This is a genomic window from Phaeobacter sp. PT47_59 (assembly GCF_028890025.1).
GTDB lineage: Bacteria > Pseudomonadota > Alphaproteobacteria > Rhodobacterales > Rhodobacteraceae > Phycobacter.
Genome location: NZ_JARCJL010000012.1, coordinates 56723 through 112885 on the forward strand (window position 1 = coordinate 56723; position 56163 = coordinate 112885).

A 56163-nucleotide genomic window follows, 5' to 3' on the forward strand; every position below is an offset into this window, starting at 1 on the left:
AAATAGGGTCTCAGTTAATGGTTTACGAAATGTGAATAGACAGGCGCGGCGGGATTTTTTACCAGAATTTCACGTCGTGTAGGTCACCATGAGTATCCAGCGTTTTTTGGGGGAATATTGAACAGATGAAAGCTGCTTTTTATCAGAACCTTCCGTCGGCCCTGCGCTCCAGCGTCCTGGCGCTGGCCCTGTGCGGTGCCGGTCTGGCCCTGACCCCCACCCCTGCCACCGCCAAGGTGACAGCCTTCAAGCAGGCGGTTGCCGCCCATGCCTCGGCCAATGACGCGGTTGCGCAGTTCTACCGTGAAAACGGCTATGAGCCGATCTGGACCGGCAGCGATCAGGCCTCCCAGCTGCGCCGCGCTGCCTTGTTGCGCGCCTTGGAGGAGGCCTCGGCCCACGGGTTGCCGGACCGTTCGTCGCTGGCGACCGGGCTGATTGAGCAGATGCGCAATGCCCGCACCGTACGCGATCTGGGCGAGGTCGAGGCGGCCCTGAGCCGCGCCTTTGTCGAGTATGCGACGGATCTGCAGACCGGCCTTCTGAACCCGCAGTCGATCGACGACGGGATCGTGCGCAAGAAGCACCAGACCGACGCGGTGGACTATCTGACAGGCATCCGTGACACCCAGCCGATGGCCTATATGCGGGCATTGGTTCCGGCATCATCGCAGTATCGCGCCCTGATGCGCGAGAAGCTGCGTCTGGAACAGCTGGTCGCCAGCGGTGGTTGGGGCGAAACCGTGCCAAGCGCCAAGCTGGAACCCGGTGACAGCGGCCCCAGAGTGGTCGCCCTGCGCAATCGCCTAATGACCATGGGCTATCTAGAGCGCAGCGCCACGGCAGACTACGACACCTCGATCCAGCAAGCGGTTCAGCGCTTCCAATCCGATCACGGGCTGGAAGCCGATGGCGTGGCCGGCAAGGGCACCATCGCCGAGATCAACGTCCCTGCGTCTGCGCGGCTTAAGTCGGTGATCGTGGCGATGGAGCGGGAACGCTGGCTCACCCCTGAGCGGGGCGATCGCCATATCCTTGTGAACCAGACCGATTTCACCGCCAAGATCATCGATCGCGGCGATGTCACGTTTGAAACCCGTTCGGTCATCGGCAAGAACCAGCACGACCGCAGATCGCCTGAGTTCTCCGATATTATGGAACATATGGTCATCAATCCCAGCTGGCACGTGCCGCGTTCGATCATCACCAAGGAATATCTGCCGAAACTGAAGAACAATCCGAATGCGGTCAGCCACATCCAGATCACCGACAGCCGGGGCCGGGTGGTGGATCGCAGCGCGGCGGATTTCACCCAATATACCGCGCGCAGCTTTCCCTTTGCGATGCGGCAACCGCCAAGCAGCCGCAATGCCCTGGGCTTGGTGAAGTTCATGTTCCCCAACAAGCACAACATTTACCTGCACGACACGCCGCATAAGAACCTCTTCGCCCGTGAGGTGCGCGCCTACTCCCACGGCTGCATCCGTCTGGCGCAACCCTTCGAATTCGCCTATGCGCTACTGGCCCGTCAGACCGAGGACCCCAAGGCCTTCTTTCACCGCATCCTGAAGAGCGGCAAGGAAACCAAAGTGGATCTGGAGCAGAAGGTGCCTGTTCACATTATCTATCGGACCGCTTATGTCTCGGGCAAAGGACGGGCCGAATTCCGCCGCGACGTCTACGGACGTGACGCCAAGGTATGGGCCGCCCTGCAAGCGGCCGGTGTGGCCCTGCCGGGCGTGCAAGGCTAAACTCTGGGCCCGCCGCCAACTGTTGTGAGGAAGGGCCCTAAATGTACACGATCCGCCAGATTGCCGAGGCGCTTGGCGCGCAATGTGAGGGCGATCAGTCCCTCGTGATCGCCAGCACCAAGGAGCCGCAGGATGCAGGCCCGCAGGATCTGGCGTTGGCGACGGCCCCGAAATACGCCGAAAACCTCTCTCAGGGGACGGCTGAGGCCGCTTTGCTGTGGGAGGGTGCGGATTGGCGCGCCATGGGACTGAAGGCGGCGATCTTTGCCACCCGGCCGCGCATGGCCATGGCGGGGCTGACCAGCATGATGGATCTGGGGCAGGGCTTCCCATCAGGTATCCACCCCTCGGCGGTCATCGATCCAAGTGCAGAGCTGGGAGAGGGCGTCAGCGTTGGACCCCTGGCGGTGATCGGTCCGCGGGCGCAGATCGGGGCGGGATCGGTGATCGGTCCGCACTGCTACATCGGCGCCGATGTGGTGATCGGTGGCGCAGCGCAGCTGCGTGAGATGGTCTCGATCGGGGCACGGGTGACCATTGGCGCGCGCTTCCGGGCCCAGCCCGGCGCCCGCATCGGCGGTGACGGCTTTTCCTATGTCACCCCCGAGGTCTCTGGCGCCGAAACCGCGCGCAAGACGCTTGGCGATCAGGGCGATGCAAAACCGCAAAGCTGGCTGCGCATCCACTCGCTTGGCTCGGTCACCATCGGGGATGACGTGGAATTGGGCACCAACTGCACCATCGACAACGGCACCATCCGCGACACGGTGATCGGCGATGGCAGCAAGCTCGACAACCTGGTTCACGTTGGCCACAACACCCGCGTGGGGCGCGACTGTCTGCTTTGCGGGCAGGTCGGCATTTCCGGCTCGGTGGAGATTGGCAACAATGTGGTCCTGGGCGGCCAATGCGGTGTGGTCGACAATATCTTCATTGGCGACGGGGTGATCGCCGGAGGCGGCACCAAGATCCTGTCCAACGTTCCCGCGGGTCGCGTCATGATGGGATACCCGGCTGTCAAAATGGAGACACATACCGAAGTCTATAAGGCACAACGCAGGCTGCCCCGGCTGATGCGCGATATAGACGCGCTGAAGAAGGCAGTTTTCAAATAAGCGCGCAGGCACTACATCTGCGCCAGCCTAAAGGATCAGGAAACCGCCATGAGCATTCAGGACAAGGTCATCGCAATCATCGCAGAACAGGCCGTGCTGGAGCCGTCCGATGTGACACTTGAGAGCACGCTGGAGGATCTTGGTATCGACAGCCTCGGCCTGGTCGAAAGCATCTTCGCCATCGAGGAAGAATTCGACATCACCGTGCCGTTTAACGCCAATGCGCCCGAAGAAAGCGATTTCGACATTTCAAATGTCGCAGCCATCATCGCCGGTATCGAAAAACTGACCACCGAAACGGCCTGAGTCGTCACCTCGGGCGAGGATGAGCATCATGAAACGTGTAGTCATAACCGGCGCGGGCACGATCAACGCGCTTGGCCATTCGGTCGCGGCGACGCTGGACGCCATGAAGGAAGGGCGCTGCGGCATCGGCCCGTTGGAGTTCCGCGATGTGGACCGGCTGTCGATCAAGATCGGCGGCCAGGTGCGCGGGTTCGAGGCCGAGGGGCGGTTCAATCGCCAGCAGATGAGCCTTTATGACCGCTTCACCCAGTTCACCCTGACCGCCGCCAAGGAGGCGATCAGCCAGTCCGGCATCGAATTTCACGGCGAGTTGTCGGCGAAATCCGGCGTTGTCCTGGGTACCGCCGGCGGTGGGGTCTCGACCTGGGATGACAATTACCGGTCGGTTTACGAGGATGGCAAGAACCGGGTGCATCCCTTTGTCGTGCCAAAGCTGATGAACAATGCGGCCGCCAGCCATGTGTCGATGGAGTTCAACCTCAAGGGGCCAAGTTTCACCGTCTCCACCGCCTGTGCCTCCTCCAACCATGCGATGGCGCAGGCGTTTCAGATGGTGCGCAGCGGCATGGCCCCGGTCATGGTCACCGGCGGCTCGGAATCCATGCTCTGTTTCGGCGGGGTCAAGGCCTGGGAGGGGCTGCGGGTCATGTCGCGCGATGCCTGCCGCCCGTTCAGCGCCAATCGCAACGGCATGGTGCAGGGCGAAGGCGCCGGGATCTTTGTCTTCGAGGATTATGACCACGCCAGGGCGCGCGGCGCAGAGATCCTCTGCGAGGTGATCGGCTTTGCCATGTCCTCGGATGCGGCCGATATCGTGATGCCCAGCAAACAAGGGGCGGCGCGAGCCATCGCGGGGGCGCTGCAGGACGCGCAGATTGCGGCAGACAAGGTTGGCTATATCAACGCCCATGGCACCGGCACCGCGGCCAATGACAAGACTGAATGCGCGGCAGTCGCCGATGTCTTTGGCCCGCATGCGGACCGGCTGATGATCTCGTCGACAAAATCCATGCATGGCCATCTGATCGGCGGCACCGGCGCGGTCGAGCTTCTCGCCTGTATCATGGCCCTGCGCGATGGCGTCATTGCTCCCACCATCGGCTACCAGGAGCCGGACCCGGAGTGCGCGCTCGACGTGGTGCCGAACGAGGCCCGCGAGGTTGAGGTTGAGGTGGCGCTCAGCAATGCCTTCGCCTTTGGCGGATTGAACGCCGTCCTGGCGTTGAAGCGGATCTAAGCCCCTGGGAAAGACCTGGCTGTGAAAGCCAACGATCAAAAGGTCCGGATTTGCACAAAAAGGCCACCGACAGCGCTGTTGCTGCGGTGGCCTTTATCTTATTCCCGAACGCCGGACTTACGCGCGTCGGGTACCCTTGTGGCGGTTACTGGGACACCACATCCACGACGTCATAGCCGGCGGTGAAGCCCGCCAAGGACATCTTCATTTCCACCAGCTGATCCGGTGCCGGGGCAGGGCGCAGGGACAGGATCGCCTCGGTTCCCTTCTTGAAGGCATCGATGTCGCCCTGGGTAAAGCCGATCTGCGCAACGCAGCCCAGTTGGTTGCAGAAGGAGTAGTTGTACCGCTTGCCGGGCGCGCCATCGACCGAGATGGTCAGCGCCGACGGCAGCAGGGTTTCCAGAGGCACGATAACGGTGGCACCGGCAACCGCCTGGCCGCCCTGCTGATCGATGCGGAACAGGGATACCTCGGCCATCGGGTTGCCATTGGGATCGGTCAGGATCTGCAGCAGCGAACAGGGGTCCGTCTCCGCTTCGGTCTTGATGCAGGCCAGATCCCAGTCGCCATGCTCTTCCTTGAGGTAGCGATCGCCGATTTGCGGCGCGCCGCCATCCACCGGCTGGCCCAGATCCAGCATTTGATCCGCAGATGATTCGCCGCTCGAATTGGCGGTGTTCGCGGTCTCCTGTGCCGCCAAAGGCGCGGTTGTGGCAACAATCGCGGCCAGTGCAAAGGGGGTCAGGGACTTGATCATGAGTGCCTCTTTCGTATCAGGACGTCCGTGCACCGATCTACCACGATGCAGGTCATCTGTCAGGTCAATATCAGGCCATCGGCGGGGAAATGCACCGTATCTTGGATCAATAGTCAAGACCTTGGAAACAGAGGCAAAAAAAGGGAACCTAGAGGGTTCCCTTTCTTTATTTTTGTCTCCCCGTCGGACTGGCCGACTTAGTTATTGCCAAGGACGTTACGAAAGCCCCGGCCCGTGGTCAACATGCAATGGCAAAAAAAGTGACACAAAGCGCCACATTCTGATTAGTGCTCGTTTTACGATCTTTACCGGGGCTTTTGACAAAAAAAGGGCCGTGCACATCGGCACGGCCAGTCTGACAGGGAGGAAATGACCGTCCCCACAACCGTATTTGCGAGGACGGGCAATTCATACTATGCCGTTTAAAGGTTAATTATTCATTGTGCCGGTACAGAAGCAGAACAACGGCCAACAGGGGGTAGGACAGACAGGATGACAGATCGGATTTTTCTCGGTGGCGGCGGTGAGGACTACGGCACGGCGCAGGAGTTGTCGCTGGAGTATGCCAACCGGCACGGGCTGATCGCTGGCGCCACCGGCACCGGCAAGACGGTGACGCTGCAGATCCTGGCAGAAGGCTTCTCCAATGCGGGGGTTCCGGTGATCCTGTCGGATGTGAAGGGGGATCTCTCCGGTCTCGCCAAAAGCGGCAGCCCCGCCCAGAAGTTGCACGAGGCCTTTACCAGCCGGGCACAGAAGATCGGTTTTGACAGCTATTCCTATCATGACACCCCGGTGACCTTCTGGGATCCATACGGTCAGCAGGGTCACCCCCTGCGCACCACCGTCGCCGAGATGGGCCCGCTCCTGCTGTCGCGCCTCTTGGAGCTGAGCGAGGCACAGGAGGGCATCCTCAATATCGCCTTCCGCCTGTCCGACGAGGAAGGCCTGCCGCTGTTGGATCTGAAGGATCTGCAATCGCTGCTGGTCTGGATCGGCGAGAACCGCGCCGAGCTGTCCTTGCGCTATGGCAATGTATCCCCCGCCTCCATCGGCGCCATCCAGCGCCGCCTGCTGGTGCTGGAAAATCAGGGCGGCGCGCAGCTGTTTGGCGAACCGGCGCTCGATCTGGCGGATTTGATGCGTTGCGATGCAAATGGCCGGGGCATGGTCAATATCCTGGCGGCGGACAAGCTGATGGCGGCGCCGGGGCTCTATGCGACCTTCCTCCTGTGGCTGCTCAGCGAATTGTTCGAGGAACTGCCCGAGGTGGGCGATCCCGACAAGCCGAAACTGGTCTTCTTCTTTGACGAGGCGCATCTGCTGTTCGACGACGCCCCCAAGGCATTGGTGGACAAGGTCGAACAGGTTGCTCGGCTGATCCGCTCCAAGGGGGTTGGCGTCTATTTCATCACCCAGCATCCCGCCGACATCCCCGAAGACATCCTGGGCCAGCTTGGCAACCGGATCCAGCACGCCCTGCGCGCCTTTACCGCGCGGGACCGCAAGAACCTGAAACTGGCCGCCGAAACCTATCGCGAGAATCCGCGGTTCTCGACCGAGGACGCCATTCGCGAGGTCGGTGTCGGCGAGGCGGTCACATCGATGCTGCAGAAGAAGGGCGTGCCCGGCGTAGTGGAGCGCACCCTGATCCGTCCGCCATCATCGCAATTGGGGCCGATCACGGCTGAAGAGCGCAAGGCGATCCTGGCGGCCTCTGATATGGCCGGAAAATACGACAAACCGCTGGACCGGCACTCTGCCCATGAAATCCTGGCGCAGCGGGCCGAGGCTGCCGCGAAAGCGGCGGAACAGGCCGAAGAGCAGGCCGAAGTTGCCGCCAACCCCATGGCACGGGAATTCAATGCGGCGCGGCGCTATTCCGGCGGGCGGGTCAGCCGCTCCTCCGCGCGCAGCTATGGCAAGCCCAAGGATAGCTTTGGTTCGGCCCTGCAAGAGGCCGTCATCAAGGAGTTGAAAGGCACCACGGGGCGGCGCATCGTGCGCGGGATCCTGGGCGGCCTGTTCAAGGGACGCTGAGACACCGCGATCCTTGCAAAGGAAAACGCCGCCCCGGATCCTGGGGCGGCGTTTTTTTTTGTTTCGGGGTTACTTCTCGGGTATCAGGCCCCTTGGGCTGAACCTCAGCACCAGGAGCAGGATCAGACCCATGGTCAAAAGGCGCATATGGGATGCGTTCTCGATCAGGTGGGCCTTCAGCCAGTTGTCATCGGCCATGAAGGTGGTCAGCAGTTCGATCAGCTCGATTCCCATGGGTTCGACCTTGATCCAGAAGAACCAGATCAGCATGCCGCCCAGCACCGCGCCAAAGTTGTTGCCGGAGCCGCCGACGATCACCATCACCCAGATCAGGAAGGTGAAGCGCAAGGGGTTGTAGGTGCCCGGTGTCAACTGGCTGTCCAGCGTGGTCATCATCGCGCCCGCCAGGCCGCAGATCGCGGAGCCCAGCACGAAGATCTGCAGATGGCGGCGGGTCACGTCCTTGCCCATGGCCTCGGCCGCGACCTCATTGTCGCGGATGGCACGCATCATGCGGCCCCAGGGGCTTTTCAGCGCCATTTGCGCCATCCACAACAATGCCAGCAGCACCACGGTGAACAGGATCGAATAGCCAAGCTTCACAAAGATCGTGGAGCCTTCCACCGGATCCAGACCAAAGGTCGCCGCGCGCTCCACGAAGGAAGGATCGTTCTGCAGATCCACCTCGTAAGGCACCGGGCGGGGCAGGCCGACCACGTTCTTCACACCGCGCGACAGCCAGTCCTCGTTCTTCAGCACCGAGATGATGATCTCGGCAATCCCGAGGGTAGCAATCGCCAGGTAATCAGACCGCAGGCCCAGGGCCGTCTTGCCGATCAGCCAGGCAGCACCGGCAGCGAGCAGCCCGCCCGCAGGCCAGGCCAGCAATACCGGCAGGCCAAGGCCGCCAAGGTTGCCTTCCAGCGCGGGGTTGATCGCCTCCACCGCCTCGACCGAGGGGTCAAAGATGGCGCGGTAGATGAAGAAGCCCGCGATCAGCACCGCCAGCAGCACCAGCGTGCGCGCAATTCCGGGCTTCATGAACTTGTAGATCGCAACCGCGCCCACAACCGTCAGCGCCCCCATGACAAGCGCCATCAGGATGCCCATGCCACCTGCGGCAAAGGCACCCGGCGTCGGACTGGTGGAGACCAGCACCACCGCAAGGCCACCAAGGGCGGTAAAGCCCATGATGCCCACATTAAACAGCCCGGCAAAGCCCCATTGCAGGTTCACACCCAGCGCCATGATGGCCGAGATCAGCCCCATGTTGAGGATCACCAGCGCCGAGTTCCAGGAACCGGAGAAAATGCCCGCAAAACTCGTTGCCCCTTCCATCAGGATCAGAAGGCCGACAAAGGCGAACAGCAGGGAATGTTTCACTGTATCGCTCATACCGATTTTCCTTTGAAGATGCCCGTGGGTTTGAACAACAGGACGATGATCAGGATCGCGAAGGACACCGCGAATTTGTAATCCGTGCTGAGAAGCTGCACGAGACCATCCGGCGCCATGGTTTCAGGCAGCACGTAGGTGGCCACCTTCTTCCAAGCATAGGTGATCGTGACTTCGGAAAAGGCGATGATGAACCCGCCCGCGATCGCCCCGATGGGGCTGCCAAGGCCGCCGACGATGGCGGAGGCAAAGATTGGCAGCAGAAGCTGGAAATAGGTGAAGGGTTTGAAGGACTTGTCCAGCCCGTACAGAACCCCGGCAATGGTCGCCAGCGTTGCCACGATCAGCCAAGTGTACATCACCACCCGTTCGGGGTTGATGCCGGACAGAAGCGCCAGATCCTCGTTATCGGAATAGGCGCGCATGGACTTGCCGGTGCGGGTCTTGTTCAGGAACCAGAACAGCAGTGCCACAACGATGATCGCTGTCACCACGGTGATGCCCTGGCTGGTCTTGATCGCCAGCCCTTCATCAAGTCCGGTCATCTTCTTGAAATCGCGCGCCGAAATGATGAACCGCTCGCCATCGGCAAAGCGCTGGTCGCCGGGGCCGATGATGAAGCGGACAAGGCCGTTCATCATGAACATCACACCAAGCGAGACCATGACAAAGACAACCGGTTTGGCTTTCTGCTCACGATAAAACCGATAGACGGTCCGATCGGTGAACAGCACCAGCCCCATGGTGACCGCGATACCAAAGGGCAGCGCCAGAAGGGCGGTGGGCAGCGGACCGAAACTGATCCCCGCGCCCTGAAACAGCCAGGTTACCAGGATCGTCACCATGGTGCCAAAGGCCATGGTATCGCCATGGGCAAAGTTCGAGAACCGCAGCACGGAGTAGACCAGCGTCACCCCCAGCGCGCCGATGGCAAGCTGGCTGCCATAGGCGATGGCGGGCACGCCAACGAAGTTTGTAAAGGCCACTAGGGCGTTCAGGAGTTCCATGCCTCAGCCCCCCAGGAAGGATTTGCGCACTTCGGGATCGGCCAGCAGTTCCTGACCGGTGCCCGTATAGGCGTTGCGCCCCTGGACCAGGACATAACCTTTGTCCGCGATCTCAAGGGCTTGTTTGGCGTTCTGTTCCACCATCAGGATTGGCAGCCCGGTGCGGGCGACCTCGATAATGCGGTCGAACAGCTCGTCCATGACGATGGGCGAGACGCCCGCTGTAGGCTCGTCCAGCATCAGGACCTTGGGCTGGGTCATCAGCGCGCGGCCCACGGCCACCTGCTGACGCTGACCGCCGGACAATTCGCCCGCAGGCTGGTTGCGCTTTTCCTTCAGGATCGGGAAGAGGTGATAGACCTGCTCCATCGTGTTCGAGAAATCATCGGTGCGGATGAAGGCGCCCATTTCCAGGTTTTCCTCCACCGTCATCGAGGTGAAGATATTGCTGGTCTGCGGCACAAATCCCATCCCCTTGACCACGCGGTCCTGCGGGGTGAGCTGGGTGATGTCCTCGCCATCCAGACGTACAGAGCCGGAGCGCACGTTCAGCATGCCAAAGACGGCCTTCATCGCGGTGGATTTGCCGGCGCCATTAGGCCCGACGATCACGGCGATCTCGCCCGGGTTCACGGCGATGGTGCAATCATGCAGGATGTCCGGCCCCTTGCCGTAGCCGCCGGTCATGCAATCGCCAATCAGGAAGGGGCTGTCGCCCTCGACCTTTTTCGTGGGTCCGCTCTTGCGGTGGGCAGGCTGCATCGTGCCCGCGCCATGGGTGTTGGTGATCGTGGCGTCCTTGTTGCCGCGATCCTCCTGATACGGGTTGCCGCTCATGCGTCTGCCCCTATTTTATCTTTGTTTTTCAGTCCAGTGCCCAGGTAAGCTTCGATCACCTGTTCGTTGGCCTTGATCTGATCCAGGGTGCCTTCGGCCAGCTTCTTGCCCTCGGCCATGCAGATCACCGGATCGCAAAGGCGGCCGATGAATTCCATGTCGTGTTCGATGACCACGAAGGTATAGCCGCGCTCCTCATTGAGGCGCTTGATCGCATCGGCGATGGTGTAAAGCAGGGTCCGGTTCACGCCGGCGCCGACCTCGTCGAGGAAGACGATCTTGGCATCCACCATCATGGTGCGGCCCAGTTCCAGCAGCTTCTTCTGCCCGCCCGAGACTTCGCCCGCCTTCAGATCCGCGATATGGCTGATGGTCAGGAACTCCAGCACCTCATCGGCCTTGGCACGTAGGGCACGTTCCTCGTCGGCAATGCGCTTGCGTCCGAACCAGGTGTTCCACAGGCTCTCACCCGACTGGTTGCCCGGCACCATCATCAGGTTCTCGCGGCAGGTCATCGAGGAAAACTCATGCGCGATCTGGAAGGTGCGCAGCAATCCCTTGTGGAACAGCTCATGCGGGGGCAGGCCGGTGATATCCTCACCATCCATGGAGACCCGCCCGGAGGTGGGTTCAAGAACGCCCGCAATCACGTTGAAAAGAGTGGTTTTTCCCGCGCCATTTGGCCCGATCAAACCGGTTATGGAGCCCTTTGCGATTTCCAGCGACGCGCCATCAACCGCATGGAACCCGCCGAAGTGCTTGTGCAAGTCCTCGACGACGATCATATCATTTCATCCCCTAACTGCTTGGTTTTTATCAGCAGTCTTTAAATTTGGAACAGCCCGGACGATGCCGGGCTGATCTGTTGTTTCGGGTATCCGGGTCAGGATTAGCGGAATTTCACCGTGGCGTTCACGCCGTCCTTGACTTCGATCTCGCGGTAGGAGCCTGCGCTCTCACCGGGGCCGATCAGCTCAACGCCGGTGGCACCCTGGTAGTCGATCTCACCGCCAGCGGCGAGGATTTCCAGTGCCTTGCCCAGCTCACCGGGGTTGATCGGCTCACCGGGGGCGTTGGCGACGTCCATGATCTTGGCGCCGTAGTCAGCCGGGTTGCTGGAACCTGCCGCCTGCATGGCGAGCAGGAACAGGGCCGCCGCGTCATAGGATTCAGGCGCATAGGCCGAGGTGCCGTCAAAGCCCTTTGCCTTGGCCAGTTCCGCGAAGACTTCCGCACCCTTGGAGTCGGAACCCGCGATCTGGCCGAAGGAGCCATCGAGATCCGAACCGACGTTCTTGGGCAGGCTGTCGCCGATCATGCCGCCGGGCAGGCCGAAGGTTTCATAGGCGCCGCTGTCCAGGGCCGATTGGATGATTCCGAGACCACCCTGATCAAGGTAACCCGCAACCACCAGGATGTCGCCGCCGGCAGAGGCCAGCGAGGCGACTTCGGCAGAGTAGTCGCCCTTGCCGTCTTCGTGGGCGGCCACGATGGTGACTTCACCGCCAACGCCTTCGAAGGAGGTCTTGATCGCGTCGGCGAGACCCTTGCCATAGTCGTTGTTGGTATAGGTCAGGGCGATCGACTTGATGTCACGCTCCTGCAGGATTTCCGCCATCACCTGACCTTCGCGCGCGTCGGACGGCGAGGTGCGGAAGAACAGATCGTTGTCTTCCATGGTCGACAGACCCGGCGAGGTCGCCGAGGGAGAGATCATCACCATGCCGTTCGGGATGGCGACGTTCTGCAGGATCGCGCCGGTCACACCGGAGCAGTCGCCGCCCACGATGCCGTTCACGCCATCAGCGATCAGTTTTTCACCGTTGGCAACCGCCAGACCGTTGTCGATACAACCGGTGTCTGCGCGGATCGAGGTCACTTTGGCGCCGCCCAGCAGCTTGCCGGAGGCGGTGACTTCATCCATTGCCATCTCTGCACCGGTGCCCATGGCAGCGGTCAGCGATTCAATCGGGCCGGTAAAGCCGAGCAGAACGCCCAGCTTGATTTCCTTGCCATGTCCATCCGCGAATGCGGTGCCGGCGGTCAGGGCGATAGCCGCGGTGGCCGTCATCAGTTTTTTCATTGTGTAACTCCCGTGTTGGAACATTTCAGTTCACATTGGACCCTAGGCAAGGTGCGACAAAAAGGGAAGTCCAATTGGACATCGCTTGGGTTGAGACGCAGCCTCGGGTCATACTCCTCCTGATCAGGCCCATTTTTCGTGATTTGGCCTGATTGGGGCGTGCGTTTACAGTGTTCCCAGGCAAAGGGGAAGATGGCAATGCGATTATTCTGGGTCACTCTTATTGCAGGGCTGGCGCTCAGCCTGGGCGTGCAGGCTGCGCAAACCACATCCGTTTCCAGCAGCCAGGGCAAGCTGCAGATCAGCCGGATGGCAGAAGGGTTTGATATTCCTTGGGCCTTTGCCTTTTTGCCCGATGGCAGCCTGCTGGTGACAGAACGCGAAGGCGCGCTGTATCTGGTGAAAAACGGGCGTCGCACCAGGGTTTCTGGCCTGCCGCGCGTGGCTGCGCAGGGGCAAGGCGGGTTGCTGGATGTGATGATTCCGCAGGGTTTCGCCCAAAGCCGGGCGTTGTTCCTGACCTTTTCCAAGCCACAGGGGCGGGGGGCCAATACCGCGCTTGCGCGCGCAGTCCTGAGCCCGGATGGCAAGTGGCTCACCCAAGTGAAGATCCTGTTCGAAGCCGCCGCTGGCGCGACCGGCGGGCGGCACTTTGGCTCCCGCGTGGTCGAGGCCGCCGACGGCAGCCTGCTGATCACTGTCGGCGACCGGGGCGAGCGGCCCAGCGCCCAGGACCCCGCCAGTCACCAGGGGAAAGTCTTGCGGATCTATCGGGATGGCAGCATTCCCAGCGACAATCCCTTTGCATCCACGCCAGGCGCCCGGCCCGAGATCTGGACCCTGGGACACCGCAACCCGCAAGGCATGGCGCGGGACGGGCAGGGGCGGATCTGGACGGTCGAACATGGCGCCCGGGGCGGCGATGAGGTGAACCTCATCCGCAAGGGCGCCAACTATGGCTGGCCGGTGATCGCCTATGGGCGGCACTATTCCGGGGCCAAGATCGGCGAGGGCATCCAAAAGCACGGGATGGAGCAGCCGCAGTGGTATTGGGATCCCTCCATCGCACCGTCCGGCATGATGATCTATTCCGGCAAGATGTGGCCTGCCTGGCGTGGTGACTTCTTTGTCGCCTCCTTGAAATTCGACATGATCTCAAGACTGTCGGGCACCCCGTTGCAGGAGGTCGAGCGGCTTCAAAGCGATCTCACGGGCCGGATCCGTGACATTCAGGAGGCACCGGACGGCAGCATCTGGTTCGCCTCCGAAACCGAGGGCGCGCTGTTTCGCATCTCCAACGGGGACTAGAGCGGTCCTTAAGAGAGCCGCACCGCCTTGCTGCCACGCTCCCGATAGGGGGTAGTGTCATAATGGGCGCGGTAGCATTTCGAGAAATGCGATGGCGAGGCAAAGCCACAGGCAAGCGCCACATTGATGACGCTCATATCGGTCTGCATCAACAGGTTACGCGCCTTTTGCAGGCGCAGCTCCATGTAATAGCGTTTCGGACTGCGGTTCAGATAGCGGCGGAACAGGCGTTCCAGCTGGCGCGTGGACATGCCCACGTCCTGCGCCAGGATCGAGGGGCTGATCGGTTCTTCGATATTGGCTTCCATCATCTGGATCACCATCGACAGTTTCGGATGGCGCACCCCGATGCGGGTCGGGATCGACAGGCGCTGGGTGTCCTGGTCGGTGCGGATCGAGGAATAGATCAGCTGATCCGCCACCGCATTGGCCAGTTCCTCGCCATGATCATCCGCGATCAGTTTCAGGATCATGTCGATAGAGGCCGTCCCCCCGGCCGTGGACAGGCGATTGCCATCCAGCACAAAGACCGATTTTGTCAGCTCGACGTCCTCGAACTCCTCGGTGAAACTATCGGCGTTCTCCCAGTGGATGGTCGCACGCCTGCCATCCAAAAGCCCCGCCTTGGCCAGAGCATAGGACCCGGTGCACAATCCCCCGATCATCACCCCCTTTCGGGCCTCGCGGCGCAGCCACGCCAGCAGTTTCTTGCTGCTCACCTCCTGCACGTCCAGGCCCGCGCACAGAAGAACGGTGTCATCGCGCTGCAGATCGACCAGATCCCCATCCAGCTGAAAGGTGGTTTCGGCAGAACAGGTCACGGTTTCACCGCCTTCACCATGTATCGCCCAGGTATAGAGCTTTTGCCCGCTCATCCGGTTTGCGATGCGCAGACATTCCACTGCCGAGGCAAAGGACAGCATCGAGAATTTTTCCAACAGAACGAAGACAAACCGCTTGGGCTGGATGCTGCGGTTTTCGAGCTCGACATGTTTGCGTCGGATTTGCATGGTGCGGGCCCCATCATGAGTTTCGGATCGTGCAGGGAGTCGGGCCACTCCTGACTGAAGGAAACCGTGCTCACAGGATCGCTATCGGGTCAAGACATTCGAATTCTGAACTGGTCAGCGGTCGCGGCTTTTTGTATATGTGTTCTCCGTATTGAACAAAGACCTCTTGAGCGGAGACAAGCGATGAGTGAGTGGCAAAAATCGACCTGGCGCCAGAAACCGCGGGTTCAGATGCCCGACTATACCGACGCGGCGGCCCTTGCGGCCGTCGAGACGCAGCTTTCGAAGTATCCGCCGCTGGTCTTTGCCGGTGAGGCCCGACGCCTGAAACACCACCTGGCTGCGGCCGGGCGCGGCGAAGCCTTCCTGCTGCAGGGGGGCGATTGCGCCGAAAGCTTCGATCAGTTCAGCGCCGATGCCATTCGCGATACCTTCAAGGTGATGCTGCAAATGGCGATGGTTCTGACCTATGGCGCCAAGGTGCCGGTGGTCAAGGTGGGCCGCATGGCCGGCCAATTCGCCAAGCCGCGCAGCGCGCCAACCGAAACCGTCGATGGTGTGGAACTGCCCAGCTACCGGGGCGATATCATCAATGACCTCGCCTTCACCGAGGCTTCGCGCGTACCGGATCCGGCACGGATGCTGCAGGCCTATACCCAGGCCGCTGCAACGCTGAACCTGTTGCGCGCCTTTTCGACCGGCGGTTACGCGGATGTGCATCAGGTCCACGCCTGGACCCTGGGCTTCACCGAAAGCGAGAAGGCAGAAACCTACCGCGAGATGGCCAACCGGATTACCGATACGCTGGACTTCATGAAGGCGGCCGGCGTCAATAGCGACACGGCCCATACCCTGCAGACGGTGGAATTCTACACCAGCCACGAAGGGTTGCTGCTGGAATATGAAGAGGCGCTCACGCGGCTTGACTCGACCTCCGGCAAATGGCTGGCGGGCTCTGGCCACATGATCTGGATCGGCGACCGCACCCGTCAGCCCGACGGCGCCCATGTGGAATTCTGCCGCGGCGTGCTCAACCCGATCGGGCTGAAATGTGGTCCGACCACCACGGCCGAGGACCTGAAGGTGCTGATGTCCCGGCTGAACCCGGACAACGAAGAGGGGCGCCTGACCCTGATCGCCCGCTTTGGCGCGGGCAAAGCAGCGGATCACCTGCCGCGGCTGATCAAGGCGGTGAAGGAAGAGGGCGCCAAGGTCACCTGGGTCTGCGATCCGATGCATGGCAACACCATCAAATCCACCACAGGCTACAAGACGCGCCCCTTCGACAGCGTGCTGCGCGAAGTGCGCGACTTCTTTGCAGTCCACGGCGCCGAGGGCACCATCCCCGGCGGTGTGCATTTCGAGATGACCGGTCAGGACGTGACCGAATGCACCGGTGGCGTGCGGGCAGTCACGGATGAGAACCTGAGCGACCGTTACCACACCGCCTGTGATCCGCGTCTAAACGCCAGCCAGTCGCTGGAACTGGCCTTCCTGGTGGCCGAAGAACTGTCCGGCCTGCGCGACCAACGCGCAGCAGGTGCCACGCAAGCCGAAGCGGGTTAAGGCCGCGCGTCGCAATACTGCGTGTAAAGAAACGGAAAGGCCGCCCTGGAATTGGCGGCCTTTTTCAATTGGATGCAACATATTCCTAAAGTCGTGAGCTCCGGCAATGCGGCAGGCCAGATCAAACAGTCCCCGGAAACGGGAAACGCCCCGGGAATTCTTCCGCGGGGCGCGTTTCTGGTGCTATGACCTTCGACCAGAATTTGAGAGCCGGACCGGTCCGGCATATGGGTTCAGTCGCGGCTGACGACCAGGCGCAGGTGAGAGCCGCGCTTCTTGGGGCTGTTGCCAGAGGCCGGGTTCTGGCTGATCTCAGCCTTGGGCTCAGAGCGCAGGGATCCGCGATCCGCAAGCGAGCGGGCCTCGTCGAGGATGGATTTCTCGGTCTTGAAACGGGCCTCGGTTGCGGCAAAGCCGGGGTTCGGCGTGTTGATGTCTTCCTTTTCCTCGCGCGGCTTGGCTTTGAATTCGGCATCGGACGCGGCCTGCGAGATGGTGCGCATCTCGATCGACGTCACCGAGAAGCGCTGCGAGGTGCCGGTGGGGTTGCCTTCAGAGACGAAGACACCCAGCGCACGGCTCACGTCGCCCAGATCGCTGCGCAGCGGCAACAGCAGCATGCGTGCGCCGCGGCTGCCGTGCAGGCGGGTTGCCTGGGTCTGCAGCTCCAGTTCCACGATGGCGGGCGCGTCGAACATATGCTCAAGCGCGGCGCTCAGCTGTTTGCGGGCCTCCGGCGTAAAGAACGCGGTGATCGGCATGCCGCGCACTTCCATGCCGGCCATTTCGTTCACTTTTTGCCCGGCAAGACGGAAACGGGCGATCCCCGGTGCCACGCGCTCCAGGATAAAGGTCTGAGACAGGATGTTCTCAAGACCGCGCGGATCGATCTGCGAACGGCTGGGGATATCGTCACCCCGGCGCAATGCTGTCCAATAGGCTTCTGCCTGGCGCAACGCCGACACAGGGGTGCGGCTGCGGAAGTTGTTCATCGGAACCACCTTGTCGTGACCCTTGTTCTGTCCAGAGCTCTTGCGACCACCGAAAAACATGTCCTTCGTCCTTTGCTTGCACCGGCGAATTGCCAGTTGTTGGCGGTGGTGTTCAAGCATTCTTAAGACTGCTTAACAATTTCCACCATAATCCTTACTTCTCCGTTAATATGGCACAATCTAATTCAAATTGTGACTAATTCTGTACGCAATGGTTAACGAGGAGGATTAGCCGCCCTATACCAATGATATCGCCGCCTATCCGTTGTGTCAGGCAATGGCTTTGTGGCAGTCTGCGGTGAACGAATACACAAGGGGCAGCGCGCATGGGCGTGAACAGCATGACAGGATTCGCATCCGCGCAGGGCGGGCAGGGCGCCCACAGCTGGAGCTGGGAGATTCGCTCGGTCAATGCAAAGGGGCTGGACCTGCGGTTGCGAATCCCGGACTGGCTGGAAGGCTTGGAACCCTTTGTACGCGCAACACTTTCCAAGTCTCTGGCCCGTGGCAACGTCTCCGTCTCCCTCCGCATGAGTCGCAGCGAAGAAGGGGCCGGCCCTTTGTCTGTCAACGAAGGCGTGCTGGCCTCGGTCCTGCAGGCGCTGGCACAGGCGGAATCTGCGGCCCAGAGCATGGGCGTCGATCTGAAACCGTCTTCGGCGGCGGATCTTCTGGCCTTGCGCGGGGTGTTGGAACAGGCCGCGGTCCAGGATGATCCGGCGCCGCTGGTGGCCACTCTGAAGGGTGAGTTCTTAACCATTCTGGCGGATCTTTCGGCCATGCGCGCGGCAGAAGGTGAAGAACTGTTGAAGGTTCTGAGCCGCCAAACCGGCGCGGTCGAGCAGCTGAGTCTGACCGCGACGCAGCTTGCAGAGGCGCGCAAACCCCATATGGCCGAGGTCCTGCGCGCAAACCTGCAGCGGGTCTTGCAGAATTCCGACGGGATCGATCCCGACCGGCTGGCCCAGGAGTTGGCGCTGATCGCGGTGAAATCCGATGTGACCGAGGAAATCGACCGTCTGGGCGCCCATGTGCGCGCGGTGCGCGACCTGCTGGAGGCAGGCGGCCCCATCGGGCGCAAGCTGGATTTCCTGATGCAGGAATTCAATCGAGAGGCCAATACGCTCTGCTCCAAGTCGCAAAGCAGCGATCTGACCGCCGTCGGGCTTGAACTGAAGGCGGTGATCGATCAGATGCGCGAACAGGTTCAGAACGTCGAATAACCGGTATATGCAGCCAATAGAAACAGACAGAGGGAGAGCAGCAGATGGCGGATCGCCGTGGCCTCTTGATCATCCTGTCGTCGCCTTCGGGCGCCGGCAAATCCACCCTGGCCAAGCGCCTGCGCGCCTGGGACGACAGCATCCGCTTTTCCGTCTCGGCGACCACGCGCGCCCCGCGCCCCGGCGAGGTGGACGGGCAGGACTACCATTTCAGCAGTGTCGAGGATTTCAAGACCGCCGTTGCCGAAGGCGAGATGCTGGAACATGCCCATGTGTTCGGCAATTTCTACGGCTCGCCCAAGGGGCCGGTGCGTGATGCCATCCACGCCGGTCAGGATGTGCTGTTCGACATCGACTGGCAGGGCGCGCAGCAGATCCGCAATTCGGATCTGGGCCAGCACACCCTGTCGATCTTCCTGCTGCCGCCCTCGATCCACGAGCTGCGCCGCCGCCTGGAAAGCCGCGCCCAGGACGATGAAGCCACCATCAAGCGCCGGATGGAGAAAAGCTGGGACGAGATCAGCCACTGGGGCAGCTATGATCACGTGTTGATCAACGATGATCTGGATGCCACCGAACAGGCGCTGCGCACCATCATTACCGCAACCCGCCTGCGCCGCATTCAGCAGCCCCATCTGATGGAGCACGTGCGCGGCCTGCAGGCCGAATTCGAGGATATGCAATGACCCTTTACGCTCTGGGCGCCGACGCCCCCCAAATCCACACCGACACCTGGGTCGCCCCCGATGCCAATCTGGTCGGCAAGGTGGTGATGGAGGCGGGCTCCTCGGTCTGGTTTGGCTGCACGATCCGCGCCGATCACGAGGAAATCCGCATCGGTGAGGGATCCAACGTGCAGGAGAACGTCGTCATGCATATTGACGCCGGATACCCATTGCACATCGGCAAGAATTGCACCATCGGTCACAAGGTGATGCTGCATGGCTGCACGATTGGCGAAAACTCCCTGATCGGGATGGGGGCGACCGTGTTGAACGGGGCAAAGATCGGCAAGAACTGCCTGATCGGCGCCGGCGCTCTGATCACCGAAAACAAGGAGATCCCGGATAATTCGCTCGTGATGGGGGCGCCGGGCAAGGTCGTTCGTGAGGTGGATGCCGCCACGATCGAAAAGCTGAAGTGGAGCGCCCTGCATTACCAGGAGAACATGCGCCGCTTTCGCGAAGAAATGAAGAAGGTTGACTGAATGAGAAATTCCAAAGGCTCGCTGATGCGGCCCGATCCGCTCCCCTCGAGTGCCAGCCGCCCGGTGGTGACCCCGCTCAGCCCCTCGGTGGTCTATGCCAGCGAAACCCCTGATGCGCTGGACGACCAGTACGAAGGCCGTGTGCACGGCTATACCTATTCCCGCGAGGGACACCCGAACGCGGATGTGGTCGCCAAGCGGCTGGATGCTATGGAAGGCATGGCCGGCGGCGTGGTCACCGGCTCCGGCATGGCGGCGGTTTCGGCCGTTTTGCTGGGTCTCACCAAGGCGGGCGACCATGTGATCGGCGGCAACCAGCTTTATGGCCGCTCGCTGCGGCTGATGAAGGAAGACCTGCCGCGCCTTGGCATTGCAACCTCGTTGGCCGACCCGGCCGATGTGGAGGCCGTGCGCGCCGCAATCCGCCCGGAAACCAAGATGATCCTGGTCGAGGCCGTGTCGAACCCGACGCTGGCCGTCGCCGATATCGACGGCCTGGCGGCCCTGTGCAAGGAAAAGGGTATCCTCTTGGTGGTGGACAATACTTTCACCACGCCACGCGGGTTCAAGCCCTTCGACCATGGTGCGGATATCGTCATCCACTCGATCACCAAGCTTCTGGCCGGCCATTCCGATGTGATGCTGGGCTATGTGGTGGCGCGGGACCCCGCGCTCAATGACCGGATGCGGATCTTCTCGGTGACGACCGGCATGACGCCCAGCCCGTTTGATTGCTGGCTGGCCGAACGCGGCATGCTGTCGTTCGAACTGCGGTTCGAGCGCAGCCAGGCCACGGCGGTGGCACTGGCCGATCACCTGGCGGGGCTGCCGGGGGTCAAACGGGTGATCTACCCGACCCGCAAGGATCATCCCGACCACGCGCGCGCCATGGAGCTGCTGCAGGGTCAGGGGTGCAACATGGTCTCCTTCGAACTGGAGGGCGGACGCGCGGCGGCCAATGCCTTTACCCGCGCGGCAGACGGTCTCAGCTTTGCGCCGACCCTGGGCGATGTGGGCACCACGCTGTCGCATCCGGCGTCCTCCTCGCACCGCGCACTGACGGCAGAGGAACGCGCCGCGCTTGGCCTGAGCGAAGGGTTCTTCCGGATCTCGGTCGGCCTTGAGGATCCCACCGCATTGCTCGCAGTCTTCACCGAAGCGGTGGCGGCGGCGCGCGACGCGTAACAAAACGGTTACATTGGGCGGGTAGAGGGGCTGAACCGCAATCGGAGAGGGCCATGACGCAAGAGCTGATCGAAGGGTTTCTGGAAGCCATCCCGCTGCCTGCGGTGCTGGTGGATCAGACCGAACGCTTCATCGGCGCCAATGCGGCTGGCACCACCCTTTTGGGGCAGCAGCTGAAGGGACGGCATTTCGCCACCATCCTGCGCCAGCCCAATGTGACCACCGCCATCGAGGCGTCTTTACGCGACAAGGCCGCCCGCAGTGCGCGGCATCTGTCGAATGACGGTGCGCAGGACACCACCTTCGAGGTGAGCCTGCGCTACGTCCCGGGCATCGGCGCCGTCAGTGGCGGTGCCGTGCTCCTGTGCTTTACCGATGTGACCGAGCGCGAACAGGCCAGCCAGATGCGCCGCGATTTCGTGGCCAATGTCAGCCACGAGCTGCGCACGCCGCTGACCGCGCTGATGGGCTTCATCGAAACCCTGCGCGGGGCGGCGCGCGACGACGCCGCCGCGCGGGACCGGTTCCTCTCTATCATGGAGGGGGAGGCCAGCCGCATGAATCGCTTGGTCGGGGATCTCCTGTCGCTGAACCGGGTGGAAAGCGAAGAGCGCATGCGCCCCAAGGAACAGATGGACCTGACCGCCCATCTGCGCTCGACGTTGAAGACCATGCAGCCCCTGGCCGACTCCGGCAAGGTCACCCTGACACTGCGCGCACCCGAAGAGCCCGTGCAGGTCACCGGCGACGCCGATCAGCTGCAGCAGGTCTTCACCAACCTGATCGAGAACGCCATCAAATACGGCGGCGACAAGGTCGATGTGGTTGTCACCCCGATGGAGCGCGACCCGGCGCTGCGGGCACCGGCCGTGCGTATCCAGGTGATCGACAATGGCCCCGGCATAGATCCCGTGCATCTGCCGCGGCTGACCGAGCGTTTCTACCGTGCCGACAGCCACCGATCCCGAGAACTGGGCGGCACCGGCCTGGGGCTAGCCATCGTCAAACACATCATCAACCGCCATCGCGGGCGGCTGCGGGTGGAAAGCGATCTGGGGGCAGGGGCCAGCTTTACCGTGATCCTACCGCAATAATCCGCAGCCACCGGCCCGGATTTATCTTCCGAAACCGTGTCCTGCCCCTCGGCCAGGGGTGTAGTAGTAGTTTTTTGTCATAAAACCGCCCGGAAATCGGGCTTTGTCATACAGCTGTTACATAGCTGTCACAAAAGCCTCATCAGCTGTCTGTAGCAGGAGGCCAAGATCATCGTGGGGGTGATCGAAACCTTCTAACACCTCATGGAGACCTAGATGTCCTTTGTGAAACTTTCCGCTTCCGCCCTGGCAATCGCTGCCGTTTCGGCCACCGCTGCCGCTGCTCGTGATCAGGTGCAGGTTGCCGGCTCCTCGACCGTTCTGCCCTATGCCTCGATCGTTGCCGAAGCCTTTGGCGAAAACTTCGACTTCCCGACACCGGTTGTCGAATCCGGTGGCTCCTCGGCCGGCCTCAAGCGTTTCTGCGAAGGCGTAGGTGAGAACACCATCGACGTTGCCAACGCATCGCGCAAAATCAAAGACAAAGAGATCAAGGCCTGCGCCGATAACGGTGTGACCGACATCATCGAAGTCCGCATCGGTTATGATGGCATCGTCTTTGCTTCCGACATCAACGGCAACGGTTTTGAGTTCACCCCGACCGACTGGTTCCTGGCCCTGTCCGACCAGATCATGGTCGACGGCCAGATGGTCGCCAACCCGAACAAGACCTGGGCCGACGTGAACCCGGCTTTCCCGGCACAGGCGCTGCAGGCCTTCATCCCCGGCACCAAGCACGGCACCCGCGAAGTCTTTGAAGACAAGGTGATCCTGGCGGGCTGTGAAGCCACCGGTGCCTTCGAGCACCTGCTGGCCCACGCCGAAGGTGACAGCGACAAGGCCAAGAAGAAAGCGGCCGAGAAAGCCTGTATCTCGCTGCGCACCGATGGCGTCTCCGTCGATATCGATGGCGACTACACCGAGACCCTGGCCCGCATCGAGAGCAACAAGGACGGTATCGGCGTCTTTGGCCTGGCCTTCTACGAGAACAACACCGACAAGCTGCAGGTCGCAACCATGTCCGGTATTGTTCCCTCCACCGAAAGCATTGCAACCGGCGAATACCCGGTGTCGCGCCCGCTGTTCTTCTACGTGAAGAAGGCCCACATCGGCGTGATCCCTGGCCTGAAGGAATACGCTGAGTTCTTCATCGCCGACGAAGTTGCAGGCCCCGACGGCCCGCTGGCCGAATACGGCCTGGTGTCCGACCCTGAACTGGCGAAAACCCAGGAAGCGGTTGCAAACGAAGACGTAATGGGCGGCAACTCCTAAGTTCCCCCCTTGCCGAATGTGATTTGGCCGGGGGATTGCTCCCCCGGCCATTTCCGTCCAAACGACCTGTGTTAACCTAGATCCGCCATCAAACGGAGTTGTCGATGCCGACATTCTCGCTTGTCCTGATTGTATGTGCCATTGCGGCCGCCGGTTTCCTTCTGGGCCGCCACCGCGCGCTGGCTTCGGCTGGCGGAGACGCAAGGACCCTGCATTCGCTGCCGTCCTACTACGGCTATCATGTGGGGCTCAGCGCCCTTATCCCTGCGCTGGGCGTGCTGATCATCTGGCTGTTGGCACAGCCTGCGCTGATCGAAAGCCGGGTTTCCTCGATGATCCCCGCCGAAGCGGTGCCGGAAAACGCATCGCTCAGTCTGGTGATGAGCGACGTGCGCCGCGTCGCCGAAGGGTTGGAGCTTGCCGTCGCCGAAGGCGCGCTGAGCAATCGCGACATCCGCGCCTTTGACAGCCAGACCACCGACCTGCGCGCCATCCTGGGTGATCTGGGCGTTGCCCTGGGGGCCGATGTGCGCCCCGAGGTGCTGGAGGCCGCCCGCAGCTATCGCGGATCCTCGAAAACCGGGCGCCTGGCGATGACCGTGGTGGTGATTGGTCTGGCGCTTGCCGGTCTCGGCCTTGCCTATCGCGCCACGCACAAGGATTTTCGCGCCCGCAATGTGGTAGAGCGGGTGATCATGGCACTGTTGATCCTCGCGGCCTCGCTTGCGATCCTGACAACCGTGGGCATCGTTCTGTCGATGCTGTTCGAGACGCGCAACTTCTTTGCCCTGCATTCCTGGACCGATTTCTTCTTCGGCTCCACCTGGGCGCCCAACTTCCGCGGCGACAGTGAGCTGTCGATCCTGCCGCTGCTGTGGGGCACGCTTTACATCTCCTTCATCGCGCTGTTGGTGGCGGTGCCGGTCGGGCTCTTTGCCGCGATCTACCTGTCGGAATACGCGGGCCCCGCCGTGCGCGCCTTTGCCAAGCCGCTGCTCGAAATTCTCGCGGGCATTCCCACAATCGTTTACGGCCTTTTCGCCCTCTTGACCGTCGGCCCGCTGCTGGTGCGCTTCTTCGGGCAGGGAGAGAACGGCATTCTGGGTGTCGAATGGATGAGCGGCGCCACATCGGTGCTGACCGCCGGCGTGGTGATGGGCATCATGCTGATCCCCTTTGTCTCCTCGCTGTCGGATGACATCATCAACGCGGTGCCGCAGGCGATGCGCGATGGCTCGCTTGGCCTTGGCGCCACGCAATCGGAAACCGTGCGCCAGGTGGTGCTGCCGGCCGCGCTGCCGGGCATTGTCGGCGCCATTCTGCTGGCAGCCTCGCGCGCCATCGGGGAAACCATGATCGTGGTGATGGGGGCGGGGGCGATTGCCAAGTTCTCTGCCAACCCGCTGGAAAGCATGACCACGATCACCACCCGTATCGTCAGCCAGCTGACCGGCGATACCGATTTTGCCAGCCCTGAAACCCTTGTGGCCTTCGCGCTTGGCCTGACCCTTTTCGTTCTCACGCTGGGGCTCAATGTTCTGGCGCTTTATATCGTGCGCAAATACCGGGAGCAGTACGACTAATGACCGATATCAGCCAATCCCCGACCCCCATGGGCGGCGCTGCAGGGCAGACCAAAGGCGGCTCCCTTCTGACGCAGAATGCCCGCACCCGCAAACGCAACGCCGCCGAAATGCGCTTTCGCGGCTATGGCATCGCGGCCATCGTGGTGGGCCTGATCATGCTCCTGGTGCTGGTGACCACCATCGTCAGCCGCGGCACCGGCGCCTTTCAGCAGACCTTCATCACCCTTGATGTGGAACTGTTGGAGAGCAAGCTCGACAAGAAGGGCAATCGCGATCTTGACGATATCAAGAAGGTCACCACCTTCGGCTACGCACCGCTGATCAAGGGCGCAATGGAAAGCACGGTCGATGCTCTTGGCATTGAAACCGGCCTCAAGTCCAAGGAGTTGGCCGGCCTGCTGTCCAAGGACGCTGCCGCGCAGCTGCGCGCCTATGTGATCGAGAACCCCGATCAGATCGGCCAGACCGTCGAGTTCCGCTTCCTGGCGCAAAGCCGCGTCGATGGCTACCTGAAGGGCCGCGTCAGCCGCGACAGCATCGAGAACGACAAGAATGTCTCGGCAGGACAGCTGGATCTGGTGGATGCGCTGGTCGCCGCCGGTGTGATCGAGAAGACCTTCAACCTTGATTTCATCATCGGCGCGGATGCCTCCGACCAACGGCCCGAAGCGGCAGGCATCGGGGTTTCCATGATGGGTTCCCTGTTCATGATGCTGGTGGTTCTGGCCCTGGCACTGCCCATCGGCGTGGCCGCCTCGATCTATCTTGAGGAATTCGCGCCCAAGAACTGGCTGACGGACATCATCGAGGTGAATATCTCGAACCTCGCCGCGGTGCCCTCGATCGTCTTTGGTATCCTCGGCCTGGCCGTCTTCATCAACTACATGCACCTGCCGATGTCGGCGCCGCTGGTGGGCGGTCTGGTGCTGACGCTGATGACCCTGCCGACGATCATCATCTCCACCCGCGCCGCGCTGAAGGCGGTGCCGCCCTCGATCCGGGATGCGGCACTTGGGGTCGGGGCCTCGAAGATGCAGGCGGTGTTCCACCACGTGCTGCCGCTGGCCGCCCCCGGCATCCTGACCGGCACCATCATCGGCCTGGCTCAGGCGCTGGGAGAAACCGCGCCGCTCTTGCTGATCGGTATGGTGGGTTTCATCGCCTCCAATGCGCCGGAAACCATCGCGGACGGGTTGCTGGCGCCCAACTCGGCCATGCCCGCGCAGATCTACGAATGGGCCAAACGCGCCGACCCCGCGTTCTACGAACGGGCCTGGGGCGGCATCATTATCCTTTTGGTTTTCCTTGTAACCATGAATACGGTGGCTGTGATCCTGCGCCGCCGGTTTGAACGCCGCTGGTAAGGGGCATCGACATGAACGACATGAGCAGACTGGACAAGACTGTGACCAATACGACCAAAATCTCGGCGAAGAACGTCAACGTCTATTATGGCGACACCCATGCGATCAAGGACGTGAACGTCGAGATCGAGGACAACACTGTCACCGCATTCATCGGCCCCTCGGGCTGCGGCAAGTCGACCTTCCTGCGGTGCCTGAACCGCATGAATGACACCATCGATATCTGCCGCGTCACCGGCGAGATCCTGCTGGATGGCGAAGACATCTATGACAAGCGCGTCGACCCGGTACAGCTGCGTGCCAAGGTCGGCATGGTGTTCCAGAAACCCAACCCGTTCCCGAAGTCGATCTATGACAACGTGGCCTATGGCCCGCGCATTCACGGCCTCGCGCGCAACAAGGCCGACCTGGATGAGATCGTCGAGAAGAGCCTGCGCCGTGGCGCCATCTGGGACGAGGTCAAGGACCGCCTGCACGCCCCCGGCACCGGGCTTTCGGGTGGTCAGCAACAACGCCTGTGCATCGCCCGCGCCGTGGCCACCGAGCCCGAGGTTCTGTTGATGGATGAACCCTGTTCGGCGCTGGACCCGATCGCGACCGCCCAGGTCGAAGAGCTGATCGACGAGCTGCGTGCCAGCTATTCGGTGGTGATCGTCACCCACTCGATGCAGCAGGCCGCCCGCGTCAGCCAGAAAACCGCCTTCTTCCACCTCGGCAACCTGGTGGAATTCGGAAACACCGGTCAGATCTTCACCAACCCCGAAGATCCGCGCACCGAAAGCTATATCACCGGCCGGATCGGCTGATCCCCTCGCAAGGACTGAGACATGGAAGAACAACATATCGCATCCGCATTCGACCGGGATCTTGAAGCCATTCAGGCCCGGATCATGAAGATGGGCGGCCTGGTCGAGGCGGCCATCATGGAATCCGCCCGCGCCCTGGAAACCCGCGACGAAGAGCTGGCCCAGAAGGTACGCGCTGACGACAAGGCGATCGACGGTCTGGAAGAGCTGATCAACGAGGACGCCGCGCGCGTTATCGCAATCCGCTCGCCTGCCGCCGTGGATCTGCGCGTGGTGCTGTCGGTGATGAAGATCGCCGGAAACCTGGAACGCATCGGTGATTATGCCAAGAACATCGCCAAACGCACCGGTGTGCTGATCCAGGGCAATGACAACCCCGAAAGCGCCGCCGCCCTGCGCCGGATGGCGCGCGAGGTGGAGCTGATGCTCAAGGATGCGCTGGATGCCTATATTCAGCGCGATACCGAACTGGCCCGAGACGTGATCAGCCGCGACCGCGACGTGGATCAGATGTATAACGCCATGTTCCGCGAATTCCTGACCCACATGATGGAAGATCCGCGCAATATCACCCCCTGCATGCACCTGCATTTCATTGCCAAGAACATCGAGCGTATGGGCGACCACGTCACCTCGATCTGCGAGGAGCTGATCTATCTGGTCACCGGCAGCCGCCCCGAGGATGACCGGCCCAAGGCCGACATGACCTCGACCACGCCGCAGGAGGTCTGACCATGGCAGCCGATCAGCCCACTGTTCTGGTCGTCGAAGACGAACTCGCCCAGCGTGAAGTGCTCGCCTATAATCTGGAGGCCGACGGGTTTCGCGTGATCCGCGCGGAAAACGGCGAAGAGGCGCTGCTTCTGGTCGAGGAAGACACGCCCGATATCATCGTGCTGGACTGGATGATGCCCAATCTGAGCGGGATCGAGGTCTGCCGCCGCCTGAAGTCGCGCCCCGAGACCCGCGCCATTCCGATCATCATGCTCTCGGCGCGCTCCGAAGAGGTGGACAAGGTACGCGGCCTTGAAACCGGCGCCGATGATTATGTGGTGAAACCCTATTCGGTGATCGAACTGATGGCCCGGGTGCGTACCCAGCTGCGCCGCGTGCGCCCCTCCACCGTGGGCATGCGCCTGGAGTTCGACGATATCATTCTGGATGCGGAAACCCATAAGGTGAGCCGTTCGGATCAGCCGCTGAAACTGGGGCCGACCGAATTTCGCCTGCTTTCCACCTTCATGGAAAAACCGGGACGGGTCTGGAGCCGCGAACAGCTGCTGGACCGGGTCTGGGGCCGCGACATCTATGTGGATACGCGTACCGTCGATGTTCACATCGGTCGATTGCGCAAGGCGCTGACCCAACACGGCGGTGACGATCCCGTGCGCACCGTGCGTGGCGCCGGCTACGCGCTCGGCTAAGGGAGTACCCGACTATCGCACCGCGGCATGGGCGGTGCGCGGATGATGTACAGGGGGTGCACAGGTTGCACCCCCTTTTTTTCAGCGCGGCAGCGGGTCTTCGGGCTGCGCCTTTGTGGCCAGCCAATCGCGGAATTTGGCCAGTTCCGGCATGCGCGATTTGCTGCTGGGCCAGACCAGATAATAGGCACCGCGCGTCTCGCTCGGGGCAGGGTGCAGGGCCACCAACCGCCCCGTCGCCAGATCCTGCTCCACCAGGTAATCCGGCATCAAGGCGACCCCCAGCCCGTGCAGGGCCGCCTGGGTGATGGTTGCAAATTGATCATACATGCTGCCGCTGCCGGTCTTTGGCGGCATGACGCCCTTATCGGTGAACCAATCCGACCAGGCATCGGGGCGGGTCTGGATATGCAAGAGCGGCAGGGACCGGATCTGTTCCGGGGTCTTGATCTCCTGCCCGCGCAGCAAATCCGGCGCGCATACCGGGATCAATTGCTCGCTCTTTAGCAACAGAGAATCCGTGCCCGGCCATTCTGCCTCGCCAAAATGGATCGCTGCATCAAAGACTTCCGCCGCAAAATTGAATGGCTGCAACCTGGTGGTCATATTGATGGTGACATCCGGGTGCAGCCGGGCAAACTCCGGCAGCCGCGGCATCAGCCAGCGCATGCCAAAGGCCGGCAGGATCGCCAGGTTCAGTGTCCCCGCCAAAGGTGCGGTTTGCAGGCGCAGCGTCGCCTGCGCGATCTGGTTCAGGGCCATCCTGACTTCTGACGCATATTCAACCGCTTGCGGAGACAGAGACAGCGTCTTGCCGTCTCTCTGCACCAGGTCCAGCCCCAATTGCCGCTCCAGTGTTTGCAGCTGGCGGCTGACAGCGCCCTGTGTCAGCGACAATTCCGCTGCCGCGGCTGAGGCGCTGCCCAAGCGCTCAAGCGCCTCCAGCGCACGCAGGGAAGAGATCGAGGGGAGAAAACGACGGGGTGCGGGCATGTATTACATTTACTCATATGTTATTGCCAAAGTCTCGCTGTTTTTTTTCTTAACCCGGGATTAGGATGTGCGACAGTTTGACCATTCCTAAACCACGGAACACGACAATGACCGATGCACCTAAACTGCGGGCCAAGGATGCCCCCGATCTTGGCAGCTTCAACTGGGAAGATCCGCTGCGGCTGGAAGATCAGCTGACCGAGGACGAGCGAATGATCTCCGCCTCGGCCCGCGCCTATGCCCAGGAAAAACTGCAGCCCCGCGTCACCGAAGCCTATGAGAACGAACAGACCGATCCCGCGATCTTCCGCGAGATGGGCGAGATGGGCCTCTTGGGCACCACCATTCCCGAGGAATACGGCGGGCTGGGCGCGGGCTATGTGTCCTACGGCCTGGTTGCCCGCGAGGTTGAGCGCGTCGACAGCGGCTATCGCTCGATGATGTCGGTGCAAAGCTCGCTGGTGATGTACCCGATCTATGCCTATGGCAGCGAGGAACAGCGTAAGAAATACCTGCCGAAACTGGCCTCTGGCGAATGGATCGGCTGCTTTGGCCTGACAGAACCCGATGCGGGCTCGGACCCTGCCGGCATGAAGACCCGCGCCGAGAAAACCGCGACCGGCTACAAGCTGACCGGATCCAAGATGTGGATTTCCAACGCGCCGATCGCGGATGTCTTCGTGGTCTGGGCCAAGTCCGAAGAGCATGGTGGCAAGATCCGCGGCTTCGTGCTGGAAAAAGGCATGAAGGGTCTCTCTGCTCCGAAGATCCAGAACAAGGCCTCGCTGCGCGCCTCGATCACCGGTGAGATCGTCATGGATGGTGTTGAAGTGGGCGAAGATGCGCTGCTGCCCCATGTGCAGGGGTTGAAAGGCCCGTTTGGCTGTCTGAACCGCGCGCGTTACGGCATCAGCTGGGGCGCCATGGGCGCGGCCGAGGCCTGCTGGCATGCGGCCCGTCAATACGGTCTGGACCGCACCCAATTTGGCCGTCCGCTGGCCAACACCCAGCTGTTCCAGCTGAAGTTGGCAAACATGCAGACCGAGATCGCGCTTGGCCTGCAATCGTCCTTGCGGGTGGGGCGCCTGATGGATGCTGCCAACGCAGCTCCCGAGATGATTTCCATCGTCAAGCGTAACAACTGCGGCAAGGCTCTGGATATCGCGCGCATGGCGCGGGACATGCACGGTGGCAACGGCATCAGCCTGGAATTCCAGGTCATTCGCCACATGGTGAACCTGGAAACCGTTAACACCTACGAGGGCACCCATGACGTTCACGCGCTGATTCTGGGTCGCGCCCAGACGGGTTTGCAGGCGTTCTTTTAACCTTTGAACCTCCCACGCCCTGTGTCCAGCGCGGGGCGTGCGGCATCAGCCACTGAGTTTCACAAGACCGCAAGGCCTGTCGGCTTTGCGGTCTTGCTTTTTGGATTTGCATTTTTCCAAAACCCATTCATCTCCACAGTTTTGCAATGTCAAAACGGTTGTTAGATCCAGGTCTTCTTGGCGCATCGTATCCAAAATCATGAAGAGAGATCTTAACAGGCGCGATCATGACTGGCCGACTGCACCTTGTCCTCTTGATCGCACAGATTGATCTTCGGTAAGGAAGGTTAAGGTGGGAAGGACGCCTTCATCGTTTCCGCGGCAGTCAATCAAGGATCGCCGTTCCAAAGACCACAAAAGCGCAAATGCCGATTTCAGGCTGGGAAAGCGCAGGCAAACCGCTATTTCTGCAAATGGGCGCAAGAGCGTTTCGGAGAGTTCATCGGCAAGACCAGCAGAATTTTCGGCGCTCTGCAAAAATGCAAATCAAGCCCTGCCGGAATACGGGTGCGAAATTGCAATGCAAAACACCCAATGAACGCCAATCCTTTGCGTAAGCACCTGAGTATTCACTTATTTTTAACATCTCACAGGCTGTCGGTCGATCCTCAAACGCAGATAAATTTAACAAAAGGGGTTTTCTCCAGCCTCAAGCAGTTATATGTGGTTTTTGGAATATGTTAAGCCGATCTGCGCGCCCGACCAGGCCCTGCGGCGCTTGTTGAGGATCGTCACCCAAATGCCATCGCCCTTGTCACGCCTCGATCTGAAATCCCTTTTTCCCGTGCTCGACTGGGGGCGGCGCTATGATCGGCCGGACTTTGCCGGGGATATGACGGCGGCGGTGATCGTCACCATCATGCTGATCCCGCAGTCGCTGGCCTACGCGCTGCTGGCGGGCCTTCCGGCCGAGGTCGGGCTTTACGCATCGATCCTGCCCCTGGTGGCCTATGCGATTTTCGGCACCTCGCGCGCTCTGGCGGTAGGGCCCGTGGCGGTTGTATCGCTGATGAGCGCCTCAGCTCTGGCGCCCTTGGGGCTGGAGACGGTGGCTGAATTCACCGCGGCGGCCGGGGTTCTGGCGCTGCTGTCGGGCCTGATGTTGGTGACCATGGGTGTGTTGCGACTGGGCGTTGTCGCCAATCTGCTGTCCCATCCGGTGATCGCAGGGTTTATCACCGCCTCGGGCCTGCTGATTGCGGTCGGCCAGTTGAAACACCTGCTGGGCATTCCAGCCCATGGGCACAATTTGCCCGAGATCCTGTATTCGCTGGGGCAGGGGGCGGATGCAACCAACCTTTGGACCCTGGCAGTTGGCGCTGCCGCCCTTGGGTTTCTGTTCTGGGTCCGCCGCTCCATGGCGGGCATCCTCCATACGCGGCTTGGTCTTTCGAAAGAGGCAGCCGGAACCGCAGCCCGGGTCGGTCCGGTATTCGCGGTGATCGGCACCATCCTGCTGTCCTGGGCGCTGAATCTGCCGGAACGGGGCGTTGCCGTGGTTGGCGCGGTTCCGACCGGCCTGCCGCCTCTTGGTCTGCCCGACATCGATTGGGCGCTTATCCCGGCGCTGATCGGACCTGCGGCCTTGATCACCATCATCGGCTATGTCGAAAGCGTCTCGGTCGCCCAAACCCTTGCCGCCAAGCGGCGTCAGAAAATCGATCCGAACCAGGAACTTAAGGCACTGGGTGCAGCCAACCTCGCCTCAGCTCTGTCCGGAGGCTATTCGGTCACGGGCGGCTTTGCCCGTTCGGTGGTGAACTTCGATGCTGGTGCCCGAACCCCCGCAGCCGGGGCCTTTACCGCCGTGGGCCTGACATTCGCGGCGCTGTTCCTGACACCGCTGTTGTACTTCCTGCCCAAGGCGACCCTGGCGGCGACGATCATCATCGCGGTGCTGTCGCTGGTGGATCTGAAGATCCTGAAAACAGCCTGGACCTATTCCAAGGCCGATTTTGCCGCGGTCCTGACAACCATTCTTTTGACGCTGATCGTCGGGGTTGAAATGGGCGTGGCCGCGGGCGTCCTGGTGTCTTTGCTTCTGTTCGTCTGGAAAACCTCGCGTCCGCATGTCGCCGAAGTGGGGCAGGTGCCCGGGACCGAACATTTCCGCAATATCCACCGCCACGAGGTTGTGACCGATCCGTCCCTGGTGACGCTACGCATAGACGAAAGCCTGTATTTCGCCAATGCCCGGCGGATGGAGGACATGATCCTGGCGCGCGTTCATGCCGGGCGCGACCAGATCAAACATGTAGTGCTCATGTGTTCGGCAGTGAATGAAATCGACCTCAGCGCCTTGGAATCGCTGGAGGAAATCAACCAGCGCCTGTCTGACATGGGGGTGACTCTGCATTTGTCCGAGGTCAAGGGGCCTGTGATGGATCGCCTGAAGCGCAGCCATTTCCTTGATGCATTGACCGGAGAGATCTTCCTGTCCCAGAATGAGGCCTTCGAAAGCCTGAAATCGGTGGAGAAACTGCCAGGCTAAACCATCGGAAGCCTGGCCCGAGATCTTCGCCGTGGGGCATTCACGTCCCGGGAGGGTCTCACGTGAGAGCAACATCCGATGATGCGCCAGGTCGTGTTTTGTTGGCGCTCAGACGTTATGGACTGTCAAAGTCTGCGTTGGCATCTGTCACGTCTCAAACCCAGATCGTTACAGATCTGGGGATCTGGGGTGATGATTGGGATGACTTCTACCCACTTCTCAGGCATGTTTACGGAACAGATTTTTTGGTTCCGCAGGAGTGTGTTCCAGGTGAATTTGATTGGCAAAGAACATTGATAGGATGGCTTCTTTGGACGTCCTTGAAAAGGGCAGTTCCCACCAGATCGCTTACGACCCGTGAATTGGACTGCGTGATGCGAGGGGAGACGGATCCCTGGAAGGGCAGCCATAGATGACCCGACGCAGTAGCGTCAGTTATTCGCATAATCAGTATTATGTTAATATAGAGCAATGATCTCACGTGAGAGCAGAAACCGATAGAAACGCTGTCCTATCTCTCATCTGGCGTTTTGATCGGCCGCATCAGGCCTTCCTGGGCGACGCTGGCGACCAGTTGGCCATCCCGGGTATAGATTGAACCGCGATTGAAACCGCGTCCTTTGCCGGCAAAGGGAGAATCCATCGTGTAGAGGTGCCATTCCTCGAACTGCACCGGGGCATGAAACCACATGGCGTGATCCAGGCTCGCCGTCATCGCTTCGGGTTTGTACCAGGTCAGCCCATGGGGCCGCAGCGCCGAGCCGAGAAGACCGAAGTCAGAGGCATAGGCCATCAGCACATGCTGCAATTGCGGCCCTGCCCCTTTGGCGGCTTCCATTCTGATCCACATATGGTTGATATCGTTGGCAATACCCGGGTTCAAAGGGTCCAGCGGTTCGATATCGCGAATTTCAAACGGCCGCGGGCGGACAAAGTCATCCTGCATGTCTTCCGCGATGCGATGCACGTGGATGTGGTTCAGCTCATCGCGGTTTTTCAGGCCCTCCGGCGCTGGCACATCCGGCATCTGGTGTTGATGGCCCCAACCGGGTTCGTCCTTGTGGAAGGAAGCCGCCAGGTTCAGGATCTGCTTGCCGTGCTGGATGGCCGTAACCCGACGGGTGGTAAAGCTGCCGCCGTCACGGGCCGGATCGACCTGGTAGATCACCGGGCGTGCCGGGTCACCCGGACGGATGAAATAGGCATGCAGCGAATGGCACAAACGATCCGGCACCGTCGCATAGGCCGCTGTCAGCGCCTGGGCGATGACCTGGCCGCCATAGATGCGCATCGGGGTTTCACCGCCCGATCCGATGCCGCGATAAAGATTGCGATCAAGCTGTTCAAGATCCAAGAGATTGAGCAAAATCTTCCCAACATCAGACATTTATGCGCCTTCCTTAGTCAGACTCCCGCGTTTTGGCATAGCCGATGAAGACATCGAAACTGTCCGGATTGGCCATCGAGTCCCGGTTCACCACCTTGGCAGGATCGCCTCCCAGTAACAGCTTTTTCACCGGAACTTCCAGCTTCTTTCCAGAAAGCGTGCGCGGGATCTCGGGAACCACGTTGATTTCATCGGGCACAAAACGGGCCGACACCGCGCTGCGAATGGCATTCTTGATCTTGTCACGCAGCGCGTCATCCAGGACTTGCCCTTCGGCCAGCACCACAAACAGCGGCATGAAACTGTCGCGGCCCAGGAATTCCAGATCCACGACCAGGCTGTCTAGCACCTCTGCCAGCCCTTCAACCGCCTGGTAGATCTCCGAGGAACCAAGGCGCAGGCCGCGCCGGTTGATCGTCGCGTCGGATCGCCCGTAGATCACCGATCCGCCCTCAGGGGTGATTTCAATCCAATCCCCATGGCGCCAGATGCCCGGATAGGTATCGAAATAGCTGGAGTGCAGCCGCGATCCGTCTTCATCTCCCCAGAAAAACAATGGCATAGAGGGCAAAGGTTCAGTACAGACCAGCTCACCCACTATGCCGGTGACCTCTTGTCCGGCTTCATCAAAGGCCCGCACCGCATTGCCCAGGGCGCGGCATTGCATTTCTCCGGCGCGCACCGGCAGCATGACATTGCCACAGACAAAGGCTCCGCAAAGATCGGTGCCACCCGAAATCGGTGCCAGCCAGATATCCTCTTTGATCTCCGAGTAGATCCAATCGTATCCATCAGAGGTCAGCGGCGAACCGGTGGTGCCGAGCGAAATCAGCGCCGAAAGATCAAGCTCCTTACCCGGCTTGATACCGGATTTGACGCAAGCCGTGATATAGGCGGCGCCGACCCCCAGATAGGTGAGCCGCTCGTCTGCGGCGCGGCGCCACAGATCCAGCATGTCAGGGTGATTGGGGGCACGGTCGTAGAGCATGGTGGTGGCACCCTGCCCCAAGGCCACGAATTGTGCGTTCCACATCACCCAGCCGGACGAGGTCATCCAGCAGAACCGGCTTTCATCGCTCAGATCCTGATGCAGGGATTGCTTCGCGCCCTCCAGAAGAATACCCCCGTGCCCGTGCACGATGGGTTTGGGATTGCCGGTGGTGCCAGAGGAATAGACCACCCAGAGCGGATGATCGAAGGAGACCGCGGTGAATTCCAGCGGCGCCTCGTCACCAATCAGGTCGCGCCAATGGGTGGCGTCCTCGGGCAGATCGCCAACAACCGGGAGAACGATCCGCTGCTCGACGCTGGGCAGGCCCTCTGCGATGACCGACAGCACCTCGCGGCGGTCGATGGTCTTGCCCGCATGAACGTAGCCGTCCTGATAGATCAGCACCTTGGGTTCGATCTGCCGGAATCGGTCAAGGATCGCCACATGCCCCATATCGGGCGCGCACAGAGACCAGATCGCCCCGAGGCTGGTGGCGGCGAGACAGGCGATCACCGCAGTTTCCGTATTGGGCAGAACCGCCGTGACGCGATCCCCCTGCCCGACCCCCATGGCGCGCAGGTGTTTGGCAACACTGGCCACCTGGGCCGCAAGTTCACCCCAGCTGAGCTCTGTTCGCCCAAAGGTTTCAGAATGCACCACAAGTGCCTGCGCATCAGGGGTTTTCTCGACCTGGCGCAGCATATGCCGGGCCCAGTTCAGCTGGGCGCCGGGGAACCACTCTGCATCCTCGACGCCGCGCTTTCCAAGAACGCGCGTCCCCGGGGTGGTGAACTCTAGGTCAAAGAACGTGACCAGCGCGCTCCAGAAGGCGTCCAGATCCGTAACGCTCCACTCCCAAAGCGCGTTGTAATCGGAAAAGGACAGGGATTTATCCTCTTCCAGCCAGGTCTGGAACTGCGCCATGCGGCTTGCAGCGGCACGTTCAGCACTGGGCTGCCACAGGATTTCGCGTTCGATCGTTTCGGTCATCGGCAGACGGCTCCATGAACAAGGGCTTTCAGCTCGGCGCGCGACGGGTAAGAGCTGGAGGGGGACAGTTGCGTGAAGAAGACGACCGAGAGATCCAGCACCGGATCCACCCAGAAAAAGGTGGAGGCCATGCCGCCCCAGCTGAAATCCCCCACCGATCCCGGACAGCGCGCGCGGCCCGGATCCAGAACCACGGCACCGCCAAGACCAAATCCCATGCCCTCCATCGGCTGCTCGGCAAAGCTTTGCGGTCCCATCGAGGCGATATCGCCCGGCAGGTGGTTTCGCATCATGAAATCAGCCACTTGCGGACTGATGATAAAGCCGCCCTCGCAGGCGCCACGCTGGCGCAGCATTTCTGCGAACTTCATGTAGTCATCAATCGTGCCCACCAGACCGCCGCCGCCGGACATCATGTCGGCCGTCTCGAACGGGGATCCGCCATGAAGGTCGGTCAGCCGCAGGCTATCCCCGCCGGTCTTGGCGGAATTCAGCGCCATCGCATCGCCTGCAAGCGGTGTGTAGAGCGAGGCAAAGCGATCCCCGGTGCCGCGCGGCACCCGGAAAGCGGTTTCACTCATGCCGAGCGGCGTAAAGATCTCGCTTTGAAAGAAATCACCAAGGCTTTGACCGGACACCACTTCGACAACGCGCCCCAGCACATCGATGCTGACGGAATACTCCCAGCGTGTACCGGGCTGGAACGCCAGCGGATAGGCGGCCAGCTCCGCAGCCATCTTGGCCAGAGATCCCTGGTTCGGCTTGAACATCAGCTGACGCTCTTCCATCGCGGCGGGAAGAACACCGGGATTGAACGGGTAGCTCAATCCGCTGGTATGGGTCAGCAGCTCGTGCAGGGTCGGCGCGCGGCTTGGTTCGGTCTGATCGATGGAGGTCGCCCCCGGCACCAGCGCCCGCATATCGGCAAATTCGGGAATGAAGTCAGAGACCGGCGCATCAAGGTGAAACAGCCCCCGTTCCAGCAGCATCATCACGGCGAGCGAGGTCACCGGCTTGGTCATGGAATAGATCCGAGCCACCGTATCGCGGGTGAAGGGAAGAGACTCCTCGACATTGCGCAGGCCCGCCGCATTGAAGAACACCTCTTCGCCGCGCTCTTTTATCAGAACCGCGCTACCGGCATATTTTCGTTGATCGACATAGCGTTGCTGCCAAGCCTTCAGGCGCTCCAGCCGGTTGCGGTCCATCGATTTCTCCCTGTTTTCCACGTGTTTCGTCACGCGGGTCTTGGCTTAGCGATCTGCGCCGCTCAGCATTCTTTCCATGGCGGGTTTGGTTTCGTCATTGAACCATCCCCCCGCAGGCTCATTGGCCCCTGCGGCAATGGCCGCCTTGATCCGGTCAATGGTCTCACCACGCAATTGCATCTTGATCGCGGCATAGGCCTGCCCTGGCAGATCCGCCAGTTTGCGCGCCTCGCGCAGGCTGTAGATCTCAAGGTCTTCCATATCCTCAGCGATGATATCGACGATCCCATAGTTCCGCGCCGCGATAGGGCCGATCGGTTGCCCCGTCAGCATCAGCCGCCGCTGGGTGTTGGTATCCAGGGTTGCCTTGGCCACCTCCAGCGGTGCTACCGGGAAATCAACCCCGACGCGGATCTCGGCCAGACCGTAGGCCGATTTCGAATAGCCGATCCGAACATCGCTGCCGAGCACGAAGAACAAGCCGCCAGCAATCGCGGCGCCGCCAACGGCAGCCACAACCGGCTTGGGACAGGCATAGAGTGCCAGCACAGATTCATTCAGACCCCGAACCATTGCCTGCTGCTGGGCAAGGGTGAATTCCTTCGCCTCCTTCAGGTCAACCCCGGCAGAGAACACCTTGAACGGGCTCTTTAAAATGATCGCGCGCACCTCTGGGTCGCGGCCCAGACCGGCGATCATCTCGGCAAAATCCATCAGGAATTCTGCGCTCAGCGCGTTGACCGGCCCGCGCCCCAATTGCAATTCAACGATGCCATCCCCCAGGTCACTGGCGTTCAACCAAGTGTCCTGTCCGTCCGCGACCTGCCCCTCCGGCTGTGTCATGGGTACAATCCTCCCGATTGGCCGCAGAAGATCACGGCCAGCTTTCCGTTCCATAATGCTTGGCCTAGCCTTACGGGTCGAGTGTTAAGGCATACGTAAAACCACGCAACCCGACTGCCACGGCCAGCAATCCGACGCCAGATTGGTCTAGCGCTTCTGCAAGGCTGTCAATCCACTCTGCGCAAACACCGGCACAAAGTCCCCCAGCTTCATCGCTCTTTCCGGGTTAGATGCATTGCCGTCCAAGGCCCGCTTCAACACCCCCTGCAGAATGCCCGCCATGCGGAAGAAGCTGAAGGACAGGTAAAAGCCGAAGTTGTCGATGCCCGGCAAGCCGCGGCGGCGACAATAGGCTTCGATGAAGGCCGCGTCCGAGGGAAGCCCAAGCGCCTTGCGATCGATCCCGGCAAGGCCGCGTCCCTCCTGACCCGGCGGCATCTGCCATTGCATGATCACCCCGGCCAGATCGGCATAGGGATGGCCGATGGTCGACAATTCCCAATCCAGCACGGCCAGGCATTTCGGAGCCTCGGCGCTGAAGATCATATTGTCGATCCGGTAATCGCCATGCACCAATCCCCGTTGACCATCGTCTGCGGGCATGCCCTCTTCCAGGGCGGTGATCAGCTCATCCATTTCCGGGATGCTGCGGGTTTCCGAGGCGCGGTATTGCTTGGTCCACCGACCCAGCTGACGTTCGAAGTAATTGCCGGGCGGGCCGTAATCCGACAGGCCGACACTGTCGATATCCACGTCATGCAGCGCGGCCAGCACCCGATTCATGTCATCGATCACCGCACCGCGCTCTGCCGGGGCCAGGTCGCCCATCACCGGATCGGTGAAGTTCCGCCCCGCCACATGGTCCATGATATAGAAGGACGAGCCGATGACCGCATCATCCTCGCACAACAGGTGCATCTTCGCGACCGGAACCTCGGTGTCGGCCAGCGCCCTTTGCACCCGGAACTCCCGATCGACCGCATGGGCGGATTTCAGCAGCACCCCTGGCGGTTTGCGGCGCAATACGTAATTCCCGGCAGAGGTCTTCAGCAGGAAGGTCGGGTTGGATTGCCCGGTTGCGAATTTCTGCACCTCCACGGCGCCGTCAAACCCCGCAAGACGGTCACCGACGTAGGTTTTGATGGCCTCGATATCCAGTGTCTGGGTGTCGCTGCTCATGTCTTGCTCCTTCAGCTATAGCTCATCAATTCAGCACGCTTCGCATCATGAAAATGCGGCACTGCATTGAATTCATGCAAAAAGAACCGCTCTTTCGAGGAGATGAAGCGGGTCAGGGAGGTGTTCTTCACCTGCAGGTTCAAGGTGATCATCTGCGCATCCGGCACCTGCAAGGTGGCAGCAACGAGGCGCGCGATCACGCCGCCGGAACTGACCACCAGCACGCGCTCTGCCGCGGTGTCGGCGGCATGCTGGCGCGCATCCTCAACGCGGGCGGTGAAGTCTTTCCAGCTTTCGGATGCGCCAGTCACCCCGCCCTGCTGCCATTCGGCCAGGGTTTCGCGCAGGGCCCGAAAATGGCTCTTGCGATCGGTGATCACCTCATCCGGAGCCTTGCCGCCGTATCGTTGATGCAGCAGGTCGTGGAAGTCATATTCGTTCCATCCCGCGTGTTCTTCCGGCTCCAGGGAAAACCCCATTTCCTCCAGCGTCTGCTGTTGCCGGGCCAGGCTTCCCGTGATCGCCCGATCCGGATGCCAGCCCATCGCGCGCAGGGTCTCTCCCAAGAGTTGCCCCTGCCTGCGCCCCAAGTCGCTCAGCTGATCGTAATTGTCGGCGCCAAACGACGCCTGCCCGTGGCGCACCACCAGTATTTCTGCCATGGCTCAGCCCGTGAACTCGGCCGCAAGGCTCGCGCCCGCTGCCCGGTATTCGCCATCGATCCGCGCCACCAAATCGGCCACAGAGCACACCTCGGTCACCGCGCCGATCCCCTGCCCCGATCCCCAGATTTCCTTCCAGGCCTTGGGTTTGGAGGAGCCGCTGCCAAAGTTCATGGAGGAGGCATCCGCGGTGGGCAGATCGTCAGGATCAAGCCCGGCCCGGCTCACCGATTCTTTCAGGTAGTTACCCCAAACCCCTGTAAACAGGGAGGAATATACAATGTCTTCGGCGCCGCCGTCGACGATCATCTGCTTGTATTCGCTTTGGGCATTGGCCTCATGAGTGGCAATGAACGGCGATCCCGCATAGCCGAAATCGGCCCCCATCGCCCGCGCCGCCAAAAGCGACTCTCCCGTCGCGATGGCACCCGAAAGGGCAAGCGGGCCGTCAAACCAACTACGGATCTCCCGGATCAGGGCCAGCGGCGACTGTTGGCCGGCGTGCCCCCCGGCACCTGCGGCCACGGCCACAAGACCATCGGCGCCCTTCTCGATGGCCTTCTTGGCGAAGCGGTTGTTGATCACATCATGCAAGACCACGCCACCACAGGAATGCGCCGCCTCGTTGACCTCGGGACGCGCACCCAAGGAGGTGATCCAGACCGGCACCTTCCAGCGTGTGCAGATTTCCAGATCCCGTTCCAGACGGGTGTTGGAGCGATGCACGATCTGGTTGACCGCAAATGGTGCGGCCGGTCGGTCGGGATTTTCCTGGTTGTGGCGGTCCAGCTCTTCGGTGATCTGTTTCAGCCAAGCCTCCAAGAGCGGCGGCTCACCTTCGCCCTCGCGGGCATTCAGCGCCGGAAAGGCACCGATGATGCCCGCCTTGCATTGCGCGATCACCAGTTCCGGTACCGAGATGATGAAAAGCGGCGAGGCGATCAGCGGAATACGCAATCCACGCAGCGCCGCAGGCAGATGATCCTCATTCCGGGACCAGGTTGTTTCGTTCATATTCAGCCCTCTAGGGTTTGATGTTCACGCTCAGTCCATGGCGCTTTGAAACAGGTTGTGCCCCGACATCACATTGATGCCGCCGGAGACCGGGATCACGGCCCCTGTCACATAGGCCCCCCCGCGCCCGGACAGGAACAGCACCGCGCCGGCAATATCCTCTTCCCGGCCCACGCGACCCAGCGGAACATCACGGCCCACCTTTTCACGTTTCTCCTCATCGCCGGTCGCAAAGGCGGTCATCCGCGACACGAATGGTCCCGGTGCCAGGGCGTTGACCGTAACATGGCTTTGCGCCAGCTCTTTGGCCAGAATTTTCGACATGTGGATCACCGCAGCCTTGGAGGCAGCATAGCTATAGGCACCATCACCCATCGGGATTTCCCCCATGACGGAGCCAACATTGATCACCCGCGCCGGATCGTCCGCATGGGAGGAGGCGATTAGCATCGGCAGCAGTTTTTGGGTGAGGTCAAACACGGCGGTCACATTGACGTTCATCACCTTTTCCCAGGCCTGATGGGGAAATTGCCCCAGCGGCGCGCCCCAGGTAATGCCCGAGTTGTTCATCAGGATGTCCAGCTTATCGGTGCGGGATTTGACCTCTGCCACCAGGGCGTCGATCCCCTCGGCATCGCCCACATCGCCAGCAAAACCTTCGGCCCGCCCCGGTGCATCCAGCGCGTTCAGTTCTGCCGCAACCGCCTCGCAGACTTCGCCCTTGCGAGAGGCGATCAACACGCGTGCGCCAGCCCGTACCATGGCTTCGGCAGCCATCCGGCCAATCCCCGTCGCCCCGCCCGTGACCAAGGCGGTTTTTCCTTCCAGTGAAAAGAGTTCTTGCATTTTCCTCATCCCTCAAAAGCCGCGCAGCCGCGCCACCTGTGCAGCGTGATAGCCGTAGTCGCCCAACCATTCTGCGGCGACGCGGGCACGTTTCATGTAAAATCCCATATCGTAGGCATCGGTCATCCCGATCCCGCCGTGCATCTGCACCCCTTCACGCACCGCCAATTGCGCCGTGTCGGTAGCCCGGGCCTTTGCCAGGGAGACCGCAAGGGTCGCATTGCCCGGATCCAGATCCAGCATACGCCCCGCATGCAGGATCGCGGAAGAGGTCAGTTCCAGCTCGCACCACAGATGCGCCGCGCGATGCTGCAACGCCTGGAAGCTGGCGATGGGCACGCCGAATTGCTTGCGCTCTTTCAGATAGTCTGTGGTCATGCAAAAGGCCGCCTGCGCCAAGCCTGTGGTTTCCGCCGCCAGCGCCGCCTGCCCGGCTTCCAGCCCGAAGCGCAGCAAACTGGCGCCATCACCTGCGGCGCCCAGCAGTTCATCGCCCGAAAGTTCGACATTCTCAAAGGTCAGGTCCGCGGCATCGCGGCTGTCGATCATATCGGTCGAGCTCCGCGTCAGCCCCTCTCTGTCGGCGGCCAGATCGAACAGGCAGAGCCCGTCATCGCTTTGGGCCAGGACAAGGACACGATCCGCCGTGCCGCCATCGACGACAAAGCGTTTTTCGCCGTTAAGTACATAGCCATTTCCGCGTTTTTCCGCTTTGAGTTCAATCCGGTCGGGGTTGAACTTCGCGCCCTCATCCAGGGCCAGCGCATAGGTATGCGCGCCTTCGGCAATGGCCTTCAGGGCCGCCTGGCTGCGGGCATCCTTCAGCTGGCGCAGCACGGATACGGCAATCACTGCGGTGCTCAGGAAGGGGCTGACGGTCAGCGTCCTCCCCATTTCCCGGGCCAGCACATGGGCCGCTGCATGGCCCATATCCACGCCGCCTGCAGTTTCGGGCACCAGGATCCCGGCCCAGCCGGCGGCAACCATTTCCTGCCACAGCGCATCGTCACGGGTTTGCCCTGCATCGCGCAGCGCGCGTAGGCGCGAGACCGGCGCGGAATTGTCCAACAGCGCCCGCGCGGCGTCTTGGAGCATGGTTTCTTCTTCGGTTTGAATGAGTTTTGCCATGGTCTTCATGCTCCGAGCCCAAGAATACGACGGGAAATGATCGACAGCATCACCTCGGAGGTCCCACCCTCGATCGAATTTGCCTTGGTGCGGAGCCAGGTTGGCGCGCGGCCATCCTCCCAATTCAGCGCCTCGCTGCCGGCAGCAGCCATCACCAGCTCCAGGCGGCGTTTGTTCAGCTCGGTTCCGACATATTTCAGCATCGCTGACGCATCACCCACGCCCTGCCCGCCTTCGGCCTGATCCTTGTAGCGCTCCAGCGTCAGTTCCATCGCCAGCGCGTCCACTTCGGTGCGCATGGCATCGGCGCGCAGTACCGGATCGCTGAGCCCGGTTTCCGAGTTCGCCAGAACCGCGCCCAGGGCCCGGCCCGATCCCATCACCTGCCCGCCTGCGCTGATCATCTCGCGCTCATGGGTCAGCAAGTATTTTGCCACATCCCAGCCGCGGTTCACCTCGCCGACGACCTGCTCCTTCGGGGCCTTCACATCGTCAAAGAACGTCTCGCAAAAGGGCGATGCGCCAGAAATCAGTCGGATCGGTCGGGTCGAGATACCTTCGCTGCGCATGTCCATGAGCACAAAGGAAATTCCCTTGTGCTTAGGCGCGTCGCGATCGGTGCGAAGCAGGGCAAAGATCCAATCTGCCTTGTCCGCGTAAGAGGTCCAGATCTTTTGCCCGTTGACCAGCCAATGATCGCCCTTGTCCTCGGCCCGGGTCTGAACGCCGGCCAGATCGGAACCCGCCCCCGGTTCGGAGTAGCCCTGGCACCAGCGGATCTCACCACGGGCGATCGGGGGCAGGAATTCCTGTTTCTGCGCTTCTGTGCCGAATTTCAGCAAGGCCGGGCCCAGCATCCAGATGCCAAAGCTGTTGAGCGGGGAGCGTGCGCCAATCGCCGCCATTTCTTCCTTCAGGATCTTCTCCTGATCGCGGGACAATCCGGCGCCACCATAGGCTTTGGGCCATGTCGGCACCGTCAGACCCACCGCGGCGCAGCGTTCCAGCCAGGTCCGCTGTCCTTCCGAGGAAAACACCCAGTTGCGCCCGCCCCAGCAGATAGCGCCTTCGCCGCTGGCGCCATCGCGCATATCCGCAGGACAGTTATCCTCTAGCCACGCGCGGATTTTCTTGCGAAAATCAGGCGTATCGGCAAACTCAATGCCGGTATCTGTGGTCATCTTTCCCCCCATGTTCTCCCCCATTGACGCAACGTGGCGTCAATTGTTTCGCATAGCAGAATTGCATTTCGCTATTGCGTTGACAACGCTCGGCCGCAGAAGAAGACTTAACGTAATTTCAGCCCCAACAGGCGGCACGGAGAGGACAAACACCATGAAAGCAATGCTCAGCACCACACCTGGCGGACCGGAAACACTGGCCTGGACCGAGCAACCGACGCCAAAACCTGCCAAGGGCCAAATGCTGATCGAGATCCATGCTGCGGGCGTCAACTACCCCGATACGTTGATCATCCAGGATCTCTACCAGGTGAAACCGCCGCGCCCGTTTGCGCCCGGTGGCGAGATTGCCGGCGTGGTTTCTGCACTCGGTGACGGGGTCGAGGGCTTCTCGGTCGGGGACCGGATCCTTGCCCTGACCGGCCACGGGGGCTTTGCCACGCATCTGTGTATCGACGCAGGCCGGGCGGTGAAGATCCCGGATTCGATGCCCTTTGAGGACGCCGCCTGTTTCATCTTTACCTATGGCACCTCTTATCACGCCCTGAAGGATCGCGCCCATATCAAACCGGGTGAAAGCCTGCTGGTCCTGGGCGCTGCCGGCGGTGTCGGCATTGCTGCGATTGAATTGGGCAAGGCCATGGGCGCCGAGGTCATCGCGGCGGTCTCCTCGGACGACAAGGCGTCTTTCTGTCGCGAGAGCGGAGCCGACCAAACCCTGGTTTACAAGCGCAGCCTCGACAAGAACGAACAGAAAGAGTTCTCATCCCAGATCAAGGAGTTGTCCGGCAAAGATGGCGTTGATGTGATCTATGATTCCGTCGGCGGCGCCTATTCCGAACCGGCCCTGCGTGCCATGGCCTGGGAAGGGCGTTTCCTGGTCGTCGGCTTTCCGGCCGGCATTGCGCAGATCCCGATGAACCTGCCCCTGTTGAAGGGCTGTGACATCGTCGGCGTATTTTGGGGGGCATCGGTGTTTCGGGATCCGAAAGGCCATGCCGAAAACATGGCAGAACTGTTTGCGATGTACGACAGCGGCGCCATCAAGCCCCGCATCAGCCAGACCTTCCCGATGGAGGATGCGGCCCAGGCCCTCGAGCTGGTGCAGGACCGCAAGGCCCTTGGCAAGATCGTCCTGGTCAACAGTTGATTGCAAATCCGGGCAAAGGGCCAAGAAGCGACATTGTTCAAAAAGGAGTCTTTCAGCCGTCGCATTCTGCGCATTCTTCCTGTAGTTTCCGGCACATAAACCACACAGGAAATCCGCGATGCCCAGCATTCTGCTCTTGAATGGTCCAAACCTCAACCTGTTGGGCACCCGACAACCCGAAGTTTACGGGCATGAAACCCTTGCCATGGTCGAGCAGGGCTGCATCTCCCATGCTGAAAACAAATGGGGGATCACGCTGGAATGCCTGCAGTCCAACCACGAAGGCGCCCTGCTGGACGCCATTCACGCGGCACGGGGGCGCCACGACGGCATTATCCTGAATGCGGGCGCCTATACCCATACCTCCATCGCCCTGATGGATGCGCTGTTTTCCGTTGAACTGCCTGCGGTTGAGGTTCATCTTTCAAACATCCATGCGCGGGAAGAGTTTCGGCATCGCTCCTATATCTCCCGCGCGGTGATTGGGCAGATCTGCGGATTTGGCAGCACCGGCTATCTACTGGCCATCGATGCGCTGGCCGAACGGTTTCAAACGGAGGCAAAGCCTGAATGAAGCTCTCGGAGTACCTGCATGTGGTGTGCGGCGCCAGATCCCTTGAGGAGTTATGGCATGCCCATGTCGCACAGATGGCCGAGTTCGAGTTCGACAGGCTGATCTACGGCTATACGCGCTACAAGACGGAAACCTCGCTCGGGGATCCCGATGACTTTGTCATCCTGTCCAATCACAGTTCCGAATATCTCAACGGGTTCCTGCACAAGGGGCTGTATTCCAGCGCCCCGATGCTGCGCTGGGCGCTTGAGAATGAAGGGGCGGGCAGCTGGCGGCTGATCCAGAAGATGTTCGAAGACGGCAAGCTGGGGCCGGAGTCCGAACGCGTGGTCGAGTTCAACAAGAAGATGAACATGCAAGCGGGCTATACGGTCAGCTTCTACTCCACCTCTGCCCGTTTCAAGGGGGCAATCTCCCTTGGTGCCCGTTGTGATCTGAGCCAGGACGATGTCGAAGCCATCTGGCAGGACCATGGCGAGGAAATCGTCCTGATGAACAATGTCGTCCATCTGAAAATCCTCACCCTGCCCTATGCGCCGCCCAACCGCGGGCTGACCAAACGCCAGAAAGAGGCGCTGCAATGGGTGGGCGACGGCAAGACCACCCAGGATATTGCCCTGTTGATGGGGCTGACTCCGGCGACCGTCGAAAAACACCTCCGTCTTGCACGCGATGCCCTGGCTGTCGAAACCACCGCCCAGGCCGTGCTCAAAGCCGCGCTGCAAAACCAGATGTACGTGATGGAGACCTGAGGATCCCGGCAGCCTGCCGGTGATTCCCGGATTTCTGCCCGCCGGAAACGGATCGCAAGACCGAATAGACGCCATTTAGCGTCAAATAGGTAAGGAATCCACTACTACCTTTATCGTATTGAAAACTGCACTCTACACCCGTTCCGTGAGTGGTGGCTTTAGCCTAGGAACTTTGGGAAACGATCCTTGTAATATCAGGGCTCTCTGACCTGTGTGGATACCGGCGTTTATAGTCAGCGCCGGTTTCCATGTTTTTGGGGTCCCATCCATCCCCATCAATGGGGCCCCATTCCCCCCACCCTGTCCCCGAACGTGAAGATCAGTGCCGAGCACACTGGTGTTTTGGCCTTCCAACCAAAGAACCGCATTCGGCCGCCTGCTTCCGCCGCGCAGGCACACAAAGTCCAGCGCAGCGAGCCAGCGCAAAGGAAAAGGCCGACGGGTTTCCCCATCGGCCTTCGCATGTGTTTGATGCCTGAGCGATCAGCCCTGAGCAGCCTTTGCAACCTCGGCTGCGAAGTCTTCCTTCTCGACCTCGATGCCTTCGCCGACTTCGACGCGCACGAAACCGGTCACGGTTGCGCCCGCTTCCTTGGCTGCGGTTTCGACGGTCAGGTCCGGGTTCACCACGAACTGCTGGTTCAGCAGGGTGGATTCAGCCACGAATTTCTTCATGCGGCCGACGATCATCTTCTCGATCACCTGCTCGGGCTTGCCGGATTCGCGAGCGATATCCATCTGAACCTGCTTTTCCTTCTCGACAACGGCCGGATCCAGATCGTCTTCGCTCAGCGCGGCGGGGTTCACCGCGGCGATGTGCATTGCGACCTGCTTGCCGAAGGCTTCGTCGCCGCCGGTCATCGCGACCAGAACGCCGATCTTGCCCATGCCGTCAGCGGCCGCGTTGTGCACATAGGACACAACGGTTTCGCCTTCGATCTTGGCCATGCGGCGCAGGGTCATGTTCTCACCGATGGTGGCGATCTTGTCGGTCAGGGTATCGGCAACGGATTTGCCGCCCAGGTCGGCTGCGTTCAGACCGTCAACGTCCGCGACGTTCAGGGCTGCCTTGGCGATGCCGGCAACCATGGTCTGGAATTCGCCGTTCTTGGCAACGAAGTCGGTTTCCGAGTTCACCTCGACCGCGACGCCGGTGCCACCTTCGACAACAACGGCCACCAGGCCTTCTGCGGCGGTACGGCCGGATTTCTTGGCCGCCTTGGCCAGACCCTTGGTGCGCAGCCAGTCAACGGCCGCTTCCATGTCGCCATTGGTTTCGGTCAGCGCTTTTTTGGCGTCCATCATGCCGGCGCCGGTGGAGTCGCGCAGTTCTTTTACGAGTGCAGCTGTGATTGCCATCTTTGGCTCTCCTCAAATCGAAACGGATTGGGGCAGGAGATACCCTGCCCCTGATGTCAAATCTATGACAGGTGGGATCAGGCTTCGGCTTCCTCGGAAACGGCTTCCTCTTCCGGAGCCTCTTCCAGGGCGCCCAGATCCACACCAGCCGCGCCCAGCTGGGCGGTCATGCCGTCCAGAGCTGCACGGGCAACCAGGTCGCAGTACAGAGCGATGGCGCGCGATGCGTCGTCGTTGCCGGGGATGATGAAGTCAACGCCATCGGGCGAGCAGTTGGTGTCGACAACAGCCACAACCGGAATACCCAGTTTCTTGGCTTCGGCGATGGCCAGGGCTTCTTTTTTTACGTCGATGACGAAGAGCAGATCCGGCACGCCGCCCATTTCGCGGATCCCGCCGAGCGAGGCCTGCAGTTTGGTCTGGTCGCGTTCCATGCCCAGGCGCTCTTTCTTGGTGAGGCCTTCTGCACCGGATTCCATGCGCTCGTCGATTTCCTTCAGACGGTTGATCGACTGGGAAACGGTTTTCCAGTTGGTGAGCGTGCCGCCCAGCCAGCGGTGGTTCATGTAGTACTGAGCCGACTTTTCAGCCGCTTCCGCGATCGGCTGTGCCGCCTGGCGCTTGGTGCCGACGAACAGGATGCGGCCGCCCTTGGCGACGGTGTCACGAACGACCTGCAGCGCCTGGTCCAGCATCGGAACGGTCTGGGTCAGGTCCATGATGTGGATGCCGTTGCGCGCGCCATAGATGAAGGGCGACATGCGCGGGTTCCAACGCTGAGTCTGGTGGCCGAAGTGAACGCCAGCTTCGAGCAGCTGACGCATGGTGAACTCGGGAAGAGCCATGCTATTCTATCCTTTTCCGGTTTTATCCTCGGCGGGGGTCTCAGAGCGGATGCTCCAACCGGCGGTCTGTCAGGGATGTCTCCCCTGAATCAGACCAAACCCCGCCTGCGGGTTCGATGGCGCGCGTATAGGACACCTGTGGGCCCGGGGCAAGGGCTATTTTGCCGCCGTCCGGCGCAACATCTCATGCCCCTGACGCACCGCGTCTTCGCAATGGGCGGCCAGGGCCTTGCGACTGGGGAAATCGCGCACCCGGACGGGCGGATGATAAAGCAGCTCCACCCGCCCCTGGCGCAGGGCGGCAAGGGTTTTCAGCAGATGCGGGCCGAATTCCATATCGCCCCACCAGCCATAAAACCGCTCCTCCTGGCCTTTGGGCGCAAAGAAAACCACCGAAACGGGCTGAACATGCATGAAGTCATGCAAATGGTCATTGAAGAAGGCTGCAAACAGCGTGGTCTTGAAAGGCAGTACCCGCAGCCCATCGGTCGAGGTGCCTTCGGGGAAGAACAACAGCTTATGCCCCGCCTTCAGGCGTTCTTCGAACAGGAGTGTCTGTTTGCGGGCCTGTCTGGGGTCGCGGTCGACAAAAACCGTTCCCGTGGCCCGGGCCAGCCAGCCGATGCCCGGCCATCCCGCAACTTCGGATTTTGATACGAAATAGATCCGCTTGCGCGCATTGAGCGCGAAGATATCCAGCCAGGAGCTGTGGTTTGCAACCACGGCACCGCGTTCCCGCATCAGCTCACCCCGGGTGGAAAATCCGATCCCAAGTACCCGGAAGGCGTTGCGACAGACGACTTGGGTGATGAAGGGTGTCACCGGCCGGTGCAGCCCGCATAAGGGCTGTTCGACCAGCCGCACCAGAAGCAGGATCAGCAATCCGCCAAAGACCAGGGTGCCCAGAACAAGCACCCGGATCACCACCAGCCCCCATCCCAAGGCACCGATACGGATCGGCTCGGGGTCTTCCTCACTATGCCAAACGGGGGTCATCCTGTGCTCATTCCCCATTGGGTCCTGCGTAGATCCGCTTTTGGCGGGCGTTCATCCGCTTGGTATCCAGGATCAGGCAGACATCGGTGGTGTTGAAACTGTGATCCACAAAGGCCCCGTCACCGACAAAACCGCCAAGCCTGAGATAGGCCTTGATCAGCGCAGGCACCTCGACCATGGCCTTGCGCCGGTCCAGCGACGCAGGCGCGCGCAGGTCCATGCGCTGATACGCCCTGGAGCGCACCCGCAACTCCTTGGGCGCCAGATGTTTTTCATGCAGCAGCGACAGCGGCGCGGCCAGCGTCTCGACATTGGTTCCCGGAAAACTCGCAACGCCGAACAGAACCTCGATCTCACGTTCGGCGACATATTGCGCCAGCCCATTCCACAGATGGTACATGCCTGCACCGCCGCGATAGTCCGGATGCAGACAAGACCGCCCCAATTCCAACAGCTTGCGTCCCGAAGATTTCAGCGGCTCCAGATCGTATTCGTCTTCGGAATAGAACTGTCCAACCTCTGCCGCGCGATCACTGGTCAACAGACGGTAGACGCCAACCACCTCTCCCGTCGCCCGGTCACTCAGAAGCATATGGTCGAAATGCGCATCGAACCGGTCCTGCTCCAGCCGGGCGTCGTGATCGACCATCTCGCCATCGCCGCCCAGTTCCTCGACGAAGACCTGGTAGCGCAGGGCCTGTGCCGCGTGCAGATCGTCGGCGGTTTCCGCCAGACGGACAGAGAAGTCATGGGAAGGGTCGGGCATCAGATTTCTCTGCAGTCACGTCTGCTGCGGGCATAGCGTATCCGGCTTGAAACAGGCAAGAGATTAACAAAACTGAAAAGGCTTTATTAACAATTCGTAAACCATTATGGCTCAAACACCGGAACAAGGGGCACCTGGCTGCTGGCGAAGACAAGCTTGCCCTGGTCCCGAAAGTTCACGGTGATTTTGCCTGCGGCATTGGACTGGACCTGGCCCACCCCCCACTCGGGGTGGTCTGGATGTTTCACCAACATGCCCGGCGACAGGATTGCATTGAGGTCGGTCATGAGAATTGGCCCAATTCGGAGGATATTACATGGCTGTAGATAACGAAGATCTGCCCGCATTGATAGGGTCTCGGATCTGCCACGATCTGATCAGCCCGATCGGCGCCATCAACAACGGTTTGGAGCTTCTGGGCATGTCCGGTGAAGTCTCCGGCCCCGAGATGGAGCTGATTTCGGACAGTGTCACCAATGCCAATGCCCGCATCCGCTTTTTCCGTGTCGCCTTTGGCGCCGCTGGTGATCAGCAGATGGGCCGGGCCGAAGTGGTTTCGGTGCTGGATGACATCAACAAAGGCGGTCGGCTCGCCTTTCAATGGGCGCCGCTTGATGGCGCCAGCCGCAGCGAGGTGCGCATGGCCTTCCTGGCCGCACTCTGCCTCGAAAGCGCCCTGCCCTATGGCGGCACCGTTGCCATTCTCTGTGCTGACGGGCAATGGACCGTGATCGGCGAGGGCCGGAAGGTCAATATGGACGAGGCCCTCTGGGCGCGGCTGACGGACAAGACTGCCGATGTCGAAATCACCCCGGCGCAGGTTCAGTTCGCGCTGCTGCCGCAGGCCGCCGAACAGGCAGGCCGGACCATCACCGTTGATCCGATGCTGGAAAAGATCTCGATCCACTTCTAAGCGCACCGACTGCGCCAAAGCAAAACGCCACCCATCTGGGTGGCGTTTTGCGTTTCCCTTTCCTTATGCACGAACGGTTCCGTCCCCGCGCACCAGGTATTTGAAACTGGTCAGCTGCGCCGCCCCCACCGGGCCACGGGCGTGCATCTTGCCGGTGGCAATGCCGATCTCGGCACCCATGCCAAATTCCCCGCCATCGGCAAACTGGGTAGAGGCATTGTGCATCAGGATGGCGCTGTCCAGTTCGGCAAAGAACTGCGCGACCGCCGCCTCATCCTCGGTCAGGATACAATCGGTATGCTGGGAGTGGTGGGCGCGGATAAAGGCGATTGCCTCGTCGATATCCGAAACCTGACGCGCAGCGATGATGGCGTCGAGGTATTCCTTGCCCCAGTCCTCTTCCGCGGCGGTGACCATGCCATCGGGGCCGGGCAGCCCGTCCTGAGCGTGGATTTCAACGCCCGCCTGGGCCAACGCCGTCAACACATCCTTGCCGATGGTTTCGGCAATGTCGCGGTGGATCAACAGACATTCGGCAGCGCCGCAGATCCCGGTGCGGCGGGTCTTGGCATTCAGCACCACATCCAGCGCCTTTTGCGGATCGGCCGCCTTGTCGATGTAGATATGCACGATACCCTCCAGGTGGGCAAAGACCGGCACCCGCGCCTCGCGCTGGACCAGACCCACCAGCCCCTTGCCACCACGCGGCACGATCACATCCACGTAGTCGGTCATGGTCAGCAGTTCCTGCACCGCGGCGCGATCCCGCGTCGGCACCAGTTGCACCGCGGTTTCGGGCAGGCCTGCGGCCTTCAGCCCCTCGACCAGGCAGGCATGGATAGCGCGCGCGGAATGGAAGCTTTCGGAGCCGCCGCGCAGGATCACCGCATTACCGGACTTGAGGCAGAGCGCGCCGGCATCGGCCGTCACATTGGGGCGGCTTTCATAGATCACGCCGATCACGCCAAGCGGCGTGCGCACCCGCTGAATGCGCAGGCCCGAAGGCTGCGTCCATTCTTCCAGAACCGCGCCGACCGGGTCCTCCTGCCCAGCCACGGCACGCAAGCCATCAACGATACCCTGGATGCGCGCCTCGTCCAGCATCAGCCGGTCCATCATTGCAGGCGACAGGCCCTTGTCACGGCCATAGTCCATGTCCCTGGCGTTGGCGGCGATAATCTCCGCCCGCTGCGCCCAGACCGCATCTGCCGCAGCCAGCAGCGCCTTTTCCTTGCGCTCAGCGCTGGCGGTTGCCAATTCGGCGGCTGCGAGTTTTGCATTCTTGCCAAGCTCAGCCATGAGAGCCTGGATATCTGTATTGTCTTTCATCGATCTTGCCTTTGACACCCTCGCGCAGATCCTACTGCGAAATCCGAGGGAAATTCCATAAAGAAGCGGATCAGAAGGCGATGTCGTCCCGGTGGATCAGCGCGGCACGGCCCGGATAGCCAAGTGTCGCCTCAATCTCTGCCGACTGGCGCCCCTGGATGGCGCGGGCCTCGTCACCGGTATAGCGCGACAGCCCCTGCCCCAGTTTACGCCCGTCTGGGCCAAGGATGGCCAGGGGCTCACCCCGGCCAAAATCTCCTTCGACATAGCGCACCCCAGCGGGCAGCAGGCTGTTGCCGTTCATCAGCGCATGGGCGGCGCCGGCATCCACGGTGATCACGCCGCGGGTCTTCATTGCCGCGATCCAGCGCTTGCGCGCCGCCTGCGGATCGCCCTGTGCTGTGAACCAGGTACAAGGCGCACCATCTTCCAGGGTTTTCAGCGGGTTCAGGGCGGAACCTTCCGTGATCACCATGGCGCAACCGGCTGCGGTTGCCATCTTGGCGGCCATCAGCTTGGTGATCATGCCGCCCTTGGAGAGGCCCGAGACACCTTCGCCCGCCATGGCTTCGATCTCGGGGGTGATGTCATCAATGCGCTCGAACCGCTTCGCCGTGAGGTCCACCGCCGGATTGGCGCTGTAGAACCCATCCACATCCGATAGCAGCACCAGCGTATCGGCGCCGACGGTCACCGCCATCTGCGCCGCCAGCCGGTCATTGTCGCCATAGCGGATCTCATCCGTGGCGATGGTGTCGTTTTCATTGACGATGGGCACCGCGCCAAGGCCGATCAGGGTTTCCAGCGTGGCACGGGAGTTGAGGTAACGGCGCCGATCCGCGCTGTCCTCCAGCGTCACCAGTACCTGCGCGGTGGTGATACCATGGGGCGCCAGCGCCTCTTCATAGGCGCGGGCCAGGCGGATCTGTCCGACTGCGGCGGCCGCCTGCGATTGTTCCAGCGGCAATTCCGTGCGCGGCAGGCCCAGAACGCCCCGCCCCAGCGCAATCGAGCCGGAGGAGACGATCACCACATCCTTGCCTTTCGCCTTTAGCCAGGCGACGTCATTGGCCAGGGAATGCAGCCAACCGGCGCGCAGCTGCCCGGACTTGCGATCCACCAGCAGGGCCGAGCCGATCTTGATGACGACCCGGCGCGCATCGCTCAGGGCCGCCACGTCTCTTCCTCCTCCTGGGGTTTCAGGCGCAGGCGATCCTCGTCAATCTGGCTGCGCAGGGCGCGCAGCACCTCTGTCAGACCTTCGCGGCTGACCCCGGACATCAGGAAAACCGGCCCGCCGACGGCTTCTTCGAGGGCGGCCTTGGCCTCGGCCCGCTCCTCGTCATCCAGCGCGTCCACCTTGTTCAGCGCGGTGATGCGGGGTTTGTCGGCAAGTTCACCGCCATAGGCTTCCAGCTCGCCGATGATGGTGTGATAATCCTCGACCAGCGTATCGGATGTGCCATCCACCAGATGCAGCAGCACGGCGCAGCGCTCCACATGGCCAAGGAAGCGATCCCCGATGCCGCGCCCTTCATGAGCGCCCTCGATCAGGCCCGGAATATCGGCCACCACGAATTCGGCATTATCAACGCCGACGACGCCCAGGTTGGGGTGCAGCGTCGTAAAGGGATAATCGGCAATCTTCGGCCGCGCGTTGGAGGTCGCCGACAGGAAGGTGGATTTGCCCGCATTGGGCAGACCCAGAAGCCCTGCATCCGCGATCAGCTTCAGGCGCAGCCAGATGGTGCGATCGACGCCGTCCTGGCCCGGGTTGGCCCGGCGCGGCGCCTGGTTCACCGAAGTCTTGAAGTGCAGGTTGCCAAAGCCGCCATTGCCGCCCTTGGCCAGCAATACCCGCTGGCCCAGTTCGGTCATGTCGGCCAGAACCGTCTCTTCGTCCTCATCCAGGATCTCGGTGCCGACGGGAACCCGCAGGATGATGTCGTCACCATCCTTGCCGGTGCGCTGGCGCCCCATGCCGGACTGGCCGTTCTTGGCAAAGAAGTGCTGCTGGTAGCGGAAGTCGATCAGGGTATTGAGCCCATCCACGGCCTCGGCCCAGACCGAGCCGCCCTTGCCGCCGTCACCGCCATCCGGGCCACCGTATTCGATGTATTTCTCGCGCCGAAAGCTGATGCAGCCATTTCCCCCGGCGCCGGAGCGGATATAGACCTTTGCCAGATCGAGGAATTTCATGTGAGCTCCTTAACGCGGCGCCCCGTTCTGCGGCCCCGCAGCTTCATTTCCCGGGCAAGCGGCACCTGTTTGCGCCGCCTGCATGTCATTGCCAGTGCCTTACCCCATTGTCAGGGGGCCGCCAATCACTGTTTGCGGCTGTAGGTCCAGGTCGGAACCGTCGCATCGCGGGCGACGCAGAAGGTTTCCGCATCCCCCAGATATTCAAAGCCGCAGTGGATCAGCACCCGGGCCGATGCCGGGTTGTCCTGAAACACGGAGGCAAACATTGCAGCACTGCCCAAGGGATTCGCCTTGACCAGGGCTTCCAGCGCTTCCGAGGCAAGCCCTGTGTTCCAGAAGGCCGGTGCAACCCAATAGGCCACCTCGGCCTGGTCGCGATCCATCCGCTTGAGTCCGATCACGCCCTTCAATTCATCGCCGCCGGACGGCGTGCCATCGATGGCCCAGATCTCTTCCTCGCGGTCTGCG

Annotated in this window: 53 protein-coding genes (1 of these 53 running past the window's edge); 24 read left to right on the forward strand and 29 right to left on the reverse strand. The window is 61.3% G+C overall.

Annotation, left to right across the window (positions count from 1 at the left end):
* The first annotated feature begins 125 nt into the window (after positions 1-125).
* Genes PXK01_RS12715 through PXK01_RS12730 form a run of 4 tightly spaced genes read left to right on the forward strand, consistent with a single transcriptional unit; the run spans position 126 to position 4409 of the window.
* Positions 126-1751, forward strand: a complete 1626-nt coding sequence (locus PXK01_RS12715) for a L,D-transpeptidase family protein (RefSeq protein WP_274846160.1) — start codon at positions 126-128, stop codon at positions 1749-1751.
* A 41-nt stretch (positions 1752-1792) separates the two neighbouring features.
* Complete coding sequence (gene lpxD, locus PXK01_RS12720) at positions 1793-2866, forward strand: UDP-3-O-(3-hydroxymyristoyl)glucosamine N-acyltransferase (protein WP_274846159.1); 1074 nt, start codon at positions 1793-1795, stop codon at positions 2864-2866.
* Between the two features lie 48 nt (positions 2867-2914).
* Positions 2915-3172, forward strand: a complete 258-nt coding sequence (locus PXK01_RS12725; protein ID WP_274846158.1) for an acyl carrier protein — start codon at positions 2915-2917, stop codon at positions 3170-3172.
* A 28-nt stretch (positions 3173-3200) separates the two neighbouring features.
* Positions 3201-4409, forward strand: a complete 1209-nt coding sequence (locus PXK01_RS12730) for a beta-ketoacyl-[acyl-carrier-protein] synthase family protein (RefSeq protein ID WP_274846157.1) — start codon at positions 3201-3203, stop codon at positions 4407-4409.
* Between the two features lie 145 nt (positions 4410-4554).
* Here PXK01_RS12730 and PXK01_RS12735 read toward each other — a convergent pair whose 3' ends face one another.
* Positions 4555-5169: an invasion associated locus B family protein gene (locus PXK01_RS12735; protein ID WP_274846156.1), complete on the reverse strand. Its 615-nt coding sequence runs from the start codon at positions 5167-5169 to the stop codon at positions 4555-4557.
* 492 nt (positions 5170-5661) lie between these two features.
* Between PXK01_RS12735 and PXK01_RS12740 the strand changes: the two genes are divergently transcribed.
* Positions 5662-7209 carry a helicase HerA-like domain-containing protein gene (locus PXK01_RS12740; RefSeq protein WP_274860348.1) on the forward strand — a complete coding sequence of 516 codons (1548 nt, stop codon included), beginning with the start codon at positions 5662-5664 and terminating at the stop codon, positions 7207-7209.
* A gap of 69 nt (positions 7210-7278) precedes the next feature.
* On the opposite strand, the gene PXK01_RS12745 is transcribed toward PXK01_RS12740, so the two are convergent.
* The 5 genes from PXK01_RS12745 to PXK01_RS12765 all read right to left on the reverse strand — a co-directional run bounded on the left by PXK01_RS12745 (position 7279) and on the right by PXK01_RS12765 (position 12531).
* The gene (locus tag PXK01_RS12745) at positions 7279-8604 is read right to left on the reverse strand and encodes a branched-chain amino acid ABC transporter permease (RefSeq protein ID WP_274846154.1); all 1326 of its coding nucleotides are present in this window, start codon (positions 8602-8604) and stop codon (positions 7279-7281) included.
* Entirely contained in the window at positions 8601-9611 is a 1011-nt protein-coding gene (locus PXK01_RS12750; RefSeq protein WP_274846153.1) for a branched-chain amino acid ABC transporter permease, read from the reverse strand. Before PXK01_RS12750 ends, PXK01_RS12745 begins: the two co-directional genes overlap by 4 nt.
* Before the next feature lie 3 nt (positions 9612-9614).
* Positions 9615-10448, reverse strand: a complete 834-nt coding sequence (locus PXK01_RS12755) for an ABC transporter ATP-binding protein (RefSeq protein ID WP_274846152.1) — start codon at positions 10446-10448, stop codon at positions 9615-9617.
* Complete coding sequence (locus PXK01_RS12760; RefSeq protein ID WP_274860349.1) at positions 10445-11233, reverse strand: ABC transporter ATP-binding protein; 789 nt, start codon at positions 11231-11233, stop codon at positions 10445-10447. Before PXK01_RS12760 ends, PXK01_RS12755 begins: the two co-directional genes overlap by 4 nt.
* A 104-nt stretch (positions 11234-11337) precedes the next feature.
* Positions 11338-12531 carry an ABC transporter substrate-binding protein gene (locus PXK01_RS12765; RefSeq protein ID WP_274860350.1) on the reverse strand — a complete coding sequence of 398 codons (1194 nt, stop codon included), beginning with the start codon at positions 12529-12531 and terminating at the stop codon, positions 11338-11340.
* 198 nt (positions 12532-12729) lie between these two features.
* Here PXK01_RS12765 and PXK01_RS12770 point away from each other — a divergent pair, with 198 nt between their 5' ends.
* Positions 12730-13839, forward strand: coding sequence for a PQQ-dependent sugar dehydrogenase (locus tag PXK01_RS12770; protein ID WP_274860351.1), 1110 nt, complete (start codon positions 12730-12732; stop codon positions 13837-13839).
* Positions 13840-13847: 8 nt separating this feature from the next.
* On the opposite strand, the gene PXK01_RS12775 is transcribed toward PXK01_RS12770, so the two are convergent.
* Positions 13848-14849, reverse strand: coding sequence for a GlxA family transcriptional regulator (locus PXK01_RS12775; protein WP_274846148.1), 1002 nt, complete (start codon positions 14847-14849; stop codon positions 13848-13850).
* Positions 14850-15032: 183 nt separating this feature from the next.
* Between PXK01_RS12775 and PXK01_RS12780 the strand changes: the two genes are divergently transcribed.
* Positions 15033-16415, forward strand: coding sequence for a class II 3-deoxy-7-phosphoheptulonate synthase (locus tag PXK01_RS12780; RefSeq protein WP_274846147.1), 1383 nt, complete (start codon positions 15033-15035; stop codon positions 16413-16415).
* 233 nt (positions 16416-16648) lie between these two features.
* On the opposite strand, the gene PXK01_RS12785 is transcribed toward PXK01_RS12780, so the two are convergent.
* Positions 16649-17467, reverse strand: coding sequence for a PAS domain-containing protein (locus PXK01_RS12785; RefSeq protein WP_274846146.1), 819 nt, complete (start codon positions 17465-17467; stop codon positions 16649-16651).
* A 266-nt stretch (positions 17468-17733) separates the two neighbouring features.
* Here PXK01_RS12785 and PXK01_RS12790 point away from each other — a divergent pair, with 266 nt between their 5' ends.
* From PXK01_RS12790 to phoB, 11 genes are all read left to right on the forward strand, one after another.
* A complete protein-coding gene (locus tag PXK01_RS12790; protein WP_274860352.1) occupies positions 17734-18630 on the forward strand; it encodes a YicC/YloC family endoribonuclease in 897 nt (298 codons plus the stop codon).
* A gap of 44 nt (positions 18631-18674) precedes the next feature.
* Positions 18675-19316, forward strand: a complete 642-nt coding sequence (gene gmk, locus PXK01_RS12795; RefSeq protein WP_274860354.1) for a guanylate kinase — start codon at positions 18675-18677, stop codon at positions 19314-19316.
* Positions 19313-19837, forward strand: a complete 525-nt coding sequence (locus tag PXK01_RS12800) for a gamma carbonic anhydrase family protein (protein WP_274860356.1) — start codon at positions 19313-19315, stop codon at positions 19835-19837. The genes gmk and PXK01_RS12800 overlap by 4 nt, the downstream gene beginning before the upstream one ends.
* Entirely contained in the window at positions 19838-21022 is a 1185-nt protein-coding gene (locus PXK01_RS12805; protein ID WP_274860357.1) for a trans-sulfuration enzyme family protein, read from the forward strand.
* A gap of 53 nt (positions 21023-21075) precedes the next feature.
* Positions 21076-22116, forward strand: a complete 1041-nt coding sequence (locus PXK01_RS12810; protein ID WP_274860358.1) for an ATP-binding protein — start codon at positions 21076-21078, stop codon at positions 22114-22116.
* Between the two features lie 216 nt (positions 22117-22332).
* A complete protein-coding gene (locus tag PXK01_RS12815) occupies positions 22333-23388 on the forward strand; it encodes a substrate-binding domain-containing protein (RefSeq protein WP_274860359.1) in 1056 nt (351 codons plus the stop codon).
* Positions 23389-23492: 104 nt separating this feature from the next.
* The gene (pstC, locus tag PXK01_RS12820) at positions 23493-24971 is read left to right on the forward strand and encodes a phosphate ABC transporter permease subunit PstC (protein WP_274860360.1); all 1479 of its coding nucleotides are present in this window, start codon (positions 23493-23495) and stop codon (positions 24969-24971) included.
* Entirely contained in the window at positions 24971-26338 is a 1368-nt protein-coding gene (gene pstA, locus PXK01_RS12825) for a phosphate ABC transporter permease PstA (RefSeq protein WP_274860361.1), read from the forward strand. The genes pstC and pstA overlap by 1 nt, the downstream gene beginning before the upstream one ends.
* An 11-nt stretch (positions 26339-26349) precedes the next feature.
* Positions 26350-27144: a phosphate ABC transporter ATP-binding protein PstB gene (gene pstB, locus PXK01_RS12830; RefSeq protein ID WP_274846137.1), complete on the forward strand. Its 795-nt coding sequence runs from the start codon at positions 26350-26352 to the stop codon at positions 27142-27144.
* Positions 27145-27165: 21 nt separating this feature from the next.
* Complete coding sequence (gene phoU / locus PXK01_RS12835; protein WP_274846136.1) at positions 27166-27876, forward strand: phosphate signaling complex protein PhoU; 711 nt, start codon at positions 27166-27168, stop codon at positions 27874-27876.
* Positions 27877-27878: 2 nt separating this feature from the next.
* Positions 27879-28568: a phosphate regulon transcriptional regulator PhoB gene (gene phoB, locus PXK01_RS12840; RefSeq protein WP_274846135.1), complete on the forward strand. Its 690-nt coding sequence runs from the start codon at positions 27879-27881 to the stop codon at positions 28566-28568.
* 81 nt (positions 28569-28649) lie between these two features.
* On the opposite strand, the gene PXK01_RS12845 is transcribed toward phoB, so the two are convergent.
* Complete coding sequence (locus tag PXK01_RS12845) at positions 28650-29561, reverse strand: LysR substrate-binding domain-containing protein (RefSeq protein ID WP_274846134.1); 912 nt, start codon at positions 29559-29561, stop codon at positions 28650-28652.
* Between the two features lie 107 nt (positions 29562-29668).
* On the opposite strand from PXK01_RS12845, the gene PXK01_RS12850 reads away from it, so the two are divergent.
* On the forward strand, positions 29669-30889 hold the full coding sequence (locus PXK01_RS12850) for an acyl-CoA dehydrogenase (RefSeq protein ID WP_274846133.1): 1221 nt from the start codon (positions 29669-29671) through the stop codon (positions 30887-30889).
* Positions 30890-30934: 45 nt separating this feature from the next.
* On the opposite strand, the gene PXK01_RS12855 is transcribed toward PXK01_RS12850, so the two are convergent.
* The gene (locus PXK01_RS12855; protein ID WP_274846132.1) at positions 30935-31090 is read right to left on the reverse strand and encodes a hypothetical protein; all 156 of its coding nucleotides are present in this window, start codon (positions 31088-31090) and stop codon (positions 30935-30937) included.
* A gap of 538 nt (positions 31091-31628) precedes the next feature.
* Between PXK01_RS12855 and PXK01_RS12860 the strand changes: the two genes are divergently transcribed.
* Positions 31629-33380 (forward strand): SulP family inorganic anion transporter, encoded by a 1752-nt coding sequence (locus PXK01_RS12860; protein WP_274860362.1) that lies wholly within the window; start codon positions 31629-31631, stop codon positions 33378-33380.
* A 511-nt stretch (positions 33381-33891) separates the two neighbouring features.
* On the opposite strand, the gene PXK01_RS12865 is transcribed toward PXK01_RS12860, so the two are convergent.
* The 10 genes from PXK01_RS12865 to PXK01_RS12910 all read right to left on the reverse strand — a co-directional run bounded on the left by PXK01_RS12865 (position 33892) and on the right by PXK01_RS12910 (position 44809).
* Complete coding sequence (locus PXK01_RS12865; RefSeq protein ID WP_274860364.1) at positions 33892-34767, reverse strand: acyl-CoA thioesterase; 876 nt, start codon at positions 34765-34767, stop codon at positions 33892-33894.
* A 13-nt stretch (positions 34768-34780) separates the two neighbouring features.
* Positions 34781-36748 (reverse strand): acetoacetate--CoA ligase, encoded by a 1968-nt coding sequence (locus PXK01_RS12870; RefSeq protein ID WP_274860366.1) that lies wholly within the window; start codon positions 36746-36748, stop codon positions 34781-34783.
* Complete coding sequence (locus tag PXK01_RS12875) at positions 36745-37956, reverse strand: serine hydrolase domain-containing protein (protein WP_274846882.1); 1212 nt, start codon at positions 37954-37956, stop codon at positions 36745-36747. The genes PXK01_RS12870 and PXK01_RS12875 overlap by 4 nt, the downstream gene beginning before the upstream one ends.
* A 45-nt stretch (positions 37957-38001) precedes the next feature.
* Positions 38002-38799, reverse strand: a complete 798-nt coding sequence (locus tag PXK01_RS12880; protein ID WP_274846881.1) for an enoyl-CoA hydratase/isomerase family protein — start codon at positions 38797-38799, stop codon at positions 38002-38004.
* Between the two features lie 147 nt (positions 38800-38946).
* Positions 38947-39978 carry a phosphotransferase family protein gene (locus tag PXK01_RS12885; RefSeq protein WP_274846880.1) on the reverse strand — a complete coding sequence of 344 codons (1032 nt, stop codon included), beginning with the start codon at positions 39976-39978 and terminating at the stop codon, positions 38947-38949.
* Positions 39979-39989: 11 nt separating this feature from the next.
* The gene (locus PXK01_RS12890; RefSeq protein ID WP_274846879.1) at positions 39990-40640 is read right to left on the reverse strand and encodes a histidine phosphatase family protein; all 651 of its coding nucleotides are present in this window, start codon (positions 40638-40640) and stop codon (positions 39990-39992) included.
* Between the two features lie 3 nt (positions 40641-40643).
* Positions 40644-41654, reverse strand: a complete 1011-nt coding sequence (locus PXK01_RS12895; protein ID WP_274860368.1) for an NAD(P)H-dependent flavin oxidoreductase — start codon at positions 41652-41654, stop codon at positions 40644-40646.
* Between the two features lie 30 nt (positions 41655-41684).
* The gene (locus PXK01_RS12900) at positions 41685-42500 is read right to left on the reverse strand and encodes an SDR family NAD(P)-dependent oxidoreductase (protein WP_274860370.1); all 816 of its coding nucleotides are present in this window, start codon (positions 42498-42500) and stop codon (positions 41685-41687) included.
* 12 nt (positions 42501-42512) lie between these two features.
* A complete protein-coding gene (locus tag PXK01_RS12905; protein WP_274860372.1) occupies positions 42513-43628 on the reverse strand; it encodes an acyl-CoA dehydrogenase family protein in 1116 nt (371 codons plus the stop codon).
* 5 nt (positions 43629-43633) lie between these two features.
* On the reverse strand, positions 43634-44809 hold the full coding sequence (locus tag PXK01_RS12910; RefSeq protein ID WP_274860374.1) for an acyl-CoA dehydrogenase family protein: 1176 nt from the start codon (positions 44807-44809) through the stop codon (positions 43634-43636).
* 154 nt (positions 44810-44963) lie between these two features.
* Between PXK01_RS12910 and PXK01_RS12915 the strand changes: the two genes are divergently transcribed.
* The 3 genes from PXK01_RS12915 to PXK01_RS12925 all read left to right on the forward strand — a co-directional run bounded on the left by PXK01_RS12915 (position 44964) and on the right by PXK01_RS12925 (position 47285).
* Entirely contained in the window at positions 44964-45959 is a 996-nt protein-coding gene (locus PXK01_RS12915) for an NADPH:quinone oxidoreductase family protein (RefSeq protein ID WP_274860376.1), read from the forward strand.
* 118 nt (positions 45960-46077) lie between these two features.
* Positions 46078-46533, forward strand: a complete 456-nt coding sequence (gene aroQ, locus PXK01_RS12920; RefSeq protein ID WP_274860377.1) for a type II 3-dehydroquinate dehydratase — start codon at positions 46078-46080, stop codon at positions 46531-46533.
* Positions 46530-47285 (forward strand): autoinducer binding domain-containing protein, encoded by a 756-nt coding sequence (locus PXK01_RS12925; protein ID WP_274860379.1) that lies wholly within the window; start codon positions 46530-46532, stop codon positions 47283-47285. Before aroQ ends, PXK01_RS12925 begins: the two co-directional genes overlap by 4 nt.
* Before the next feature lie 483 nt (positions 47286-47768).
* On the opposite strand, the gene tsf is transcribed toward PXK01_RS12925, so the two are convergent.
* From tsf to PXK01_RS12950, 5 genes are all read right to left on the reverse strand, one after another.
* Complete coding sequence (gene tsf, locus PXK01_RS12930) at positions 47769-48644, reverse strand: translation elongation factor Ts (protein WP_274860381.1); 876 nt, start codon at positions 48642-48644, stop codon at positions 47769-47771.
* Between the two features lie 77 nt (positions 48645-48721).
* Positions 48722-49489 (reverse strand): 30S ribosomal protein S2, encoded by a 768-nt coding sequence (gene rpsB / locus PXK01_RS12935; RefSeq protein WP_274846870.1) that lies wholly within the window; start codon positions 49487-49489, stop codon positions 48722-48724.
* Positions 49490-49645: 156 nt separating this feature from the next.
* The gene (locus tag PXK01_RS12940) at positions 49646-50485 is read right to left on the reverse strand and encodes a lysophospholipid acyltransferase family protein (RefSeq protein WP_274860383.1); all 840 of its coding nucleotides are present in this window, start codon (positions 50483-50485) and stop codon (positions 49646-49648) included.
* A gap of 7 nt (positions 50486-50492) precedes the next feature.
* On the reverse strand, positions 50493-51251 hold the full coding sequence (locus tag PXK01_RS12945; RefSeq protein ID WP_274860384.1) for a GNAT family N-acetyltransferase: 759 nt from the start codon (positions 51249-51251) through the stop codon (positions 50493-50495).
* Positions 51252-51355: 104 nt separating this feature from the next.
* Positions 51356-51538 (reverse strand): DUF3553 domain-containing protein, encoded by a 183-nt coding sequence (locus PXK01_RS12950; RefSeq protein WP_274860385.1) that lies wholly within the window; start codon positions 51536-51538, stop codon positions 51356-51358.
* Positions 51539-51567: 29 nt separating this feature from the next.
* On the opposite strand from PXK01_RS12950, the gene PXK01_RS12955 reads away from it, so the two are divergent.
* A complete protein-coding gene (locus tag PXK01_RS12955; protein WP_274860387.1) occupies positions 51568-52164 on the forward strand; it encodes a histidine phosphotransferase family protein in 597 nt (198 codons plus the stop codon).
* A 63-nt stretch (positions 52165-52227) separates the two neighbouring features.
* Here PXK01_RS12955 and PXK01_RS12960 read toward each other — a convergent pair whose 3' ends face one another.
* The 4 genes from PXK01_RS12960 to PXK01_RS12975 form a co-directional block, all read right to left on the reverse strand.
* Entirely contained in the window at positions 52228-53493 is a 1266-nt protein-coding gene (locus PXK01_RS12960; RefSeq protein WP_274860388.1) for a glutamate-5-semialdehyde dehydrogenase, read from the reverse strand.
* Between the two features lie 70 nt (positions 53494-53563).
* Positions 53564-54670 carry a glutamate 5-kinase gene (gene proB / locus PXK01_RS12965; protein ID WP_274860389.1) on the reverse strand — a complete coding sequence of 369 codons (1107 nt, stop codon included), beginning with the start codon at positions 54668-54670 and terminating at the stop codon, positions 53564-53566.
* Positions 54658-55692 carry a GTPase ObgE gene (obgE, locus tag PXK01_RS12970; RefSeq protein WP_274846863.1) on the reverse strand — a complete coding sequence of 345 codons (1035 nt, stop codon included), beginning with the start codon at positions 55690-55692 and terminating at the stop codon, positions 54658-54660. The genes proB and obgE overlap by 13 nt, the downstream gene beginning before the upstream one ends.
* A 125-nt stretch (positions 55693-55817) precedes the next feature.
* Positions 55818-56163 carry the 3' portion of a GNAT family N-acetyltransferase gene (locus tag PXK01_RS12975; RefSeq protein WP_274846862.1) on the reverse strand. The gene runs 191 nt beyond the window's last position, so the window shows 346 of its 537 coding nt (coding positions 192-537); its start codon lies off the right edge, out of view — the gene reads right to left on this strand; it ends in the stop codon at positions 55818-55820.

Excerpts from the sequence above, each read along its gene's own strand:
- PXK01_RS12865 (WP_274860364.1), bottom strand. The coding sequence starts at position 34,767 with ATGTCTGATGTTGGGAAGATTTTGCTCAATCTCTTGGATCTTGAACAG.
- PXK01_RS12750 (WP_274846153.1), bottom strand. The coding sequence starts at position 9,611 with ATGGAACTCCTGAACGCCCTAGTGGCCTTTACAAACTTCGTTGGCGTG.
- PXK01_RS12740 (WP_274860348.1), top strand. The coding sequence starts at position 5,662 with ATGACAGATCGGATTTTTCTCGGTGGCGGCGGTGAGGACTACGGCACG.
- phoU (WP_274846136.1), top strand. The coding sequence starts at position 27,166 with ATGGAAGAACAACATATCGCATCCGCATTCGACCGGGATCTTGAAGCC.
- PXK01_RS12770 (WP_274860351.1), top strand. The coding sequence starts at position 12,730 with ATGCGATTATTCTGGGTCACTCTTATTGCAGGGCTGGCGCTCAGCCTG.
- PXK01_RS12845 (WP_274846134.1), bottom strand. The coding sequence starts at position 29,561 with ATGCCCGCACCCCGTCGTTTTCTCCCCTCGATCTCTTCCCTGCGTGCG.
- pstB (WP_274846137.1), top strand. The coding sequence starts at position 26,350 with ATGAACGACATGAGCAGACTGGACAAGACTGTGACCAATACGACCAAA.
- PXK01_RS12815 (WP_274860359.1), top strand. The coding sequence starts at position 22,333 with ATGTCCTTTGTGAAACTTTCCGCTTCCGCCCTGGCAATCGCTGCCGTT.
- PXK01_RS12800 (WP_274860356.1), top strand. The coding sequence starts at position 19,313 with ATGACCCTTTACGCTCTGGGCGCCGACGCCCCCCAAATCCACACCGAC.
- PXK01_RS12855 (WP_274846132.1), bottom strand. The coding sequence starts at position 31,090 with ATGATTTTGGATACGATGCGCCAAGAAGACCTGGATCTAACAACCGTT.
- PXK01_RS12810 (WP_274860358.1), top strand. The coding sequence starts at position 21,076 with ATGACGCAAGAGCTGATCGAAGGGTTTCTGGAAGCCATCCCGCTGCCT.
- pstA (WP_274860361.1), top strand. The coding sequence starts at position 24,971 with ATGACCGATATCAGCCAATCCCCGACCCCCATGGGCGGCGCTGCAGGG.
- PXK01_RS12880 (WP_274846881.1), bottom strand. The coding sequence starts at position 38,799 with ATGACACAGCCGGAGGGGCAGGTCGCGGACGGACAGGACACTTGGTTG.
- PXK01_RS12850 (WP_274846133.1), top strand. The coding sequence starts at position 29,669 with ATGACCGATGCACCTAAACTGCGGGCCAAGGATGCCCCCGATCTTGGC.
- PXK01_RS12760 (WP_274860349.1), bottom strand. The coding sequence starts at position 11,233 with ATGATCGTCGTCGAGGACTTGCACAAGCACTTCGGCGGGTTCCATGCG.
- PXK01_RS12940 (WP_274860383.1), bottom strand. The coding sequence starts at position 50,485 with ATGACCCCCGTTTGGCATAGTGAGGAAGACCCCGAGCCGATCCGTATC.
- PXK01_RS12755 (WP_274846152.1), bottom strand. The coding sequence starts at position 10,448 with ATGAGCGGCAACCCGTATCAGGAGGATCGCGGCAACAAGGACGCCACG.
- PXK01_RS12895 (WP_274860368.1), bottom strand. The coding sequence starts at position 41,654 with ATGAACGAAACAACCTGGTCCCGGAATGAGGATCATCTGCCTGCGGCG.
- PXK01_RS12910 (WP_274860374.1), bottom strand. The coding sequence starts at position 44,809 with ATGACCACAGATACCGGCATTGAGTTTGCCGATACGCCTGATTTTCGC.
- PXK01_RS12900 (WP_274860370.1), bottom strand. The coding sequence starts at position 42,500 with ATGCAAGAACTCTTTTCACTGGAAGGAAAAACCGCCTTGGTCACGGGC.
- pstC (WP_274860360.1), top strand. The coding sequence starts at position 23,493 with ATGCCGACATTCTCGCTTGTCCTGATTGTATGTGCCATTGCGGCCGCC.
- PXK01_RS12790 (WP_274860352.1), top strand. The coding sequence starts at position 17,734 with ATGGGCGTGAACAGCATGACAGGATTCGCATCCGCGCAGGGCGGGCAG.
- rpsB (WP_274846870.1), bottom strand. The coding sequence starts at position 49,489 with ATGGCTCTTCCCGAGTTCACCATGCGTCAGCTGCTCGAAGCTGGCGTT.
- phoB (WP_274846135.1), top strand. The coding sequence starts at position 27,879 with ATGGCAGCCGATCAGCCCACTGTTCTGGTCGTCGAAGACGAACTCGCC.
- PXK01_RS12890 (WP_274846879.1), bottom strand. The coding sequence starts at position 40,640 with ATGGCAGAAATACTGGTGGTGCGCCACGGGCAGGCGTCGTTTGGCGCC.
- PXK01_RS12765 (WP_274860350.1), bottom strand. The coding sequence starts at position 12,531 with ATGAAAAAACTGATGACGGCCACCGCGGCTATCGCCCTGACCGCCGGC.
- PXK01_RS12915 (WP_274860376.1), top strand. The coding sequence starts at position 44,964 with ATGAAAGCAATGCTCAGCACCACACCTGGCGGACCGGAAACACTGGCC.
- aroQ (WP_274860377.1), top strand. The coding sequence starts at position 46,078 with ATGCCCAGCATTCTGCTCTTGAATGGTCCAAACCTCAACCTGTTGGGC.
- PXK01_RS12945 (WP_274860384.1), bottom strand. The coding sequence starts at position 51,251 with ATGCCCGACCCTTCCCATGACTTCTCTGTCCGTCTGGCGGAAACCGCC.
- PXK01_RS12735 (WP_274846156.1), bottom strand. The coding sequence starts at position 5,169 with ATGATCAAGTCCCTGACCCCCTTTGCACTGGCCGCGATTGTTGCCACA.
- PXK01_RS12875 (WP_274846882.1), bottom strand. The coding sequence starts at position 37,956 with ATGGACCGCAACCGGCTGGAGCGCCTGAAGGCTTGGCAGCAACGCTAT.
- PXK01_RS12785 (WP_274846146.1), bottom strand. The coding sequence starts at position 17,467 with ATGTTTTTCGGTGGTCGCAAGAGCTCTGGACAGAACAAGGGTCACGAC.
- tsf (WP_274860381.1), bottom strand. The coding sequence starts at position 48,644 with ATGGCAATCACAGCTGCACTCGTAAAAGAACTGCGCGACTCCACCGGC.
- PXK01_RS12950 (WP_274860385.1), bottom strand. The coding sequence starts at position 51,538 with ATGACCGACCTCAATGCAATCCTGTCGCCGGGCATGTTGGTGAAACAT.
- PXK01_RS12905 (WP_274860372.1), bottom strand. The coding sequence starts at position 43,628 with ATGGCAAAACTCATTCAAACCGAAGAAGAAACCATGCTCCAAGACGCC.
- obgE (WP_274846863.1), bottom strand. The coding sequence starts at position 55,692 with ATGAAATTCCTCGATCTGGCAAAGGTCTATATCCGCTCCGGCGCCGGG.
- PXK01_RS12870 (WP_274860366.1), bottom strand. The coding sequence starts at position 36,748 with ATGACCGAAACGATCGAACGCGAAATCCTGTGGCAGCCCAGTGCTGAA.
- PXK01_RS12745 (WP_274846154.1), bottom strand. The coding sequence starts at position 8,604 with ATGAGCGATACAGTGAAACATTCCCTGCTGTTCGCCTTTGTCGGCCTT.
- PXK01_RS12780 (WP_274846147.1), top strand. The coding sequence starts at position 15,033 with ATGAGTGAGTGGCAAAAATCGACCTGGCGCCAGAAACCGCGGGTTCAG.
- gmk (WP_274860354.1), top strand. The coding sequence starts at position 18,675 with ATGGCGGATCGCCGTGGCCTCTTGATCATCCTGTCGTCGCCTTCGGGC.
- PXK01_RS12730 (WP_274846157.1), top strand. The coding sequence starts at position 3,201 with ATGAAACGTGTAGTCATAACCGGCGCGGGCACGATCAACGCGCTTGGC.
- PXK01_RS12885 (WP_274846880.1), bottom strand. The coding sequence starts at position 39,978 with ATGAGCAGCGACACCCAGACACTGGATATCGAGGCCATCAAAACCTAC.
- PXK01_RS12860 (WP_274860362.1), top strand. The coding sequence starts at position 31,629 with ATGCCATCGCCCTTGTCACGCCTCGATCTGAAATCCCTTTTTCCCGTG.
- PXK01_RS12960 (WP_274860388.1), bottom strand. The coding sequence starts at position 53,493 with ATGAAAGACAATACAGATATCCAGGCTCTCATGGCTGAGCTTGGCAAG.
- PXK01_RS12955 (WP_274860387.1), top strand. The coding sequence starts at position 51,568 with ATGGCTGTAGATAACGAAGATCTGCCCGCATTGATAGGGTCTCGGATC.
- lpxD (WP_274846159.1), top strand. The coding sequence starts at position 1,793 with ATGTACACGATCCGCCAGATTGCCGAGGCGCTTGGCGCGCAATGTGAG.
- PXK01_RS12805 (WP_274860357.1), top strand. The coding sequence starts at position 19,838 with ATGAGAAATTCCAAAGGCTCGCTGATGCGGCCCGATCCGCTCCCCTCG.
- PXK01_RS12925 (WP_274860379.1), top strand. The coding sequence starts at position 46,530 with ATGAAGCTCTCGGAGTACCTGCATGTGGTGTGCGGCGCCAGATCCCTT.
- PXK01_RS12775 (WP_274846148.1), bottom strand. The coding sequence starts at position 14,849 with ATGCAAATCCGACGCAAACATGTCGAGCTCGAAAACCGCAGCATCCAG.
- PXK01_RS12725 (WP_274846158.1), top strand. The coding sequence starts at position 2,915 with ATGAGCATTCAGGACAAGGTCATCGCAATCATCGCAGAACAGGCCGTG.
- PXK01_RS12715 (WP_274846160.1), top strand. The coding sequence starts at position 126 with ATGAAAGCTGCTTTTTATCAGAACCTTCCGTCGGCCCTGCGCTCCAGC.